The sequence below is a fragment of the Clostridium sp. 'deep sea' genome, from assembly GCF_014931565.1.
Lineage (GTDB): Bacteria > Bacillota > UBA994 > PWPR01 > PWPR01.
Genome location: NZ_CP063353.1, coordinates 1,557,130 through 1,614,800, shown reverse-complemented (window position 1 = coordinate 1,614,800; position 57,671 = coordinate 1,557,130). Strand labels below are relative to the sequence as shown.

General features: G+C 32.7%; 61 protein-coding genes, 1 tRNA gene and 1 other RNA gene (2 of these 63 only partly in view). 45 read left to right on the top strand and 18 right to left on the bottom strand.

Translation table 11 applies throughout. From position 1 onward, the window contains the following. On the bottom strand, positions 1-651 hold the 5' portion of the coding sequence (locus IMX26_RS07610; protein ID WP_279324898.1) for an NAD/NADP-dependent octopine/nopaline dehydrogenase family protein. The gene continues 426 nt to the left of window position 1, outside the view; the window shows 651 of its 1,077 coding nt (coding positions 1-651); its start codon is at positions 649-651; its stop codon lies beyond the left edge, outside the window. 230 nt (positions 652-881) lie between these two features. Between IMX26_RS07610 and IMX26_RS07605 the strand changes: the two genes are divergently transcribed. The 5 genes from IMX26_RS07605 (at position 882) to IMX26_RS07585 (ending at position 4,893) form a co-directional block, all read left to right on the top strand. After that, positions 882-1,853, top strand: a complete 972-nt coding sequence (locus IMX26_RS07605; protein WP_195161071.1) for an ATP-grasp domain-containing protein — start codon at positions 882-884, stop codon at positions 1,851-1,853. A 4-nt stretch (positions 1,854-1,857) separates the two neighbouring features. After that, positions 1,858-2,319 carry a GNAT family N-acetyltransferase gene (locus tag IMX26_RS07600; protein ID WP_195161070.1) on the top strand — a complete coding sequence of 154 codons (462 nt, stop codon included), beginning with the start codon at positions 1,858-1,860 and terminating at the stop codon, positions 2,317-2,319. A gap of 137 nt (positions 2,320-2,456) precedes the next feature. Continuing rightward, positions 2,457-3,149 carry a M15 family metallopeptidase gene (locus IMX26_RS07595; protein ID WP_195161069.1) on the top strand — a complete coding sequence of 231 codons (693 nt, stop codon included), beginning with the start codon at positions 2,457-2,459 and terminating at the stop codon, positions 3,147-3,149. 221 nt (positions 3,150-3,370) lie between these two features. After that, positions 3,371-4,615, top strand: coding sequence for a DNA polymerase IV (locus IMX26_RS07590; protein ID WP_195161068.1), 1,245 nt, complete (start codon positions 3,371-3,373; stop codon positions 4,613-4,615). A 14-nt stretch (positions 4,616-4,629) separates the two neighbouring features. Then, positions 4,630-4,893, top strand: a complete 264-nt coding sequence (locus tag IMX26_RS07585; protein WP_195161067.1) for a hypothetical protein — start codon at positions 4,630-4,632, stop codon at positions 4,891-4,893. An 828-nt stretch (positions 4,894-5,721) separates the two neighbouring features. Here the strand turns inward: IMX26_RS07585 and IMX26_RS07580 are convergent. Continuing rightward, positions 5,722-6,774, bottom strand: a complete 1,053-nt coding sequence (locus tag IMX26_RS07580; RefSeq protein WP_195161066.1) for an amidase domain-containing protein — start codon at positions 6,772-6,774, stop codon at positions 5,722-5,724. A 487-nt stretch (positions 6,775-7,261) separates the two neighbouring features. Here IMX26_RS07580 and IMX26_RS07575 point away from each other — a divergent pair, with 487 nt between their 5' ends. The 19 genes from IMX26_RS07575 to IMX26_RS07485 all read left to right on the top strand — a co-directional run bounded on the left by IMX26_RS07575 (position 7,262) and on the right by IMX26_RS07485 (position 20,855). Continuing rightward, positions 7,262-7,711 (top strand): DUF6838 family protein, encoded by a 450-nt coding sequence (locus IMX26_RS07575; protein ID WP_195161065.1) that lies wholly within the window; start codon positions 7,262-7,264, stop codon positions 7,709-7,711. Next, positions 7,699-8,781, top strand: a complete 1,083-nt coding sequence (locus IMX26_RS07570) for a phage tail sheath C-terminal domain-containing protein (RefSeq protein WP_195161064.1) — start codon at positions 7,699-7,701, stop codon at positions 8,779-8,781. Before IMX26_RS07575 ends, IMX26_RS07570 begins: the two co-directional genes overlap by 13 nt. Positions 8,782-8,793: 12 nt before the next feature. Continuing rightward, on the top strand, positions 8,794-9,198 hold the full coding sequence (locus tag IMX26_RS07565) for a phage tail tube protein (RefSeq protein WP_195161063.1): 405 nt from the start codon (positions 8,794-8,796) through the stop codon (positions 9,196-9,198). Between the two features lie 10 nt (positions 9,199-9,208). Beyond that, positions 9,209-9,616 (top strand): hypothetical protein, encoded by a 408-nt coding sequence (locus IMX26_RS07560; protein WP_195161062.1) that lies wholly within the window; start codon positions 9,209-9,211, stop codon positions 9,614-9,616. Between the two features lie 26 nt (positions 9,617-9,642). Then, complete coding sequence (locus tag IMX26_RS07555) at positions 9,643-9,783, top strand: hypothetical protein (protein WP_195161061.1); 141 nt, start codon at positions 9,643-9,645, stop codon at positions 9,781-9,783. Between the two features lie 2 nt (positions 9,784-9,785). Further along, the gene (locus IMX26_RS07550; protein WP_195161060.1) at positions 9,786-11,843 is read left to right on the top strand and encodes a hypothetical protein; all 2,058 of its coding nucleotides are present in this window, start codon (positions 9,786-9,788) and stop codon (positions 11,841-11,843) included. A gap of 10 nt (positions 11,844-11,853) precedes the next feature. Then, the gene (locus tag IMX26_RS07545) at positions 11,854-12,264 is read left to right on the top strand and encodes a phage portal protein (protein ID WP_195161059.1); all 411 of its coding nucleotides are present in this window, start codon (positions 11,854-11,856) and stop codon (positions 12,262-12,264) included. 1 nt (position 12,265) lies between these two features. Further along, complete coding sequence (locus IMX26_RS07540) at positions 12,266-13,258, top strand: hypothetical protein (protein ID WP_195161058.1); 993 nt, start codon at positions 12,266-12,268, stop codon at positions 13,256-13,258. Next, complete coding sequence (locus tag IMX26_RS07535; protein WP_195161057.1) at positions 13,259-13,525, top strand: DUF2577 family protein; 267 nt, start codon at positions 13,259-13,261, stop codon at positions 13,523-13,525. Beyond that, positions 13,526-13,966, top strand: coding sequence for a DUF2634 domain-containing protein (locus IMX26_RS07530; RefSeq protein ID WP_195161056.1), 441 nt, complete (start codon positions 13,526-13,528; stop codon positions 13,964-13,966). Further along, positions 13,966-15,045: a baseplate J/gp47 family protein gene (locus IMX26_RS07525; RefSeq protein WP_243259324.1), complete on the top strand. Its 1,080-nt coding sequence runs from the start codon at positions 13,966-13,968 to the stop codon at positions 15,043-15,045. The genes IMX26_RS07530 and IMX26_RS07525 overlap by 1 nt, the downstream gene beginning before the upstream one ends. Next, entirely contained in the window at positions 15,038-15,577 is a 540-nt protein-coding gene (locus tag IMX26_RS07520) for a putative phage tail protein (protein WP_195161055.1), read from the top strand. The genes IMX26_RS07525 and IMX26_RS07520 overlap by 8 nt, the downstream gene beginning before the upstream one ends. Beyond that, entirely contained in the window at positions 15,578-16,258 is a 681-nt protein-coding gene (locus IMX26_RS07515) for a hypothetical protein (RefSeq protein ID WP_195161054.1), read from the top strand. Beyond that, a complete protein-coding gene (locus IMX26_RS07510; protein ID WP_195161053.1) occupies positions 16,213-17,688 on the top strand; it encodes a hypothetical protein in 1,476 nt (491 codons plus the stop codon). Before IMX26_RS07515 ends, IMX26_RS07510 begins: the two co-directional genes overlap by 46 nt. After that, the gene (locus tag IMX26_RS07505; protein ID WP_195161052.1) at positions 17,688-17,990 is read left to right on the top strand and encodes a hypothetical protein; all 303 of its coding nucleotides are present in this window, start codon (positions 17,688-17,690) and stop codon (positions 17,988-17,990) included. The genes IMX26_RS07510 and IMX26_RS07505 overlap by 1 nt, the downstream gene beginning before the upstream one ends. Positions 17,991-18,670: 680 nt before the next feature. Beyond that, positions 18,671-19,360, top strand: a complete 690-nt coding sequence (locus tag IMX26_RS07500; RefSeq protein ID WP_195161051.1) for a hypothetical protein — start codon at positions 18,671-18,673, stop codon at positions 19,358-19,360. Positions 19,361-19,365: 5 nt separating this feature from the next. After that, positions 19,366-20,244 carry a hypothetical protein gene (locus tag IMX26_RS07495; RefSeq protein ID WP_195161050.1) on the top strand — a complete coding sequence of 293 codons (879 nt, stop codon included), beginning with the start codon at positions 19,366-19,368 and terminating at the stop codon, positions 20,242-20,244. A gap of 10 nt (positions 20,245-20,254) precedes the next feature. Next, positions 20,255-20,521, top strand: coding sequence for a hypothetical protein (locus IMX26_RS07490; RefSeq protein WP_195161049.1), 267 nt, complete (start codon positions 20,255-20,257; stop codon positions 20,519-20,521). A 184-nt stretch (positions 20,522-20,705) separates the two neighbouring features. Then, complete coding sequence (locus IMX26_RS07485; protein WP_195161048.1) at positions 20,706-20,855, top strand: hypothetical protein; 150 nt, start codon at positions 20,706-20,708, stop codon at positions 20,853-20,855. A gap of 372 nt (positions 20,856-21,227) precedes the next feature. Here IMX26_RS07485 and IMX26_RS07480 read toward each other — a convergent pair. Together IMX26_RS07480 and IMX26_RS07475 are read right to left on the bottom strand one after the other, a co-directional pair. After that, a tRNA-Arg gene (locus tag IMX26_RS07480) sits at positions 21,228-21,304 on the bottom strand. Between the two features lie 90 nt (positions 21,305-21,394). Then, the gene (locus IMX26_RS07475) at positions 21,395-21,742 is read right to left on the bottom strand and encodes a DUF1292 domain-containing protein (RefSeq protein WP_195161047.1); all 348 of its coding nucleotides are present in this window, start codon (positions 21,740-21,742) and stop codon (positions 21,395-21,397) included. Between the two features lie 160 nt (positions 21,743-21,902). On the opposite strand from IMX26_RS07475, the gene IMX26_RS07470 reads away from it, so the two are divergent. Both IMX26_RS07470 and IMX26_RS07465 read left to right on the top strand, forming a co-directional pair. Beyond that, positions 21,903-22,370, top strand: a complete 468-nt coding sequence (locus tag IMX26_RS07470) for a flavodoxin (RefSeq protein ID WP_195161046.1) — start codon at positions 21,903-21,905, stop codon at positions 22,368-22,370. A 248-nt stretch (positions 22,371-22,618) separates the two neighbouring features. Next, complete coding sequence (locus tag IMX26_RS07465) at positions 22,619-23,197, top strand: hypothetical protein (RefSeq protein WP_195161045.1); 579 nt, start codon at positions 22,619-22,621, stop codon at positions 23,195-23,197. A 244-nt stretch (positions 23,198-23,441) separates the two neighbouring features. Here the strand turns inward: IMX26_RS07465 and IMX26_RS07460 are convergent, their stop codons facing one another. After that, positions 23,442-25,187: an ABC transporter ATP-binding protein gene (locus IMX26_RS07460; RefSeq protein WP_195161044.1), complete on the bottom strand. Its 1,746-nt coding sequence runs from the start codon at positions 25,185-25,187 to the stop codon at positions 23,442-23,444. Further along, on the bottom strand, positions 25,187-26,941 hold the full coding sequence (locus tag IMX26_RS07455; protein WP_195161043.1) for an ABC transporter ATP-binding protein: 1,755 nt from the start codon (positions 26,939-26,941) through the stop codon (positions 25,187-25,189). Before IMX26_RS07455 ends, IMX26_RS07460 begins: the two co-directional genes overlap by 1 nt. A 311-nt stretch (positions 26,942-27,252) precedes the next feature. On the opposite strand from IMX26_RS07455, the gene IMX26_RS07450 reads away from it, so the two are divergent. The 3 genes from IMX26_RS07450 to IMX26_RS07440 all read left to right on the top strand — a co-directional run bounded on the left by IMX26_RS07450 (position 27,253) and on the right by IMX26_RS07440 (position 29,659). Beyond that, entirely contained in the window at positions 27,253-27,615 is a 363-nt protein-coding gene (locus IMX26_RS07450) for a PadR family transcriptional regulator (RefSeq protein WP_195161042.1), read from the top strand. Positions 27,616-27,786: 171 nt separating this feature from the next. Further along, positions 27,787-28,437, top strand: coding sequence for a tetratricopeptide repeat protein (locus IMX26_RS07445; RefSeq protein WP_195161041.1), 651 nt, complete (start codon positions 27,787-27,789; stop codon positions 28,435-28,437). A 274-nt stretch (positions 28,438-28,711) separates the two neighbouring features. Continuing rightward, complete coding sequence (locus IMX26_RS07440; protein ID WP_195161040.1) at positions 28,712-29,659, top strand: phosphotransferase; 948 nt, start codon at positions 28,712-28,714, stop codon at positions 29,657-29,659. Here the strand turns inward: IMX26_RS07440 and IMX26_RS07435 are convergent. Beyond that, positions 29,649-30,071 carry a stalk domain-containing protein gene (locus tag IMX26_RS07435; RefSeq protein WP_195161039.1) on the bottom strand — a complete coding sequence of 141 codons (423 nt, stop codon included), beginning with the start codon at positions 30,069-30,071 and terminating at the stop codon, positions 29,649-29,651. The two genes, IMX26_RS07440 and IMX26_RS07435, sit on opposite strands and share 11 nt — an antisense overlap. 323 nt (positions 30,072-30,394) lie before the next feature. Here IMX26_RS07435 and IMX26_RS07430 point away from each other — a divergent pair, with 323 nt between their 5' ends. Beyond that, on the top strand, positions 30,395-30,982 hold the full coding sequence (locus IMX26_RS07430; RefSeq protein ID WP_195161038.1) for a M23 family metallopeptidase: 588 nt from the start codon (positions 30,395-30,397) through the stop codon (positions 30,980-30,982). A gap of 449 nt (positions 30,983-31,431) precedes the next feature. Here IMX26_RS07430 and IMX26_RS07425 read toward each other — a convergent pair whose 3' ends face one another. Genes IMX26_RS07425 through IMX26_RS07400 form a run of 6 tightly spaced genes read right to left on the bottom strand, consistent with a single transcriptional unit; the run spans position 31,432 to position 34,301 of the window. Further along, positions 31,432-31,836 carry a hypothetical protein gene (locus IMX26_RS07425; RefSeq protein WP_195161037.1) on the bottom strand — a complete coding sequence of 135 codons (405 nt, stop codon included), beginning with the start codon at positions 31,834-31,836 and terminating at the stop codon, positions 31,432-31,434. Then, positions 31,829-32,038: a helix-turn-helix transcriptional regulator gene (locus tag IMX26_RS07420; protein ID WP_195161036.1), complete on the bottom strand. Its 210-nt coding sequence runs from the start codon at positions 32,036-32,038 to the stop codon at positions 31,829-31,831. The genes IMX26_RS07425 and IMX26_RS07420 overlap by 8 nt, the downstream gene beginning before the upstream one ends. A 21-nt stretch (positions 32,039-32,059) precedes the next feature. After that, on the bottom strand, positions 32,060-32,245 hold the full coding sequence (locus tag IMX26_RS07415; protein WP_195161035.1) for a hypothetical protein: 186 nt from the start codon (positions 32,243-32,245) through the stop codon (positions 32,060-32,062). Positions 32,246-32,255: 10 nt separating this feature from the next. After that, positions 32,256-32,939 (bottom strand): hypothetical protein, encoded by a 684-nt coding sequence (locus tag IMX26_RS07410; protein WP_195161034.1) that lies wholly within the window; start codon positions 32,937-32,939, stop codon positions 32,256-32,258. Further along, complete coding sequence (locus tag IMX26_RS07405) at positions 32,936-33,490, bottom strand: hypothetical protein (protein WP_195161033.1); 555 nt, start codon at positions 33,488-33,490, stop codon at positions 32,936-32,938. Before IMX26_RS07405 ends, IMX26_RS07410 begins: the two co-directional genes overlap by 4 nt. A 55-nt stretch (positions 33,491-33,545) precedes the next feature. Continuing rightward, the gene (locus IMX26_RS07400; protein ID WP_195161032.1) at positions 33,546-34,301 is read right to left on the bottom strand and encodes an ABC transporter ATP-binding protein; all 756 of its coding nucleotides are present in this window, start codon (positions 34,299-34,301) and stop codon (positions 33,546-33,548) included. 720 nt (positions 34,302-35,021) lie between these two features. Here IMX26_RS07400 and IMX26_RS07395 point away from each other — a divergent pair. The 9 genes from IMX26_RS07395 to IMX26_RS07355 all read left to right on the top strand — a co-directional run bounded on the left by IMX26_RS07395 (position 35,022) and on the right by IMX26_RS07355 (position 45,504). Next, on the top strand, positions 35,022-35,549 hold the full coding sequence (locus tag IMX26_RS07395; protein ID WP_195161031.1) for a CPBP family intramembrane glutamic endopeptidase: 528 nt from the start codon (positions 35,022-35,024) through the stop codon (positions 35,547-35,549). A gap of 194 nt (positions 35,550-35,743) precedes the next feature. Continuing rightward, the gene (locus tag IMX26_RS07390) at positions 35,744-36,958 is read left to right on the top strand and encodes a TolC family protein (protein WP_195161030.1); all 1,215 of its coding nucleotides are present in this window, start codon (positions 35,744-35,746) and stop codon (positions 36,956-36,958) included. Next, the gene (locus IMX26_RS07385) at positions 36,958-38,061 is read left to right on the top strand and encodes a hypothetical protein (RefSeq protein WP_195161029.1); all 1,104 of its coding nucleotides are present in this window, start codon (positions 36,958-36,960) and stop codon (positions 38,059-38,061) included. The genes IMX26_RS07390 and IMX26_RS07385 overlap by 1 nt, the downstream gene beginning before the upstream one ends. A gap of 11 nt (positions 38,062-38,072) precedes the next feature. Continuing rightward, the gene (locus IMX26_RS07380) at positions 38,073-39,290 is read left to right on the top strand and encodes an efflux RND transporter periplasmic adaptor subunit (protein ID WP_195161028.1); all 1,218 of its coding nucleotides are present in this window, start codon (positions 38,073-38,075) and stop codon (positions 39,288-39,290) included. A gap of 5 nt (positions 39,291-39,295) precedes the next feature. Next, positions 39,296-39,997, top strand: a complete 702-nt coding sequence (locus tag IMX26_RS07375; protein ID WP_195161027.1) for an ABC transporter ATP-binding protein — start codon at positions 39,296-39,298, stop codon at positions 39,995-39,997. Continuing rightward, positions 39,994-41,208 carry an ABC transporter permease gene (locus tag IMX26_RS07370; protein WP_195161026.1) on the top strand — a complete coding sequence of 405 codons (1,215 nt, stop codon included), beginning with the start codon at positions 39,994-39,996 and terminating at the stop codon, positions 41,206-41,208. The genes IMX26_RS07375 and IMX26_RS07370 overlap by 4 nt, the downstream gene beginning before the upstream one ends. A 239-nt stretch (positions 41,209-41,447) precedes the next feature. Beyond that, positions 41,448-42,599, top strand: a complete 1,152-nt coding sequence (locus IMX26_RS07365) for an amidohydrolase (RefSeq protein ID WP_195161025.1) — start codon at positions 41,448-41,450, stop codon at positions 42,597-42,599. Continuing rightward, positions 42,599-43,768, top strand: coding sequence for an amidohydrolase (locus IMX26_RS07360; protein WP_195161024.1), 1,170 nt, complete (start codon positions 42,599-42,601; stop codon positions 43,766-43,768). The genes IMX26_RS07365 and IMX26_RS07360 overlap by 1 nt, the downstream gene beginning before the upstream one ends. Positions 43,769-44,091: 323 nt before the next feature. Then, the gene (locus IMX26_RS07355; protein ID WP_195161023.1) at positions 44,092-45,504 is read left to right on the top strand and encodes a M20 family metallopeptidase; all 1,413 of its coding nucleotides are present in this window, start codon (positions 44,092-44,094) and stop codon (positions 45,502-45,504) included. Between the two features lie 1,012 nt (positions 45,505-46,516). Here IMX26_RS07355 and IMX26_RS07350 read toward each other — a convergent pair. From IMX26_RS07350 to IMX26_RS07340, 3 genes are all read right to left on the bottom strand, one after another. After that, positions 46,517-46,936, bottom strand: a complete 420-nt coding sequence (locus tag IMX26_RS07350) for a Fur family transcriptional regulator (RefSeq protein ID WP_195161022.1) — start codon at positions 46,934-46,936, stop codon at positions 46,517-46,519. A 118-nt stretch (positions 46,937-47,054) separates the two neighbouring features. Further along, the gene (locus tag IMX26_RS07345; protein WP_195161362.1) at positions 47,055-47,597 is read right to left on the bottom strand and encodes an NADH peroxidase; all 543 of its coding nucleotides are present in this window, start codon (positions 47,595-47,597) and stop codon (positions 47,055-47,057) included. Positions 47,598-47,805: 208 nt separating this feature from the next. Then, entirely contained in the window at positions 47,806-47,961 is a 156-nt protein-coding gene (locus tag IMX26_RS07340; protein WP_195161021.1) for a rubredoxin, read from the bottom strand. Positions 47,962-48,414: 453 nt separating this feature from the next. Here IMX26_RS07340 and IMX26_RS07335 point away from each other — a divergent pair, with 453 nt between their 5' ends. The 4 genes from IMX26_RS07335 to IMX26_RS07320 all read left to right on the top strand — a co-directional run bounded on the left by IMX26_RS07335 (position 48,415) and on the right by IMX26_RS07320 (position 52,610). Next, positions 48,415-48,747 carry a C-GCAxxG-C-C family protein gene (locus IMX26_RS07335; protein WP_195161361.1) on the top strand — a complete coding sequence of 111 codons (333 nt, stop codon included), beginning with the start codon at positions 48,415-48,417 and terminating at the stop codon, positions 48,745-48,747. Between the two features lie 428 nt (positions 48,748-49,175). Continuing rightward, entirely contained in the window at positions 49,176-50,003 is an 828-nt protein-coding gene (locus IMX26_RS07330) for a DUF6544 family protein (RefSeq protein WP_195161020.1), read from the top strand. A gap of 483 nt (positions 50,004-50,486) precedes the next feature. Beyond that, a complete protein-coding gene (locus IMX26_RS07325) occupies positions 50,487-51,824 on the top strand; it encodes a hypothetical protein (RefSeq protein ID WP_195161019.1) in 1,338 nt (445 codons plus the stop codon). Between the two features lie 12 nt (positions 51,825-51,836). Further along, positions 51,837-52,610, top strand: a complete 774-nt coding sequence (locus IMX26_RS07320) for a patatin-like phospholipase family protein (protein WP_195161018.1) — start codon at positions 51,837-51,839, stop codon at positions 52,608-52,610. A 602-nt stretch (positions 52,611-53,212) separates the two neighbouring features. On the opposite strand, the gene ssrS is transcribed toward IMX26_RS07320, so the two are convergent. Continuing rightward, a non-coding RNA gene (gene ssrS, locus IMX26_RS07315) (6S RNA) lies at positions 53,213-53,388 on the bottom strand. A gap of 107 nt (positions 53,389-53,495) precedes the next feature. On the opposite strand from ssrS, the gene IMX26_RS07310 reads away from it, so the two are divergent. Then, on the top strand, positions 53,496-54,740 hold the full coding sequence (locus tag IMX26_RS07310) for a competence/damage-inducible protein A (protein ID WP_195161017.1): 1,245 nt from the start codon (positions 53,496-53,498) through the stop codon (positions 54,738-54,740). 311 nt (positions 54,741-55,051) lie between these two features. Here IMX26_RS07310 and IMX26_RS07305 read toward each other — a convergent pair whose 3' ends face one another. Then, positions 55,052-56,374 carry an S-layer homology domain-containing protein gene (locus IMX26_RS07305; RefSeq protein ID WP_195161016.1) on the bottom strand — a complete coding sequence of 441 codons (1,323 nt, stop codon included), beginning with the start codon at positions 56,372-56,374 and terminating at the stop codon, positions 55,052-55,054. A gap of 290 nt (positions 56,375-56,664) precedes the next feature. Between IMX26_RS07305 and IMX26_RS07300 the strand changes: the two genes are divergently transcribed. Next, positions 56,665-57,671 carry the 5' portion of a YheC/YheD family protein gene (locus tag IMX26_RS07300; RefSeq protein ID WP_195161015.1) on the top strand. Its footprint extends 397 nt past the window's final position, so only the first 1,007 of its 1,404 coding nucleotides appear in the window; its start codon is at positions 56,665-56,667; the stop codon falls past the right edge of the window.

Genomic DNA, 57,671 nt, shown 5'->3' with positions numbered 1-57,671 from the left:
TACAGATTTTGTTACTCCATCGGTATAAAAATTAAATTTTTCTCCGTTTTCAATTCGGGATGAATTTAAGATGGTTATTATGGGGTGAAATACAGCTCCTATATTACTAAGGCTTGTTTCAATAACGCTTTTACAGGGAACGAATTGAGGTATAGCTGACTTAATGTGGCTAATTACTTGTGGAATTTTATAACCGGGAAAAGCAGCGATAGGAACAGATTTTTTAATGCCATAAACTTGGCAAAGGCCTGGTTTAAGGCTTCTACAAGCATATATTAAAGTTTGTGCTTCAGCAACAACAATATTTTCGTTTATATATCTGCTAAATTCCAGAGCGCCACCTGTGCGTCCAGGGTTTAGAATAACTATTTGATCTTCTGTTAAATATGGGGCACATGTTATTGCAACATCTTTATGGGCATCTGCAGGTACTACTACCATTATTATATTAGATCCTTTAAGAGCATCCTTAAGATTAGTAGTAATTATACTTAGTTTACCAAATCCTCGAATAGCTCCTATTAGATTAATACCTTTAATTTTTCTAATAGTCCGTATCTTATCAGGATCAGGGTCATATAAGTTAACTTTAAAACCCTTTAAAGCCAAATGGCCTGCCAAAGTTTGTCCACCATTGCCTGCACCTAAAATTGTAAAAGTTGGCTTGCACTTTAGTCGCGATTGTAGGCATAAATTATCAATATTTAGTTTTATGTTTTCAATAATAAGTCTCTCCTTAAATTATTTTTTGAAAATGTTAATTTCTCTTTACAAATATATGTTACTATAGTATTATAAAGGATTTGCCTATTGTTTGTCAAAATCTTGGACTAATTAGTAGCAAAAAATGACGAAAAAAATAGTGAGTAAGGGGTTTTTAGGTGAAAATAGCACTTGTTTATACCGTAGAAGAAAAGCGTCAATACCGACCGCATAATCAACATGGAGTTACACAACTACAAGGAACTAATCATAATATTTGCCAGGCTTTACGTGGCAAGGGACATGAAGTAATAAGCCTACCAGCAGACTATAGTATGATGCAGAAATTACAGCAAATAAAACCAGACTGTATTTTTAACAACTGCACCGGAATACATGATAAAAGCAGTCAGCCTCAAATAGCTGGAATGTTAGAGCTTTTAAATATCCCTTTTACAGGATCTTGCCAATTGGTTCATAATTTAGCCCTCTATAAACCATTGGCAAAATTAATATTTCAATCTCAGGGTTTACCTACCCCTAAATTTCAGGTTATTAAACACTCAGGCGAAGAATTAAATAATGACTTACAATATCCATTAATAGTGAAACCAGAGCATGAAGGCTCTAGTATAGGAATATCTAATGATAGCATTGTTTATAACGAAAGTGATTGTATTACAAAAGCTAACTATATAATCAATAACTATCAGCAACCTGCTTTAGTGGAAGAGTTTGTTATTGGTCGAGAATTTACAGTAGGTGTATTGGGCAATGAAAACCCTCAAGTACTTCCTTTTGTTGAGATTGCATTTAAAAGTAAGGGAGGTTTTTATTCTCATAATGTAAAGTCATTAGATGGAGTAGAAACAATTTGCCCAACAAATGTAGGTGAGTCACTAAAAAAGAATATTGCAAGTGTAGTCCTAAATGCCTATAAAACTTTAGGATGCTGTGATTATGCCCGTATAGATATTCGTTTAACAAAAAACGAGCAGCCCAAAATTATTGAGGTTAATACACTTCCTGGATTACAAAAAGGATATAGCGATTTTCCAAAAGCTGCTTTAGAGGCTGGAATTTGTTATGAAGATATGATAGAACGTATAGTAGAATCATGTATAATAAGATTTAATAAAAGGAGAAATTAGAACTATGAGCGAAATAAGCAAAAACTCTAAGGTGTTTTTGAGAGAAGTTACTAAAGATACAGCACGCTCTATCATGAAATTAGAGGTACATGATTATCAAAAAAACTATGTTGCCAGTAATGCAGTTTCTATTGCCCAAGCATATTTTGATGAACATGCTTGGTTTAGGGCAATATATGCCGATGATACACCTGTAGGATTTTTAATGTTATATATTGATACAGAAAAGCCCGATTTTTACTTATGGCGTTTTATGATAGATAAACAATATCAAAAGTTAGGCTTTGGTTCAAAAGCTTTACAACTAGTAATTGAGTATGTGAAAACATTTGCTAATGCTGAAAAAATTGAGTTAAGTTATGTACCAGGTGAGCATAGTGCTGTTAACGTATATAAAAGATTGGGATTTGTAGATACTGACAGAATGGAAGAAGACGAACTGGTAATGGAACTTAAGCTAAAATAATAAAATCTAATAAAATAGGTATAATACAAACAGGCAGTGTAGATACTGCCTGTATTGTTTTGTTAACAAACTTTACAAATGTACTTAAGGCCACTACAATATTAAACAGTTTAAGTAAGAAATAGGAGAGTAGAGTTATGAAGAAAAAACTTATGACAATAGCAACTGTAGCTTTAATTGTCATAACAATTTTCTATATAAATAGTAGAAAACCAGAGACTACAGATAAGTTTTTGATAGATCCAACTTTATATGAAGATTGGCAACTTTTAATACTAGTAAATGAAAACAATCAATTAAGTAATGATTTTGTGCCTCAGGATTTAGTAGAGTTAAATAATTTAATTAGAGTTAATGATAATAGGTTGTATTTAGCAAATAAAAATGTTGCAAAACACCTAATTGAATTATTACAGGACTTTAAAAAAAGTTGCTCTAAAAACTATGATATCAGAGTTACTAGCGCCTACAGATCATATGATATACAAAAAAATCTTTATGATAGAGTTCCTGAGTATAAACGAAAAGGTTACGTAGCTACGCCAGGTTGTAGCGAACATCAAACGGGCTTAGCAATCGATATTGCCCAGGCAGGGGTGCGCTCTAACCAACTACAGCACACCGAGTTTTATAAATATTTACAAACTAATGCCCACAAACATGGCTTTATTATTAGGTATCCTGAAGATAAACAATGGCAAACAGGCGTAAAGTTTGAGCCATGGCATATAAGATATGTAGGTAAAAAACATGCAGTTAAAATATATGAGAGTAAATTAACTTATGAGGAATACTGGCAATCAATTTATAATAAAATTTATACTTTGTAACTAGATAAAATAATAAAATTAGTACTTAGGTATAAAAATAGCATTATCCTCACTAAAAATTGTAAAATAGCACCTTACCCTGTACTGCAGTACAGGGTTTTTTAGTTGTTTCTTTTAAATAGTAAGCTTTTTTTATTTAAAACTTTTCCATAAAAAAATTTTAAAAAAAACATACATGCAAACATATGTTTGTAGTATAATAATACAAAGGGGGTAGAAAAATGATTGTGTTTCATGTAGATGTTAATTCGGCATATTTAAGTTGGGAGGCAGTATATCGGTTACAACATGGCGCAAAGTTAGATTTAAGAACTATTCCAGCGGTGGTTGGTGGTAGTGAAAAAAGCCGTCATGGTATTGTATTAGCAAAATCTATTCCCGCCAAAAAGTATGGTGTAAAAACAGGAGAGCCTTTAGTTAAAGCAAGACAAAAATGCCCCAAACTAGTATCGGTGCCAGCCCGTTATGAGCTATACATGAAAGCCAGTAATGCGTTATATGATTTACTACAAACCTATTCGCCATTTGTTCAGCGATTTTCCGTGGATGAATGTTTTATAGACTATACAAGATCCAATCACTTACATGGTGACCCTATTGATGCTGCTTATAAACTAAAAAATCAAATAAAAGAGCAGTTTGGGTTTACCGTAAATGTAGGGGTTTCATCAAATAAACTACTTGCCAAAATGGCATCGGACTTTAAAAAACCAAATAATGTACACACTCTTTTTCCAGAGCAAATGGCAGAAAAAATGTGGCCCTTGCCTGTAAGTGATTTATTTATGGCAGGCTCTGCAACAGTTCGCAAGCTTTTAAAAATAGGCATTACCACCATAGGAGACTTAGCCAAAGCCGATGTTAATTTACTACGAGCCCATTTAAAAAGCCATGGAGAACTAGTTTGGCGTTACGCCAATGGCATAGATGACACTGCGGTACATGTGGGTGATTACCTGCCCCATAGAGGGGTTGGCAATGGTTCAACCATTGCATTTGATGTTACAGATAAAAAAACAGCTTATAAAATACTATTATCCTTAACCGAAAAAGTAGCAATGCGTTTAAGAGATGGTGGTTTTACAGCTCAGGTTGTTAGTGTATCCGTAAAAAGTAGTGAGTTTGTAAGGTATTCTCATCAAATGAAACTAAGAGCTCCTACAGATGTAACTAACGAAATTTATTATACAGCCTGCCAGCTTTTTGATGAGTGCTGGCAACATGAGCCAGTAAGACACCTAAGAGTAAGGCTCTCTCAGCTAAAACAAAAAGAAGAAAGCCAGATGTTAATAATGAATGCCAAACAACACTATAAATTACAAAACATAGATAAAACCGTAGACTCTTTACGAAAAAGATATGGCAACAATGCATTAACTCGGGGGGTATTTTTACACAGTGGTCAAAGACCAATACTAGGTGGAATTGTAGAAGAAGATTATCAAATGATGAGCAGTATTCTATAGGGGGAGGTGTTATTATGCGTGTAGTTTCAAAGCCTATAGATATGATAACGTATGTTTCAGTAGCTGGAATTCCTAAACCTGTACGTTTTCTTGCCCAAGGTAAAAAACAAAAAAATTATGTAGTAGATATAAAAAAAATTTTAGAATGTAAAGAAGAGCGTTTAGCTGGTAATCAAATGTATGTATATAAATGCCAAACAGAGCTCAATGGTGAAAAGCGATTGATGGAGTTAAAGTATGAGGTGGGGCAGTGTTTGTGGTATTTGTTTAGAGTCTAGTAAAAGGTTATTTCCACGGAGGCTTCCATAATTAAGTTTATTTCTGCGTTGTACGCATAAAAATAAGACAACATATATAGGTATATATTATGTTGTTCTATTTTTATACTACGCCTTGAACTAAACTCAATTCTGTAAACCATGGCATAATGACAAGCTTCAATTGTTAAATCATTGCTTTTTTCCACGGACGCTTCTTAGAATGATCTATCTCTGGCTTGGCTAGTTTTTTTAATGTATCAAATCAGCCAATCAATAACCTATCAAGAATATGTATTCATGTAGGGAACGCATTACATGCGTTCCGCTGTATGGCATAGCTAGTATTATGTTTAAAAATTTTTACTTTTGTTAAAACTAAACTTAATTCTGTAAACAAGAATTTTTGAATTAAAATATCCTAAACTAAAATGGTATTTTTACAGTATCAAATCAGCCAAGCAACAACCTACCAATAATATGTATTCATGTAGGGAACGCATTGCATGCGTTCCGCTGTATGGCATAGCTAGTATTATGTTTAAAAATTTTTACTTTTGTTAAAACTAAACTTAATTCTGTAAACAAGAATTTTTGAATTAAAATATCTAAACTAAAATGGTATTTTTACAGTATCAAATCAGCCAACCAATAATCTATCAATAATATGTATTCATGTAGGGAACGCATTGCATGCATTCCGTTGTATGGCATTACTAATCACTTTGTTATAAAAAATAGCGGAGGCATATAAAAAAGTTTCCTTAAAAAGGAAACTTTTTTGTACAAGATAATTTATTGTGATTTACAAGGTAATATTTTACGTTAGCAAATGTTTAAGTTAACTTATTAATCCATAATCGATGACGATGGCATATAAAACTTTACGCTAATAGTCGGTAAAGTATTGGCATCTCTATATACAGTATCTTTAGACTGAGTTGCTCCATGCTGGGTATATTTTATAGCTGTTCCATCTCCATAAGTTACTAAAGCTACATGGCTTGTGGTTTTCCAGTACATAATGCTACCCGCAAATACTTTGCTTTCGTCGGTTTGTTTATAAAAATAGCCTTTGTCAGTCATGTATGTTACAACGCCACCATTATTGTTATAGCCTGTTCTCAGCCAATTAATACCAGACCAACCACCCCAGGTAGTTGAACCATACCATTTGCCAGGTTTATCTTCTGGAATACCGCCAGCATGTAAAGCCTTAGAGACAAAATTAGCACAATCCGAACCATTAACTGTACTCGAAGGGTATTCTTGTGCTGCATAGGCATTATTTCTGGCCCAATTTCTGGCAGCTAATCTGTCATAGGTAAACGAAGACATTAGCGAAAAATCTTCATTTTTATTATTAATGTCACTAATCAAGCGGTTATAACCCTGTTGAATAGCAGTAGCTTTATCTTCAACTGGTGCTAAATTTTCAACATCTATGAGCACAGTGTCATTTCTATAATATAGCTTATAACTACCATCTGCTAAAACTCTGGCAGTGTAAGTAAAGGTAGAGCTATTAGGAACTAAATAATTTTCATTAATAAGCGCAATATAATTATTTATATAGCCCTCATATTGCTTATTATTAGTGTCTTTTAAGGCCTTTTGCATACCCTTAATAAAAGGACTCTTAGAGGCCGGGCGGGTAAGGGTCATGTCTGTATATATGTTAATATCTATAAACTCTTCATTATTCTCATGTCTAACTGAATAGTCATAGGTAAAGTTAGCTAAATTATATATTCCACTATAGTCGTTTACAATGTTTTCTTTAATTGAAGCATAAATATCTTCTACAGATAAGGTATTTGTAGTTTCTAAAGCTAAAGCAACTTGAGGTACTGTTATTAAAACACAAACAGTTATCAATAATACAATTTTTAAGTTTTTCATTTTATTGTCCTTTTCTTATAATTAAATTGCTACACTGGTTATTGTTTTGCTATATTAAAATATTAAACACTAAAACTCTGCAAACTGATCACAACATTAAATTTACCTCAACAATCTTTAATAGTGGTAAGCTCACCTCTATATTGGTATTTACATTAATGTAATATTATTACAAATATCTTTTTACATCTTTAGCTATAATTCTACCCGCTGACTTTTATATATAATCCACCAATAAAATAAGTTCCTTTTTTGTTCGTTTAAATCTATGTTTTTTATGTTATTATGTTAATGAAAAATAATATAAAAAGCAAAAAGAGCCTGTGGGGGCTCTTTTTTACTATCATGAAAATTCTGTTATTCATAGTGTTAGTATATGTCGCTTTTGTATTAAACAACAAGAAGGGAGACGGAAATAAAAGATGTAAATGTTAATTTTGCATTTTATCAGCGTAGTAATTAATAAGTAAAGATAGCAGGTGATTATATGATTAAATATGAGCAGGTTTTAAATTCAATCATAGAAAAGCTAAACAGTAAATTTAGCGATATCCCAGTAGTAAGCAACGAAAGCACAGAGGGTTTTAAGAGGCCTTCTTTTTTTGTGCAGTTTAAAGAAATAAAAGTAGAAAAGTTTATGGCTGTTACTCAAGATAATTATTTAACAATTACTTTAAAGTATCTAGCTAAAGATGAAAACAATAATTACCTTGAATTATTACAAATGCAGAATGATTTAAAGCAATTATTTTTTGAAAATAACACTATTACTACTACTAATTCACAAGCAGAGATTTATGAACTACGTTTTAAAGTAGTTGAAAAAGTACTTCAGTGTGAGTTCGATATAGTGTTATATGGCGAGCTAAAATTAGCTAATGAATTACCAAAAATTGAAGATATAGAGATACAAGGAGGTTTATTATGGCAAATGTAGGATTACCAAAAATAAATATTAAATTCTCAGGGTTAGGATCAAGTGCTGTACAAAGAGGTCAGGCTGGAGTTGCTTGTTTAATTGTTAAAGATAGTACAGACACAAGCTTTAAAACTAAAGAATACAGATCAATTAGTGATTTAACAAGTACAGAAGCTGTTAAGTTTACAGCAGATAACTTACAGTTAATTAAAGACTGTTTATCTTGCAAACCCAATAAGTTAATTGTGTTTAGAATGAACACCGATTCAGCTATTGCTGATACCTTAAACTACTTAGCAACTGTTGCACCAATGGCAGCATGGTTAGCAGTAGCCTCTAGTGAAGCCACTGATCAAAAAGCAGTAGCTGATTTTGTAGTAGCTTCTAATAAGTGTTACAAAGCACTTGTTTATAAAGTAGCATCAGATAATATGCATGTTGTTAACTTTACCAATGAAAAAGTTAACTTTAACGATTCTAGAGCTGAGCAGAATGGTGATAAAGCTGTACCTTATATCCTAGGATATTTAGCAGGTTTACCTAATTCAATGAGTGCTATTGCCAAAAAACTAAATTTATTAAGTTATGTACAACAACCCGCCAATATTGAAGAGAGCATTAATAATGGTGAATTTGTTTTAATTAATGACGAAAAAGATGTAATGGTAGCCCGTGGTGTAAACAGCTTAACTACCACTGGTGCTGGTGTAACTGATGATATGAAGTTTATTCATGTAGTAGAAATTATGGACTTAATATATACCGATATCTATAGCACTTGGAAAAACTTTTATAAAGGTAAATATCCCAACAGCTTAGATAACCAAATGTTAGTTGTAAGTGCCTTAAACACCTATTTTAAAAAATTAGCTGACGATAACATTTTAGATAGCGATTATGAAAACAAAGTCGTAATAGACACTAACAAACAACGTTTAGCTAATACAACTAAATATGGACAAGATGAAGTAGCTTTATGGAGTGAAGATAAACTCTTAAAGATGACTGTTGGCACAAGTATCTACTTAAAAGCAACAATTAAGATTCTTAATATTCAAGAAGATATTGAACTAGATATCATTATGTAAAGGAGATATAACATGAATAGTTATTTTATAGGCAACAAAGGTAGAGTATGGATTAATGATGTTTTATATGCCGATTGTTATAAAGCGGAGATGAAACGCCAAAACAATTACGAAGAAATTCCAAGTCAAAACGGCAACGGTATGTTACAAGTACCAGTTGGTTATGCAATTAGTGGCAGCATTTCAATTCGCAAAAAAGGCAATGAAAAAATCTTACAAGAACTAAAGCGAGATAAAGACAATGCCCTTGATATAAGTGTAATCATTAAAGAAGAACACCCAGTAACAGGCAAAACAGAACGTATAAAGTATATTGGGGTTACCGTTGATGAGTTTCCTTTAAGTCAATTTGAGAACCGCAAAATTACCGAAATAGAGTTGCCCTTGAAGGCTGCTGACTATGAAGTTTTACAGTAGGAGTTAAGCCATGGGTAAGAATAAAAGAGTAAAAGCAAGCTTAACAGAGATACTAGCTCGTAAACAACAGGGTGAATTAAACAAACTAAGAATTAAAACATATTTTTCAAAAACACTTAATATGGAGATTGAAATTAAAAAAATTCCCCTAAATCAGTTTATGGAAATAGCTGAAAACAACGAAAACTTAGGAAGCATAGAGGGTATGAATAGGCTTCTTTATCACATGTGCCCTATGTTTTGTAATGCTCCAGCAGATGAAGTTAAACAAGCCCTGCAGCTTTATAATGTAGGTGAGGCAACCGATTTACCATCGGTTATGTTAGAAGACAATATTGGCGAAATGGCCGATATCGTAAACATTGCCAACTCTTTTTATGGACTTGAACAACTAGAAGATTTAGTAAAAAACGTTTAGAGCAAGGTGATATTGATTTAACACTTATGAGATATTACCTTGCTCGGGGTCAAAGCCTAGAGTTTTTATGTAATCTAAACACAGTTGAAAAAGTAACACTCAAGGTCTTTATGGAAAAAGACCTTGAAGATAAACAAAAATATATTGAAGCCATAATGGGGGTCTAAAAATGGTAACTACAAAAACAATAATATTAGATGACCAGTTTAGCTCTCCTGCTGTTAAAGTAATTAAAAGCATTAAGGATCTAAACAAAGAGCTAAAAAATACTAAAGTAGTTATAGAAAAGCTTGGTAATGCTGCTAATTTACAAATGAAAAAAATGGCTATAAATGCTAATAAGGTAGCTAATGCTGCTTATCGTATGAGTAATTATCTTTCTAGAGCATCTAAGGCAACTATTATGCAAGATGTTTGTGAGCAGAATTTACAGCAAACCTTAAAAAATACCAAAAAGATATATGATAAAAACAATGTAAGCATAAAAAAACATAATATGGCTGTTGAAAAGAAAATAAAGAACTATAAAAAACAGTCTAAGGAGCTAAAAAAACTTGCTTATAATGCCCAAAAGGCACACGGTACAAATACCAACAAAAAACAAAACAATAGTGCCAATAATAGCTCTCTTAAAGCAGCAGCTAGTAAGGGTAGTGGTTCTGCAAAAACTTTTAAAGGAAAGCTGATTAATTCACTCAAGAATTTTAAAGGAAAAGCCTTAAAAACTCTTAAAAATACTGCAAAACAGGCAGCCTCTTTGGCTTGTGAATTTGCTAAACAATCCATAAATGCTGCCAAAGTTCAAATAACAGCAGAAAATAGACTACAAGAAGTATTACAAAATACTCAAGGTATTACAGGTAAACAAATAGCAGGTATTAAAAGATATAACTCTGTTTTGCAAAAACAGGGTGTTATCAGCAAAGAAGTAAGCCTAGCAGGTGTAAGTCAATTAGGTTCATATAAATTACAAGCAAATACAATAAAAACCCTAATGCCCGGAATGCAAGATTTATTGGCAAAGCAAAAAGGACTTAATGCAACACAGCAAGATGCTACTGATATAGGTGATATGGTTGGTAAAGTAATGAATGGTCAACATGATGCCTTAAGCCAAGTAGGCATTAGCTTTACCAAGGCTCAACAAAAAATTCTGCAGTTTGGTACGGAATCACAAAAGGCAGCAGTTGTAACAGATGTATTAAAAGCCAATGTAGGTGGGGTAAATAAAAAGCTAGCAAATACTGACTCTGGCAAAATTCAAAATGCCAAAAATGCTTGGCATAATATGCAAGCTGAAGTTGGTAAAAAATTATTGCCCGTTTTAGCTAATTTGTATCAGTGGTTTGGTTCTAAAATACCAATGATTCAAACATTTATTTTAGGAGTATTAGATAAAGTAAAAGAGTTTGTTGAAAAGTCTAAGCCACAGCTTGAAATCGTAAAATCTGTTATAGGCTTTATCATAGATAAAGCTGTAAAACTGTATAACTTTATAAGTAACAATTGGAGCACAATAGCTCCTATAATTCTTACTATAGTAGGCGCTATGGCTACCTATAAGCTTATTACTTTAGCTCAAACAGGCTATACAAATGCGTTAGCTGCTGCTCAATGGGCGTGGAACGTAGCTATGAATGCTAACCCTATCGGTTTAGTAATTGCAGGTATAGCAGCTTTAATAACAGCAGGAATCTTAATTGTAAAAAACTGGGATAAAATAAAAGCCACAGGTGCTAAACTTTGGGATGGTCTTAAAGAAGGAGTAAGAGGCTTTGCCAATTTCTTTATTAAAATATGGAATTGGATAGTAGGCAAACTTAATAAGTTTAAAATTAAAATACCTAAATGGGTGCCAGGTATTGGTGGCAAAACCTTTGGCTTTAATTTAAAAGAAGCAGATTTATTAACAAGCCCTCAAAAAAAGGTACTTAACAAAGTGGATGAGTTAGTACAAAATCCAGAGCTTACCAGCACAGCTTACAGCAAAGCTGAGTCTTCTACCGAAGCCAAAGATATAGCAGCACCTCAAAATGCTACTACACAGCAATCCTTTAATACTGGCTACAATGCAGATCAAATAGCTAGTTTAAATGGGGCAAGTGGTGAAAATATACAAATTATATTTAAAGGTGATGTTTATGGATTTGATGACTTTAAAAATAGAGTTTCTCAGGCTTTTGTAGAAGTTTATAAAGCCAATAGAGCTAATATTGTAACGGTTTAGGAGGTGCAAAATGAATATAACTTTTTCTGCAAATAACAACGAAGAAATAATTCAAATACCCTATGTTCCTCCTAATATTGCTATAAACAAACCCCAGCAAAATGAAGAGTTTAAAACTATTAATAATGGAACTCTTAATATTATTGGTGATATAGGTTTAATAAGTTTAAGCTTAGCAACATTTTTTCCTACTAAAAGCTATCCCTGGCTTGCAAAAGCAGCAACCCTAGGCTGGCAATGTGTAGACTTTTTTGAAAAATGGCGTAAAGCCAAAATACCTATTAGGGTTGTAATTATAGATGGTGACAAAACAATATTAAATATGCCGTGTACAATAAATAATTTCTCTTATTCAGTTAAACAAAATAAAGATATTGCCTACACATTAGATATTAAAGAGTACAGATTTGTGGGTATTTAACATGGATAATTACAAAGTTAAACTAGTAAAAAATAACTTACAAATTGATATAACTAATATTATCGGAAACCTTAGTTGGTCTAATAGTATTAACTCTTTAGGTACCAAGCTTAGCTTCGATACAGCCAGAAACCCTAAAGATAAATACCTCAATGTTTTTGATTCAGTAGAGGTTGGGAGTTTTATAGTTCTTACCAACAATAATAATGAGATCTTTAGAGGTATTGTGGTTACCGAGGATATTGAGCAGTATAAAAAAGCATTTTCCTGTTTAGATTTTGCCTTTTACCTTAATCAAAACAAAATTATTAAACAGTTTAAAGCTATTAGTGTATCAAATGCCATAACCCAGTTATGTAATAGCTACAGTATTCCTATAGGCAAAGTATGTAATATAGCAACACTAATTACTAATATCTATAACGAAAAATCTCTAGCAGAGATAATTAAAGACATGCTTAATAAAGCAACTGCCGAAACAGGCCTAAAATATCGCTTAGAGATGCGTAAAGGCAAGCTATTTGTAGAGAAATATACTGATTTAGTGGTGCAAGCAAAGGTACAGCTAGCCAAAAACATAGCTAGCTTTAACTCTTTACAGGCTATAGCAAGCCTAAAAAGGTCAAGAAGCATCATAGACATGAAAAACAGTATAGTAGTGTATTCTGCCAGTGAGAGTTATAACAGTGTAGAAGCAACTGCTAAAGATACAGCTAATATGCAACAGTTTGGCTTATTACAAGACACTATTAAAGTGGAAAACAAAGATATAGCTCAAGCCCGTAATATTGCCAGTAAAAAATTAGCAGAGTTAAGTAAAATTATTACCAGCACTAATATTGAAATATTGGGTAACGATGAATTAAATGCTGGTAGAATTTTGCACTTAAACTTAGCAAGTTATGATATAAACGGAGACTTTTTAATAAAAGACTGCAAACATACTTACAATAATGGTTTGCATAAATGTAGCTTGAGTTTGGAGGAACTATAAATGAGTGGTATTAATTATGGTATCAAAATGACAAAAATAATAGCCAAAAATGAGAACCCCCTAAAAATTGGTACTGTTGTGGGTAAAGTAATATCTACAAATCCTCTAAGCGTGAGTATCTTAAATGGTAAGGTGGTATTGTTTGCCCAGCAGTTATATATAAATAGTAACCTAGCTCTTCTAAAAAATGATCTTGTTAAAGTAACACCAGCAGAAAATGAACAAACTTGGTTTATAGATTACAAGCTTAAAAAGGTGGGTGATTAAATGTCTATCTTTCCAAAAGTAAATATTTCTACAGCTAATAAAGAAGAGGTTCTACAGCAAAAAATGGGTAGAATTTTTTTGTTTGATTTTAAAACAGGTCAGTTAATATTTAAAGATGGTAAGCCTGTAAAAGCTAATTACAAACAAGCAGCTCTGCAATGGATTGAGCTGCTTTTAAGAACTGAGCTAAATAAATACGAGGTATACAAAGAAACTAACTTTGGTATGTTAGACCTCTATAACCTAAGGGGTCATAACCTAATCTCCAGCGATTATTTACAGGCTGAAATAAAAAGAGAAATTACTGAAAAACTAGAGTCATGTAAGCTAATTAAAAGGCTAGAAAAAATACTCTTAAACTTTACAAAAAATAAGCTAGTAATTAAACTAACAGTCATTTTAGAGCATGGTGAGCTTATGGTAAATGAGGTGGAACTATAGTGTATGAAAACAAAACAGTAGAAAATATTCATCAAGAATTACTCAACAATATTTCCGATGACTATGAAAAAAGCACCGGATTTTTAGTAGCTGATTTAACAAAATCCTTTGCCATAGAGCTAAAAAAAGCCTATAACAAGGTAGCAGAAGTACTAAACAAAACCGATGTAGATAAGCTGACAGGAGAAGAACTAACTAGGTTTATAAAACAACGCAAAGGAATAAACAGAAAACCAGCAGGCAGAGCTCAGGGTATTTTATCGGTAACCGGTACAGGAACAATCAACAAAGGAGACCTATTTGAAACAGAGTTAGGTACTCAATTTAGGGCTACTGAAACAGTTAACATTAACAGCTCTGGTCAGGTAAAAATAGAGGCCGTAATAACTGGCTCAAGTGGCATGGTGGGTGCCAATACAATTACCTATTTGCCTATAACCATAACAGGTATTACCGCAGTAACTAATAATCAAACCACAGGGGGTTATGATCAAGAAAGCGATGATAGCCTAAGAGATAGATATTACTTAGCCCTACAAAAACCCCCTACAAGTGCCAATATCTATCACTATTTATTATGGGCACGAGAGGTTACAGGTGTAGGTGATGCCAAGGTATTTTCGCAATGGAATGGTAAAAACACAGTGAAGGTGCTCATTATAGATGACAATAAACTACCAGCCGATCAAAACCTAATAAACAAAGTACAAGAACATATCGACCCCAAAGGTGAAAACAATAGTACTTGGGGCATAGGTAAAGGTCAAGCACCTATTGGAGCATACTGCACAGTAAATAGTGCAACAAAAGTAGATATTGACGTAATAGCTACTATAAAGCTTCAAACAGGCTTTGAACTGGTTAATGTTAAAGAGGCAATTAGCACTAAAATAACAGAATACCTCAAGGAAATTGCTTTCGAAAAAAACTATGTCTCTTATGCCCAAATAACCAGTCTAATCTTAGATACCAATGGGGTAGAAGAATGGACTTCGGTTTTACTTAATAACGCAAATGTAAATGTAACTATAGGCGAAGAAGAGGTTGCCGTATTAAGGAGTGTAACCTTAAATGAGTAAACAAACACTAATTAACAATCTGCAAAAACTCTTTCGTCAAGATGAGTTTATAAATGCCTTGTTTAATAGTGCAGGTCAAGCCTTAAATAGCCTTAATGCCGATATAACCGCTCTAGAACAAGAACATTGGTTCGATACAATGAGTATTGTTGGTATAGCTATCTACGAAAAACAACTAAACTTTAAAACCAATAACAATAGCACCATAGAAGACCGCAGAAGCCAAATAGAAGCCCGCTGGAAGATGGGTGGTAAAAGCGACCTAGAGCTATTACAAAACCTAGCAGATAGCTGGCGTAATGGAGCTATAGAAATAAAGTTTAAAGAAGATACCATAGAGGTTGAGTTTATAAGTACTTATGGCGTACCGCGTGATTTTCAAGGAATAAAAAATTCTCTAGAAACATCAAAACCCGCCCATTTAGCCATAACCTATACCTTTAAATATCGCACATGGGGCGAACTAAAAGCTAAAACATGGGCAGAAATAAAAACAAAAACCTGGAAAGATGTAAGAGAGGGTGAGATTTAATTGCCAAAGACAACAAATTACAATTTAGAAAAACCAAATGATAATAACATAGCTGATATAGAAGTTATTAACAATAATATGGATATTGTAGATACTGAGCTGTTCAATAAGGTAGACAAAGAAGTAGGTAAGGGTTTGTCTTGTAATGACTTTACCAATGTGGAAAAGCAGAAGTTGGGGGAGCTTAGTAATTTTGATAGTTCTGGCGTTGATGAGCATATAGGAAGCAAGAGTAACCCGCATGGGGTTACTGCTGAGCAGGTTGGTGCAGAGACTCCTGGAGGTGCACAAGAAAAAGCTAATGCTGCGGAGCAGAAAACAAAGCAATATATTGATGAGCATATAGCATTAACTAATAATCCGCATGGGGTTACTGCTGAGCAATTGGGCGCTATGACAGTTAATGAAATTTTGACTCTTAAAATGCAAGATGCCTTTGAAGGTGTAAGGGTAGAGTATCAATGGGATGCTAAAAAGATTATTAAGCAACTACATTATGATAGTAACAACAACATAATTAAACAAGTAGATTACGTGTGGGATGGAGTTAGAGTCCAGCGAGAAACATATTTACTTAATGAATTTGATGATAGTAATCAGCTGATTAAAACTACAATAGTTACTGTTACTTATACATGGCAGAATGGTGTAGTTACAAAGACAGGAGTGGTGGTAACATGAGTTCCGTACCAGTATTAATGAGTATGGTAGCTGAAAATAACTTGGATATTAATAACTACCTTCAAAAAATTATCAATGAGTTTGAAGTAACAGGATTACATGATATTAAAGCACAAGAGGTTGTTCATGTTGCAAGCAATAAAGTATTTAACAGCAAGGCTTTAGGTAATATTCAAAACTTTAATTCAGTTAGGGTGGATAGTATATCTATTACTAAATTAACAGATAAAAGAATTATAATAGCTTATAGAAGAACTTATCCATCATCAATTTATACAGGCAATATTATTGTTGGAGATATTGTTGACGAAAACATTGAATTTGGTCCTGATTATACTTTTGAGAGCACATCTCTTTACGGTAATATTTCCGTTGTAGCTGTAAGTAATTCGAGAGTGTTAATAAAGTATCAAATTGGATCATCCTATGCTTGTAAAATTATTGTTGGTGATATCAATAGTAACAAAACTATAGAGTTTGGATTAGCGTATTTTTTTAATGGGGAAAATAGGTCTTATAATAACTCAATAGTAGTTTTAACAGAAAGCAAGTTTGGAATTTTGTATGTAAATAATAATCCTGATGCTGATAATTCTTATGGGAAAATAAAAATAGCTAATATTCTTTGTGATCAGTCTATAAACTTTAGCTCCGAGATGGTTTTTGAAAGCAGCGATGTAGGTCATATTTCAGCCACTAAATTATCTCAGAATGAAATAGCAGTTATTCATAATCTTGGTAAATATATTTATAGTAATGTAATCAAAATAAATAATAATAGTTCAATTGAGATAGGTAAGAAAAGCCACTTCCATATAGGTGATCGTACATTGTTTAAAATAAAAATATGTGTATTATCCAATAATAAATTTATTTTTTTATATTCCCATAGTTATAATTATGGGAGTTATCTTTGTATTGGTGAAATTAAAGATAATCAATCAATTGTTTATGGATCTGCTGTTCGTGTAACGATTAGCCACTATACAGATGTAACAATTCTAAATGATAATAGAGTAGCTCTTAATTACTGTAAAAATAGTAACAGTACATGTGGATATGTTGAATACTTTACAATATCTGATGACAATAATTTAGTTAGTGATAGTAAATATGAATACTTATCTAATGAGCAAACGCTGAATTACTGTTCAATAGTCTCAGTAACAAATTCTAAAGTAGTAATTGCATTTAATCATAATAATGGGCAGGCATTAATAGTAGAATCAGTAAAGCCAGATGCTAAGGATATAGGAATAGCTTTAGAAGATGCTATCATTGGAGAAACAGCTAGAGTTTTAATGTCTGGGTCATCTAATGAGTTTAAAGAAGTAAATTGTGGAGATAAGTATGTTGGCTTGGAAAGAACAGTTGGTCATGGTATATCTAAAAATTCAATAATAGTAAAACCATTTTGGGAGGTAGATTAATGAAGTTACTTATAGATAACGATAACGTAGTTATAGTAACAGACAGTGATATTATTAGTGATGATAATAAAAAAGGATTTTATATTAAGTCTCTAAACACTGTTTATCCGTTTTCACTTAACTTAACTTTAATAGAGACAGATATAAAGGTACCAGATGATCTTGTGGGTGGAAAGTATTTATTTAATAATGATACTTTTTCTTTAAACCCAAATTATGAAGAACCAGTAGATGTAGAAGCTCAATTAAAACTACAAGCAAAACAAATTGAAGCACTTACATTAGCAATGCTTCAAAGTTAAGGAGGTATGTAGATGTCATCAATGTATGTAGTGTTAAAAAACTTAAAAGACTCAAATAAATTAACTGAAACAATGAAACAAAAAGCCATATCTCTAAACTGGATAACTGAACAAGAAGCCCAAACGCTCTAATTAGAGTGTTTTTTTATATAAAATTAATTGCTAATAATTGGAGGATTATTTAGGACTTAAAAAATGTTTAGGACTAAAGATAAAGTTATGCATAAGTTATCAAAAGATTACATGTTTGTTCTAGAAATAGGTAGAGAACAAATTAAATGTAGAACCAAAGACTATAAAGAGATATGATTTTATGAATGGGAATTAAAGAAAATTAATGCATAAATTAATGTGGTATTACGTAACTAACCATAACAACTACAACAATATTCACTGAAAATTTCTTAAAATCAACATATAAATTCTATTTAGGGGTCAGGCCTCTTACAAGTAATTTAGCTTGTAATTTCAGCAATCTGTTAATTAAAGAGATGTGTAGTGGCAGTCATATTGAGGCCAGACCCCACCGTGAGGTTTGATATATGTTTTTGGGCAGGAAACTAAGATAACGCATTAACAACGCGTTTTTAGACTGATGTATAATATATACCTTTAAGTATAGAACTTGGGGACAAATCAAAATAAAAATATAGAAAGATATAAGAGAGGGTGAGATTTAATTGCCAAAAACAACAAATTATAACTTAGAAATACCAGATGATAATAGTATAGCTGATATAGCAGTTATTAATAATAATATGGATATTGTAGATACGGAGCTGTTTAATAAGGTAGATAAAGAAGTTGGTAAGGGTTTGTCTAGTAATGACTTTACAAATGAGCAAAAGCAGAAGTTGGCGGAGCTTAGTAATTTTGATAGTTCAGAGATTGATGAACATTTAGTAAATAAGAGTAATCCTCATAGTGTTACTATAGAGCAGATAGGTGCGACACCTATAGCTCATGCATCGGATTCTAATAATCCACATAGGGTTACTGCTAATCAAGTAGGGGCTACCCCTTTAGCTCATGCCACAGACTTTGGTAATCCACATGGAATTTCAACAGACCAGATAGGTGCCCTAAAGCTTGGAGAATCAAACAGTGATATAAATAAAGTATATTCAGATACTTTTAATATAGATACAAGGTCAGTAGAAATTGTAAAGGATGATGAAGGGTTAATAACCAAAGTTAAAGTTAAGAACGGTGATACAGTTACTAAAACACTTCGTGTAATAAGAGACAGTGAAGGAGCTGTAAATAAGATAGAAACAGAAATAAGCGATTATAAGAGAACTACGTCGCTTGTTAAAGATGAAAGTGGAAATATAACTGGTATCACTAATGAAGTAATACAGAAGGAGTAAATAGAATGTCTGACATATCATTATTTAGTTATCTGCAAATTCAAGAGAATACAAGGCTTTTGAAGTCGCTACAGCCTAAAAAAGAGATTGCAAGATTTACAACAAGTGGAACGTGGATTTGCCCTGCCGATATTACTGAGATAGATGTGTTTCTTGTTGGTGGTGGCAAAGGAGGCAGGGGCGGATCAGGAGGCGGTTATTCTAATTCAAGTTCTTTCGGTTTTGGTGGAGAAGGTGGTGTAGGCGGTAGTGCAGGCAAATCTTTATTTATATCCAAGCTTCCTGTGGTTTCAGGTCATAATTACATATGTGTAGTGGGTGCTGGTGGTACAGGTGGGTTAGGAGGTTTACCTTCATCGAGTTATTCTGGCGAAGGTGGGAAAGATGGGAACTCGGGAGGAAACTCATCATTTAATAATTTTACAACAGGAGAAGCAGAATGGGTTCTTGGCGGCAGAGGTGGACGAAATGGTCAACAAAATAACAGTTATATAGGGCAACGTGGTGAAGATGGTAAAACAGCAAGTTTCTTGATAACTGACTACGCTTCATATGAGAAAGCGAGATACTTTTATAAAAACCCATATGAGCCTGGAGTTAATTATGGTTGTGGCGGAGGAGGTGGCGGAGGTGCAGGTTCATGTACGCTAAATAACGGTTGTGCCATGGGTGGTAAAGGTGCTGACGGTAGTACTGGTGGCGAAGGTGGAGGTAGGTATGGAGCACCCGATACAGCAAATGGTGGTAATGGTTCTACCCCTCTCATTCCAGGCAACGGCGGAGGAGGAGGCGGAGGAGGTGGTGGAGCTAGGGGCAGTAGTGAGGTTGGTAGTGGTGGTAAAGGCGGTAATGGAGCAGATGGAATTATTATAATTTACGGATAGGAGAAAGAAAATGATAGTAGCAATAATTCAAAACGAAGTAGTCAAAAACACAATATTAGTTGAGACTTTAGAGATTGCACAAGGGTTGTTTCCAGAAGCAACTATTAAAGAGCTAGCGTCGGGGTTTGGTATTGGTGATATGTATAAGAATGATTCTTTTATTAAAACCCTTTCAAACAATGATAATGGCTATGAGTCACCCGAACAACAACGTATTACAGCTTTAGAATCTGAAATTGAAGAGCTAACATTAGCTGTTCTACAAGGAGGGCAGTAATATGTCAATAATGTACAAAATATTAAAACGCCTAAGTGACAAAGGTAAGCTAACAACAGCAATGAAACAAAAAGCCATATTAATAAACTGGATAACTGAAGAAGAAGCCCAAATGCTCTAATTAGGGTGTTTTTTTATATAATGAAGTTTCTAATTAATAGAATATTGCTTAGGAGGTATAAAAATGTTTAATACTAAAGATAAAGTTATGCATAGGTTATCAAAAGATTACATGTTTGTTTTAGAAATAGGTAGAGAACAAATTAAATGTAGAACTAAAGACCATAAAGAAATCTGGTTTTATGAGTGGGAATTAAAGAAAATTAATGCATAAATTAATGTGGTATTACGTAACTAACCATAACAACTACAACAACATTCACTGACAATTTCTTAAAATCAACATATAAATTCTATTTAGGGGTCAGGCCTCTTACAAGTAATTTAGCTTGTGCTTTCAGCCATGTGTTACCTAAAGAGATATGTAGTTGCAGTCATGTTGAGGCCAGACCCCACCTGAGGTTTGGCGTATGTATTTGGTGATAGTCTAGTTACCAAAATGATAAACAACCGAATAACGCATAAACAACCGTAACGATTATACCTATGTAAGGGATGCATTTTATGCATCCCGTGTGTGTTATTAGATAGCTATCCATTAAAACTACAAATCAAAAAAAAGTTGCCAAAAAGGCAACTTTTTTAATGGCGCACCCGGCAGGATTCGAACCTGCGACCCCCGGATTCGAAGTCCGTTACTCTATCCAGCTGAGCTACGGATGCATGCAGATATACATTATAAACCCAAACAACCTTATCGTCAACTGTAAAACACTTGATAATAAGGTCATTCATGATTAATATTCTAAGTAATTATTTGTGGTTACCACATTCACAGTTATCTGACTCGCAGTTTTCGTCGTCGCAGTCGCATCCTTCTTCTTCTTCGTATAAAGCGTGAAATGCTTCAGCGGCTTTTTCGAATTCAGCGTCGTCATCAATATTATCTAATTCAAGATCGCCATCTTCTAATTCTTTAAAGTTATACAAAAGAATTTCGTCAGCATCTTCTGGTAACAACGCAATATAATCTTTGCCATCTAGCTCAAATGTCATAATTACATAACAATCAACTTCTGAATCATCTTCTAAAGTAATTGTAATAACATCCATTTCTTCTTCGCAGCATTCGTCATGGCAAGTATTTTTGTCTTCTGTCATTGGCAAAACCTCCTTTGCTCAAAAACAATTATACCACAATTATAGGGTTTTAATACCTTCTTTTAGGCAATATTTAATTTATAGAGGATTTTTAGAGCATGTGTGTAATTAAATTATTATAAACGTCTTTTATTAGTAATACTTATGGAGGTAAAGATAGATGTCTTTAAATAATAAAATTTTGGTGGCTTATTATAGTAGATCTGGTAAAACAAAAATAGTAGCCAAAAAATTAGCAGAAAAACTAGGTGCAGATTGCGAAGAGATTATTGATAAAGCAAATTATAAAGGTATTTTTGGTTTTATTAAAGGTGGTTATACTGCTGCTAAACATAAAAGCACAAATATAGAGCCCCTAAAACATAACCCAGAACAGTATGATTTAGTTGTTTTATGCTCTCCCATGTGGGCGGGCAATATTGCCCCTGCTCTAGTAGCACTTTGTGATAAGTATACCCTGCCTAAAGTAGCATGGGTAATAACCTGTGCCAACAGCTCTAATAACATAAACCAGTTTCCTACCCCTAAGGACTCAATGGTAGCATATGCAAAATTTGGTCAAAAACAGATTAATAACAATGAAATAGATAAAGATTTAGATGAGTTTGTTAGGGATATTAAAAGATAGCATTAAATTAAATTCCTAAAAAGAAACAAGGGTTGGCATGGAAACCAACCCCTACGTTGTGATAGTTGTTATGATGGGTTATATTTTTTTTATCTTTATCTTTTCTTTGTGTTCTTTGCGTTCTTTGCGGTTTAAATAATCTTTTTATTCATTGTGGGAGTTGTTATAGTAGCTTAAATTAGTTTTTTAATAGTTACAGGTATAAAGACTTTACCTTCAATATACATATATAAGGGGGGGGGAGTTTAATGAAAAATAAAATTTTCACTGTTTGTTTCATTTTGTTTATAATAGCTGGTTTATGTATGTTTAATAATCTTAATAAAAAGCACTTAACAGCCCAAGACTATTTCCCTAAAGAGCCAATGGTTAAAGAGTTTAGTGGTGGTTTTGAAAACGAAGGTTTTAGTCGTAATTATGATTTGTTTAAAGAAAATAAGGTTCAAGTTAAACAAGAAGATTGTGCAGTTGACGTAGTGTTTATTTATGAATTAAGTGATGAAGAGGTAGTTCAAGTCTACAATAAAGAGATAGTTGGCCATTTTGAAGAAGACTATATCTCTAACTTTCAGCCCAATGCGAACAATGTAATTATTAAAACCCCTATAAAAAAAGGCACAAAATGGAGTACTGACAATGGGGGAGAATACGAAATAACAGACGTAAATGTAAAAATAGAAACCCCATTAGGCAAGTATAAAACAATAGAGATTACCTATAGCTTAGGAGATTTTAAATCAGTGAGTTATTATGCAAAAGATATTGGTTTAGTAAAAAGAATTTACGGAGATAATTATGTAGATGAATTAATAGGCATTAGTCAATAAGATATTCAAGGGGCTGTATATACAGCCCCGTAGTGTACTCGCTTTTATCATTTACTGGTTTCACCTTATTTTATAAGGAAATGATTTTATTACTTTACGCTTCATAAAATCATATTACTTCGTGTGGTGTATAATTGAATTTTTATTAAATTTCTAAAGGTAACGATTTTACTTCATTTCATTCCATAAAACGTATAAATTATGTGGTGTACTCACTTCGTTCGTGTAAACTATTGTTTTTCAACTACCAACCCGCCAATTTAACCTGCTCTTTGTTAATCTCCACTAGCTTCTTTTCATTTATTTCATATACCTTATCTACTAATTTTAAAGATGTGGTACGGTGGGTTACTATAATAATAGTTTTATCTTGCCATAGCTTTTTAGTGTTACTATATATTAATTGCTCGATTTGAGGGTCTAAATTAGAGGCCGCCTCATCTAAAATTAATATCTTAGGATTCCTTACCATGGCTCTCGTAATAGCAATTGCCTGTCTTTGCCCACCAGATAAAGTTTTGCCATTCTCCCCAACAAGGCTGTCTATGCCATTATCTAGCCTGTCAAAAAACTCATTTAACTGCAAGTCGTTAATAATTTTTTCTACATCTTGTTTAGAAGTATGGGGTAGTCCATAGGCAATATTCTCCCATACCGAAACCGGAAATAAATAAGTGTCTTGAGGTATAACCTGCACCATATTACGCAACTTAGTTTTAGGTACATTTTTTAGCGGTATATTACCAATTCTTATCACACCCTGTAAGGGGTCATATTGGCGAGATATTAGCTTAATAATAGTACTTTTGCCTACCCCAGATGGTCCAATAATGCCTATTTTTGCACCACTCGCTATTGTAAAATCTAGGTTTTCTAGTATATGTTCTTGATTTTCTTCATAAGCAAAGCTTACCTTATTTAACTCAATAGTTGAATCCTTTAACTCCACATCGTGTTTTAAATACTTTATGTTGGGTTTATTTTTAATGAATGAATAAACCCTATCAAGTGAAGCGGCGGCTGTTTGGTAGGTGGTATATATTTGGCTTAAATCCATTAACGGACCATAGATTCTACGGCTATAACTTATTGCCGCCATTAAAACACCTAAAGAGATAGCATTTTGGGCATATAATAAACCACCTTGCCAAATAACTAAGGCCAAACCAATAGCTCCTGCTAAGTCCATTATTGGAAACAACAAAGCCGAGATAGCGGTAGACTTAATATTAGCTTTACGTGCCTGTTGACTTAATTCTTCGACCTTTTTGTTTTGAGTTGTTTCTTGAGCAAATGTCTTTACAGCCCTTACTCCCGATATGTTTTGTTCTATGCCTGTTGTTAATTTAGCAATATTTTTACGCACTTGCTGTTGAGCTTTACGTAATAACTTGCCAATAAGATTGGTGCAAAATATAATAATTGGCATGCTTATAAGCAAAATAATAGCTAATTTTCCGTTTAACAAGTACAGGCTTACAGCAATAGCTACTATGGTTATTAAGTCACTTATAAAGTAAACAAAACCCTGTGATATAAGGTTGTAAAGGGTCTCTACATCATTCATAATTACCGAGCTAATATCTCCAACCTTGTTGTTATTATGAAAATTGATATCTAGTTTTATAAGATGACTGTAAATTTTATTTCGTAATGAGGTTATCACGTTATAGGCAATTTTTCTAGCTAAATACATTTGCCAAGAAGAAGTAAGCCATTGTATTAAAGCTACTGCAACATAAGCAATCACAACTAATACTAAACCGTTAAAGTGCTTTGCCACTATATGGTCATCAATTGCTGTTTTAGTTAACAAGGGCAGTATAGTATGTGAAGCAGAAATAATTAGGGTTAAGGTAATTGCCACAAATAGACTTTTGCCTTGCCCTTTTAAGTTGTTTTTTAGAATAGCTAAAGCCTGTTTATTTAATTTGCGTAAATTAAATTTTTCCCCGTTACTGCCAAATCTGTGGCCCATTCCTCCTCTCATTATGCTTCACTCCTATCATTACTTACCTGACTCTGTAAAAACTGCTGATACTCAGTAGAGTTTGCGATTAACTGTTCATGACTACCACTAGCTACTAGCTCACCATTTTTAATAAAAGCAATGTTAGAGGCAGTTTTAATGGTCCATAGTCTATGGGCAATAATTATGACCGTTCTATCTTTAAATACCTCAACTAGAGCTCTATTCAGCTTTTCTTCTGTTTCTTTATCTAAATTAGATGTTGGCTCATCTAGTATTAAAATCTTGGGGTCTGTTATTAGTACCCTAGCCATTGCTAAACGCTGTTTTTGACCTCCAGATAATAAAACCCCTTTTTCGCCAATTTGAGTTTGATATTTATTAGGTAAAGACTCAATAAAGTCATGTAACATGGCTTTTTGAGCGGCTTGTTTAACCTCTTGTTTGGTAGCATGGGGTTTGCCAAAGGTGAGGTTATCATAAATTGTTCCATCAAACATAAATGGTTGCTGGTGCATGTAGCCAATAGATTTTCTTAACTTGTTTAAATTAATATTGTTTAGTGAAATATTGTCTATCACTACTTCGCCTTCACTAGCAGTATAAAAACCCGGAATTAAGGAGGCAATTGTAGACTTACCCGCTCCCGAAGGCCCTACTAAGGCCAGCGTTTCTTTAGCTTTTATAGTTAAGTTAAGGTTGTTTAATATTTGTTGGCTGTTATCGTAAGCAAAGCTAATATTTTTAAGCTCAATTTTACCTTTTAATTGTTTTGGAAACTGACCACTATGTAAATCTTCTGTTTTATGATTTAGAATTTCAAAAACACGCTCAGCAGCTGCGGCAGAGCTTAAGGTCATACCCATTAACATACCAGTTTGTCGGATAGGTCTTAATAACATGCCTAGGTAGGTTAAAAAACCAAACAACATACCTTCAGAAATTGAGTTAGTTATGGTTAAATAACCACCCCAAAGCAGTGTAAAAGCTGTACCTAATGCCATTAAAAAATGAACATAAGGAAACCAAGTAGAGGCAATTTTACCTGCTTTTATATTGCGTTTTAACAGCTGAGCAGAGCTTTTAGCAAACTTTTTACTCTCGTATTCTTCGGCACCCAATATTTTAATAGTTTCAATGCCCGAAAAAGTCTGCTGAACAGAGGTAGTTAAACCACCAAATCCTTTACGTATTTGCCCCAATACAGGACGAACACCTAAGGCATACTTTTTCATGGCATGAAAAATAAATGGTAATAATGCAATAAAGGATAAAGAAAGTAGCGGCTGCCAATAAAGCAAAACTGCCAGTATTCCTATAAAGGTAAGAATATTATTAATAATATTAACCAAGCTAAAGCTATAAAACTTGGCTAACATATCTACATCTGAGGTAGCCCTGCTTACTAAATCACCTGTTTCAGTTTTATCAAAAAATGAAAAGCTTAAGCTGTTTATGTGGGCTAAAGTTTGAGACCTTAAGTTATGCACAATTTTTTGACCAGTGTTTTCCATTAAAATGCGTTGACCATAGTAAAAAAAGCCTTTTACAATAGTAGCTACAATAATTAATAAAAAGGTATAAAATAAGGTGTCTGCCTGTGATGTTTTTATAGTGTCTACTGCCTGTTTAATTAATACTGGTGGCAATAAAGTAAATAAGGTAGTAGTAAATAATAAAAACAAACCTAAAAATAGCGCTTTGCTATGCCCTTTAAATAGAGCAAAAAGTTTTATTACTGTTTTAAAACTGGCTTTGTTTTTACTTTTTTTCATGTAGTTTAACTCCTTTCAAAACAAATAATTAAAATTACCTGTATTTAAGCTTAATTTATAAACAACTAATTACCTCTTTTAAGCTAAAGTAAAAAGGGGTAAAAATCTAATTTAGCTATATGCACTATGCATATACTATGAGTATAACAGCATCTTTACTATTGTCAAGGTGCATATAGTGAAAATAATAAAATATTTGCCCAAGTAAGTTATTATAACTGGTAATAATTATTTGACAAACAATAGCTATTTTTATTATCATTATAGCTAGTATATGCATTATGCATATAGAGAAGTGAAGGAGAGTTATTATGTGTGAAACAAATACATGTTCAAATAAAAAAGAAAAATGCAGATGCCAAATAAAAGGCTTTTTACGTGCCTCGATTTTACTGTTACTTAGTAAGGGAGAACAATATGGTTATACTTTACAGCAAGATATTATTAAACATAACCTTAAAGAGAAGGTAGATATTAGTTCACTCTATCGTAATTTAAGAAACCTTGAGCAGTTAAATTTTGTTTCATCAACTTGGCGTGAATCTAGTAATGGGCCTGAGCAAAGGGTTTATATGATAACCGAGCAAGGTAAACAACAGCTGCAAATTTGGAAACAAGCTTTAATTAAAGAACAACAGAGAATTAATACTTTTTTAGAAATGTTAGATCAATAATATATATTAAGTTCTTGTTAATAGGTGTTACATGTTTATATGCTTTGAGTATATAATAATGTTATTATCTTATAATTAGTTACAACATATACTACTGTTAATAAATTGCTCAGATTCTTTTTAAATGTTAAAATTTTATTGCAACTTAAGAAAAAAAGGGGAAACTAAACTATGAAAAAGTTTGTAAAAATTGTAGTTGTTTTACTAGTAACTTTGAGTTTATTAGTTGGCTGTTCAAGCAAATCAAATACTAAGAAAGTTATAGAGATCAGTGATTTATATGATGAAGGAAAATACCAAGAAGCATTTAATTTGGCAACTGAGTATGTTGAAAAATATTCTGAAGATTATTTAGGATTTAGGCTTTTAGGTTGGATAAACTATGAGTTAGATGAGTATGAAAAAGCTACTGAGAACTTTGAAAAGGCTCTTTCATTAAATGATAAAGACGACAATTCTTATGTTGGTCTTGGTGTACTTTATCGTAGTCAAGGTGATTACGATAAAGCTATAGAGTATTATAATAAATCTTTAGAAATCAATGAAGATAATGCACCAGCTTTACAAAGTTTAGTTTTTGCTGAACTTTATATTGGTGAGTTTGAAAGCGCCATAGAACATGGTGAAAAAGCTTGGGAGTTAAGTGATAAAAAGAATGCTGTTATTGCTTCTAATTTATGTATTGTTTATCACTATGCTGGTAAAGAAGAAAAGCGTGATGAGTTTTTACAATACGCAAAAGATTTAGAGTATGAATCTGTTGATGTTTTAGAAAAAATTATTAGTGGTGAAATAGAATTAGACATTGCTAAAGCGCAATAAACATTATAAATAGCATAAAAATAATAGTATAATATAAGGCTGTTTTACCAAAAGGTAAAACAGCCTTTTTGGCTTTGTGAGGTTAATGTTAAATATGATAGGTATAATAATTTTTAGTTCTACTATAGTTAAACACGTTTTTCTATTACTGATAGCTATTACATAACTATACTCAAGTTTATTAATAACTTAACTAACATTATAGGCTATTAGCTAATACAATAATATGATAATGGTTAATTAAAAAGGATGGATAAACTTGTTTATAAACAATATGAGTATAGTAGAACATTTATATGATTTAACTGTATTGGATTTTAAAGTATTAAAACCCAATAGAGTTATTAAGCTAATAACCAATAAGGGCCTAAAAGTACTAAAAAAATGGAATACAGATTTAGTTGAAATTCAATACAATAATGCTATAAACTTTATTATGCAAAGTAAACTTAGCACAGTTAATATTCTTATAAACATCAACAATCAAAGATATTTTTTATATGAAACAAATTACTATTATCTATATGACTTTATTGATGGAAGCAATATTTCTTCAAGCGAAGGCGAAAATGTTTTACAAGCTATCAATAGCTTAGCATTAATGCATAAACATATGCAAAACTTAACTATAAATATTCTTGACAGTAAAATAAAGTATGATAGATTGCCAAAAAAAATAAAAGGATTTAGTCAGGAATTTGAAACATTAAATAATCAGGTTAAGACTCATCAAAGCGAAGTTAGTAATATTTTTTTAAATCACTATAGTTATTATAAAGAGCAAGCAATTAAAGGTAATATGATATTGCCTACTTTAAATGAGCATTTAATATACTGCCAAAAGGTAAAACAGTTATGCCATGGAGATAGTGGTTTGCGTAATTTTATTAAAAGTGACTCTGGTATTTATATTATTGATTTAGAAAGTTTTCAATATAACACAGTTATATATGATTTAATAAAATTTATTAAAAGTTTAAAATGGAATACAGAACTTATTGGTAATTGTTTAGCAAGCTACGTTAAAAGATCGGGTTATAGTAATAGTGATATTATTTTATTACTTAATATTTTAAACATACCATTTGAGTTTATTTCATATACCACTCAATATCTCAAAACAGGCTTAGATATTTACAGATTAAATTTGCAAAAATTTATAGACTATGAAGATCAAAAAAAATCTTGTATTTCTCATTTAATAAAAAGCTTTAGTAGCTAATATTAATAACTAGCTTTTTTCTATAATTTTCTCTTTCTATAGTAGCACCAAAGCATTTTAAAACAGGGTTTAAGGGTACCATGTAGGTGTTTTTTATAATTGGCAAATCAATTTTAAGGTTATACTCTAAGCCATCAACAATATACTTTTTAGCTTGAGGATAAAACATAATGTAATTATAGTTATTGAAAATTAATATTGATTGTTTGCTGTTATTTATTAATGTTTTTGCATTAAGTATATTCGCAATTTCTGGTAGTGAAACAATAATAGTATCATTTACTAAAATAGGATTTATAGTAAACTCAATAGGCACATTATTTAAACTAATAAATATTGGTTTGTAAGCCATAATTACTAAAATAAGCATTAATAGAAACGGTAAGTAAACTAAAATAAATTTTTTAGACATAAAAGTATCTCCAGTTAACTATCTTGTACCTAGTGTATTAATTAAGATACTAAAAAATGTATATAATCCACACAAAAACATATTTTATCGTTTAAGTATTAAAAAATTAGAGTTACAGTAAGCTAGTTAAAATAAATTGCTTTTATATCTCATTTTACTAACTAATTAATGTATTTTAGAACAACCCTACGCATAGTGTATATTACAAGACAAACCTTAAAGCTAATAAAATTCTTTAAGTATGTTATGAATAAAAGAAAATTAGTGCCTACTTTATAATAATCTTTAATTTTGCGGAGGTGTATTTGCATTAGCAATAAATAATGGAATCTATAATATATCCTAGTAAATCACGCCATATAATTAGTAAATACGGTGAACTACAAAGCAATAATAATAAATGTGATGGCATAAAATTTAATTGTGCACTTTTTTCAGAAGTATTCGCAGTTGCAGATGGAACAGTTGTGGAACTTAGTAATGAAACAGCATATGGAAAATATTTAATTATACAACACAATGAATTTTGTAGTATTTATGCTAATTTAAACTCTATTGATGTTGATATAGGTTTTAACGTTAAACAGGGTGATTCAGTAGCTACAACTGGGGTAGTGAGTTGTATATCACCTCCGTTTTTATACTTTGAAATACGAATTGGTCATTATAATGATAAGCATTTTTGGCACTCTACTAATAGTCAATTTAATAACTCTGTTGATCCTATGAGGCTATTAAAAAAAGCAGATGACTGGAGACTTTCTTTAGGCAAAAAAGCCTTAGAAAACCTACATGAAAAAGGAATAATAAGTGAACCAGAGCGTTGGCAATTGAGCTTATTAAAATCCTTACCTAGTTGGATAATATGGGAGGTCTTTAACAGAATTGTTAATAGAGTAGGTATGCTTTAGGTACGTGGTGGATTTGCTTTGCATCCATGGTTTGGCAAGTAGCTAACGCAACTTCGGTGTGGGTAACCCTGGGTTACGGGGTGGGTTTATGAGTACGGTGAGTAACTTAGTATTCAAAAAATATCTTATTACATTTTAAACCACCAATTAAGTTAATTGAGTTAAAAGGGGTAGTAGGGGCGAACCTCGTGTTCGCCTAAGTAATACCTCGAATAATCAATAAAAAGGCGAAGACCAGCTTACCACCTACTATGGTAACTTGGTCTTTAAAATCATGGCACTTCAAGTTGTTTTTGCAGTTGTATTCATGTTTGCTAATAAAATGTACTATAAGATCAAAGCTGCTTTATTTAAAGAGCTGGTTTAAACCCGCGTAAGCCCCAACCGTAGTTGATTTACCAACTATCCACCTGCCGCAGGCGAGTCCACCCAGTAGTTAGAGAAGCCTACTAATACTTTTTACAATTAATACTTAACAAAACAAAGTATAAAACAGACATTACACATATTATTACCACTCCATAGGTATTAACATTAAGCTTATTAAAGTAGTTTAAATTACTAGTAATTAGCACAAAAAAGAACATAATCCAAAACGCTTTACGTGTGCTTTCGTTTCTAATAAAAACATTTCTTTCTTCATTTTCAAGGCTTAAATTCTTTGCAATTTTTTTATTATTTTTATTAAAATAGTAAATTAGGCATTGTATACTACCTATAACAGCAAACATTATTCCCATAGATATAAGGTAAGGATTATCCTTAGCCATAAAATAACCATAACCTATAAAAGCTAAGCCTAAAACAACGAATAATATGTTGTTAATAATCTCTTTTTTAAGCTTTTTATACATTGTGTAACTCCTCCTCAAATAAAAATACTTCCTCTATACTTACATTAAAAACCTGAGCAACTTTATAGGCCAAAATAGCAGAAGGGTTATACCTACCACTCTCTAGTGAGCTAATAGTTTGCCTTGAAACACCTACAGATTCTGCTAAACCCTGTTGAGTTATATTATTAATTTCTCGATATTCTTTTATTTTATTAATCAATATAATTCTCCTAACTAAAAGTTACCATTTTTTAGCTAATAAAAAAAATGCAGATATCATTAACCATATCATTATCATTTTAATAAAAGTTTTTTTTATAGCTTTTTTGCTGAGTCCATTTTTTGGACTATACTTAATTAACATGATAGCAATCATTATTGCTAAACCAAGAAAACTCCAAATAATACCCATTAAGATTCTATTCATATTATTACCTCTATTCTAAAATAACGCTGTTAATATACCCTATTTGTAATTTTTGCATGTTTATGATTAATGACTCATTATTAGTTGTGTTAACAATTAAGTTAGCAACATACAATAAAATTATTGAGCCTCCAACAATACCTGAAAAATACAAAGGGTTTACTGCAAAATATTGAGTTTTAAATAAAAACAAAGTGGGTAAAGCAATAGATGCAATACCAAATATACTTGAGTATATTTGCTTAAGCTTAGAGAAATCCGAATAATGCACTGTTGAGTTAGCTAAAATTGCAATATCAGCTAAAACAAAAAAGAAACACATTAGCACAGCCAAAACAGATATGCCATGAACATTATTATATAGTATAGAGCTTGTTATTACAGCTATAAACAAGACAGTTAACGAATAACAATAGCCAGCTATAGCTATAAATAAGTGATTTGCTTTCCAAATGCTTTTAATGTTGATTTTACTTGTTAGTATTACCTCAGTATATACTAAGTCTTCTAAACTCCAATTACATAAATTGCTAAGCAAGGTGCATATAAAAGGAAAATAAGCAATGGTAGTGTTAATGTTTATTTCTTTAATAGTATTTAGTATAAAGTAGACAATAGGCATTAGTAAAAACAGAAGTGTTTTTACCTTATTTTTTTTAATATTAAGATACTTTTTCCATAATATTGCCTTCATGATAATAATCCTTTCATTAGTAAGCTTTCATTATTTAATTTTTTAAAAGCTATTTTATTTAATAGAATTGTAGCCAGTGTTAGTAGACTGTAGCCCCCATAAACATAAGATGTATTTGAAAATTTGAATATTGCCAAGAAAAAAATACATTTACACAGCTCAATTATTATGCTGTTTTTTCCATTTAACAGGGTTAAGGTAGCTATTAACAAACCCCAGTTCCATAAAGATATTAAAAATAAAAGATATTGTAGAAGATTAATAACCAACTCTACTGTAAAACTAAATTTTGAGCAATAAAATAACACAATTAAAATGGTAATAACTATTATTGTGACGAGCTTAATTAATAAATAGGCAGCTGCTTTTAATTTTATAATTTTAGTTATAGAACAGGGAAGAGTTAACATAGCCTGTATATTAGTTTTTAATATCTTAATAAAGCTAAAGCTTATGCCTGAAAGAAAAATATAAGCACATAGATAATAGGTTATATAATTAATATTCAAATCTACCTTTACAGCCAAAGCTATTGAAATAGCTACAATCATAATCGTATATAGCAGATTGTTTTTTAGCGTCTTTAACTCCTTCCAGAGAAACGGATTATTGGCCATTATCTGATATATCCATAATGCCTTTATAAATAGTCTCAAGGTCGGTATTGTTTGTATCTAGTAAAATACTGTTATTAATTTCTGTTAGTGTACCAGATGCCTTAAGCTTACCATCTTTAATAAAAGCATAACGCTTGCAAATTTTTTGTAGCTCATTTAAGTTGTGTGAACTAATTATGATAGTCGTTTTCCTTTTTTGTAACTGCAATAGCTGTTCTCTAATCATTAATTGACCATCTACATCTAAGCCTATAGTCGGCTCATCTAAAATTAAGAGTTTAGCATTGGCATTAAATGCTCTTGCTAAAGCTAATCTTTGGCGCATGCCCTTAGAAAAAAATATAATTTTATCGTTTTTATTATCTAATAATCCTACCTTTTTTAAGGATTCTTGTATTCGTTTTTTTCTATCATGCATAGTTGAATTGTTATAATAAATCCTATCAAAAAACTCAATATTCTCCCAAGCTGTTAAATCTTTATATAAACATAGCGAATCAAGTAATACAGATATATCACTTTTGAGTTTTAAAAAGCTTTTAGAACTAACACTAATACCATTTACCCATATATCTCCATTAGATAAATTGTAGAGATTTAGTATTAGTCTAATTAAGGTAGTTTTGCCGGCCCCATTAGGTCCAACTAAACCAAAAATTTCACCCTCATTAACATTAAAACTAATATTTTTAATTATCTTTTTGTTTTTAATAACTTTACTTATATCTTTACAAATAATATTCATTTAGGCTCCACCTCTTAAGCGTAATGTAAAGCAAGCTTTACATTGCTAGAATAACATACAAGATTAACTAATGTCAAGTTAGCTTTACATTATTAATTTTAAATATTGCTTATAAAAAAAAACGCCTAAATGCTTTAAGCATTTTGGTGTAATGTGTCTTTTATAGCCTATTTAATTTTAATAAAAACATTAAATAACCCTACAAAAGTTAATTCTTCATTCAGCATTTTAAGCTTATATATGCTAAATAATTTGTAATCATAATGGGTGGTGGCCATGTCTAAGAGGTTTTTGCCTAGGTAGTTAGTTAAGTAGTTACTTATTTTGGATTCAAGCTCACTAGGATTTTCACTGGCAATTCGTTTTTCAATTTTATCTGCTAACCATAAAGTGAACTGATCTTACTGGGATTCGTTACAAAGCTTATTATTGTAACTACCATAACTAATATTAAAACCATTAATAGTGATTTTTTAATAATCAACAACCTCCTCTAAAATTGTCATTTATATTTAAAGTATATTATTTATTATTGTTTGTAATACAGATATTATTAAGATATATATAGCTAATAATAGTTGACAAGGCTATAATAATAAATAACATTGTTTTCTTATAATAAGCCTATACTAAAAAAATAAGAACTAGAGTTATTTTCAGCAGCAGAATAGTAATAATACTGGGGTTTTACATCATTAGAGATATATAGGAGATGAATTTATGCAGTGGAGTAGTATTAACTTTAATATATTTAATTTGTTTATGGGTTTATTAATTGGTAGTGCAACAGGAATCATTACCTCTCACTTTGGTAAATTTATTAAATCAAAAGGAGAAGATAGGTCCCTAAAAGGTATACTAATATTATGGAAAAGATCACCCTTAAAAACAGTATTGTTAGTAGCCATTATAGCACCAGTAGCAGAAGAAGTATTGTTTAGATTTATAGGTATTAGTTTACTAAATCACGTTTTACCAGGCTTATTACCCCTACTAATTACCTCAATCTTGTTTGGCTTAGCCCATAATCAGTATCCAGTTAATATTATTACAGGAATTATTGGACTCATTTTAGCATTTACCTATTTGTCTTATGGTTTAGTAGCTTCAATAATGGCTCATAGTGTGCATAATATAATATCTGTTACTTATTTAGTTAAAAAGGCCGAAAGATTATTAGGGAGAAAATTAAGTATAGCTTTACATGAAATGAGCATTAACGAAGTAATGCAAGAGCTAGATATTTAATAATAATATCCCACGATAAGAGATCATATTTAAAGTGGTCTCTTTTTAGTTTATAATAATTTAAAAACAACTTAAAATATAACATCATATTCACATTATATTATAGTAAATGCCACATTTTTGCCTAAAACAAAGGCTACAATAAAACAGTTAAGAAAGAGTGAAATTACATATAAAAATCAAGGAGGATGTATATGACATTTAAGCCTAAAATACTCATCATAATCTTAGCTATTGGCTTAATAATATTATCACCTCAGCTAAATGTTTCTAGTGCTAATGGTGAAATAAGCTATAGTAAAATGCTTAAAACATTTGAGAATAATAATACTGACTTAAGAGAAAAACAACTAAGTCTTAATGATGCATTAAGATCATATCAACAATCTCAAAAAGATGTAAAAGATGCAAGTTCTTCGTGGAGCAATACCGTAGATATGCTAAATAAACTGGCTATAGAGATTACCAATGAAATGAAATTTGGCACAGTTATGCAAAGAAGTGTTGCTTTAACAAAAGCTGAGGTTTTGTATAAACAGCAACAGCTATCCACAGAAACACAAAAAAGTAGCCTATATATAGAGCTAAGAAATAGCTATTTAAACTATTGGCAGAGCAGAGTTAGGGCTGATTTATTACAAAATACAGCCAGTATTAGTGAGGCAAATTATGCCAAGAACGAGCTACTTTATAAACAACATAAAATTAGTTTACAGGACTTAGAAAAAGCAAAGCTTAACTTAGTACAAAATCAAAACAATTTAAATGATGCTAAAAGAAAACAAGAGCAAAGTGAACAAGCGCTTGCTTTGCTTATTGGTACTGACTTTGCAAAAATATATGAAATAAATATATGGGAGAGTGAAGAAAAGCTAGAACATAATTTCGTAGAGCCATATATCAAACAGGCTTTAAAAAATAGGTTAGATATAGTGTTATTACAAGACCAAATTGCCACTAATAAGTTAACTATAGATACCTATGATAAATACCTTAATTACAGTGATTTAAGTGAAACTCAACAAAAAAGCTATGATCAATTAAATAAAGATAATGATCGTTTATATTACGAACTTCAAAAAAAGAAAATACAGGTCGAAAAAGAAATACGAAATGCTTATTTAGACTTACAATATAGTAATTTTAGAATTCAAACGCTTATTAATAACCGTAACGATTTAAACAGTGACTACTTAAAGCTAAAAGAACAGTTTAAACAGGGTAAAGCAACAGAAAATCAGGTTTTAGAGGCTCAATTAAATTATAACGATGCTCATATAACATACTTAAAAGCTATTTATGATTATAATACTCAAGTTTACAAATTTAATTGTATTAGTAATGCTGGTTTAAACATTAATATTGCTCAAACAGCTCAAATAAGTACATCACAAGGAAGGGGTCACTAATGAGTAAAGTTATAAAGGTAATAGCCTTAATTACCACTTTAGTTATTGTAACAACGTTTTCAGTTCAGGCTATCGAAAACATTTTAACAATAACTCAAGCTAGACAAGAATCTCAGTCTTCAGATATAGATGCTATACTTGCTCAAAAAGATATTACAGAGTTAGTAGAAGCTAAAGATCAAGCCTTAGAAGATGCTGAAGATACTAATGTTTTAGCTGGTACAGCAGAAACCCAATTAAACAGTAAGGTGAAAAAATATATCAGTCCGTTGCAATCTCAAATGAATATAGAATTAGCAACAAGAAATGAAAATCAACGGATAACCCAGCGTTTAGTAGATACAGAGTATGCCTATTGGCAACTTCATTTAGCAACAATAGCTATAGATAAAGCAAATCTTGAACTAAAAATTGCCAATAATAATTATGAATCAGCTAAAATAAAACTACAAAACGGCAATATATCTGCAAACCAGTTTACAAGTCAAAAACATAATGTTGCTGCTAAACAGCTTAAGGTATTTGAGGCAAACAATAACTATAAAAAAGCCCAATATAATTTAAACGAATTTTTGGGTAAAGAGCTTAATAATAATTTAAATATTGCAGATAATCTTGAGCTTAAGGTGCCAAAACTATGGAGTTTTAATACCGATTCACTATATGAAAAAGCCTTAATAGTAAACGAAAACATTTATAAATTGCAAAAAGAAACAGAGTTTGCAAAAATGAAGCTACAGTATGCAGGTGAAGAATTTAAAACATCTAAAGACGAATACCTAGATGTAGCTACAGAAAAAGAGAAAGCAGATAATGCCCTTGTAAAAGCCAAGAAAAATCTCTATAAGAGTATTACTGTTGATGGCAATAGTGTTTTAAGTTTACTAGAAAACAACAAGCTATTAGAGCTACAGTTAAAAATAGAGCAAAGCAATTTTAAAGCTGTTCAACTTAAATACAATAAGGGTGCTGTAAGTAAAAATGAATATTTACAGGCAAATTTGTCACTAAAAAATATTCAGTATCAGCTTCAATCTAATATAGCAAATCTTAATAAAAGCTATGAAAGCTTTAATATTAAATACATTTACGAGAGTAAGTAGGGAGCATATTTATGAAAAAACTAACTAAGAAAACTATTATTATAATTGTTGTTGTAGCAATAATAGCGGTTATTGGGGTAAGCAGTATTTACAAAAGTAAATCAGCAAAAGCCAACACAAATAATCAGCAAGCGCAAGCGCTAAGTACAGTACCAGTAACTATTAGAGACCTGCAAAGTACTATTTACGCTAGTGGAGCCATAAAGCCCAAAAAATCTGCCACAATTTTAGCAGAAACCAGTGGTGTAGTAGCTCAAATCCTTGTAAAGGCTGGTGACTCTGTTGTTAAAGGTCAAGAAATAGCCTATTTAGAAGTAGCAGACCTTAAAGAGCAAATTAAGCAAAAAGAAATTAGCTATAAAATTGATAAAAATAACTACCAACAAGCTAAACAAAACGCCGAAGACAACCTTAAAGACAGTAAAGATACCTACGAAGAAAAAAAGGCTTTGTATGCAGTTGATTCTATTAGTAAGAATGAGTTAGATAATGCCAAAGAGCAGTATGACGATGCTAAGGCAGAGTTAGATATAAATGTAGATGATAATACGCCAACTACGCTAGAGATTAAATACCTACAGTATCAGCAAAGTGAATCCAACTTAAATAATCTCTATAAAGATTTAGCTGCTGCAACCATAAAAAGTCCAATGACAGGTGTAGTAACAAACGTTAAAATAGCTGAAACAAGCTATGTAAATAATAAAAGTCCATTATTTGAAGTAGCCGTTTTAGACGAGTTAGAGATAACCACTACAGTGGGTGAGTATGATGTAAACAAACTACAGGTGGGTATGCCCGTAATAATTTCTGGAGATGCCTTTAATAATCAGTATACAGGTGAGGTAAGTAATATTGCGGCTGCTGCTACTAAATCTGGAAATGAAACAGTAGTAGATATACTTATAGATATAAAAGATGAAACCCAGGAGCTTAAGCCAAACTTTACAGCCAATGCTGACATAGTGGTATCTTCTGTAGAGGCAGCTTTAACTGTTCCAATAGATACAGTAATTAAGGGTGCCAAAGGTGAAAATATGGTAAGGCTTAAAGATGGTGAGGAGTTTAAACTAATAAAGGTAGAAACAGGAGTTGAAAGTGACCTATATATACAAATAATTAGTGATGAAATAAAAGAAGGTGACCTAGTTGTTTCTGGTGCAGGGGCAGCAACAAACAAGCAGGCAGGGTTTATGCTAGGTGGCGGAAAAAGGTCAGGTGGGAGGTAGTCTCTATGCTTAAACTACAAGAGATAGACAAAATATATGGGCAGGGAGATATTCAAGTTAACGCCTTAAAAAAGGTTAGCTTTAATGTTGATCAAGGTGAGTTTGTGGCGATAATGGGGCAATCTGGTTCAGGCAAATCTACCTTAATGAACATTATTGGTTGTTTAGATAGACCTACAAATGGCATATATGAAATTGATGAAGCAAATGTTGCCAACCTAAAAGAGGATGATTTAGCCCAAATAAGAAATAAAAAAATAGGCTTTGTATTTCAATCTTTCAACCTTTTGCCACGGGTAACTGCTTTACAGAATGTAGAGCTTCCTTTGGTTTATTCCCACGTACCTCAAGCAGAGCGTAGAAAACGGGCAATGTCAGCTTTATCAAGGGTGGGTTTAGCAGAGCGTACCCATCATAGACCTAATGAATTATCGGGTGGTCAAAAACAGCGTGTTGCTATAGCTCGGGCTTTAGTAAGCAACCCAACAGTAATCTTAGCAGATGAGCCAACAGGTAACCTCGATACTGCTACAACCAAAGAAATAATGAACCTGTTTTGTGAGCTAAATGACGAGGGTGTTACCATAATTATTGTAACCCATGAAGATGATGTAGCAGAGTACACTAAAAGAGTGGTAACTTTGCGTGATGGAGAGATTATCTCTAATAAACAAATTAATGAAGCTGAGCGGAGGTGGGCAAAATGAAATTCTTAGAGGGATTCAAAATATCTCTTTCAGCTATATGGGCCCATAAAATGCGTTCATTTTTAACTATGCTGGGTATTATTATTGGTATTTCTTCGGTAATAACAGTAGTTAGTATGGGGCAAGGTAGCCGAAAATCTATTGAAGGAAACTTCGAAGACTTTGGTGTAAATAGAGTAATAATTTACCTTAACGGCCGAACAGAAGATGTAACCAATAAAGATAGGCTAACAGAAGAAGACATTAAAGCATTGCAAAAAAACTTTTCGGAAACAACTGTAGCTATATCTCCAACAAAAAATATGTTAGCAAGTTCAACAGTTAATAAGAAAAGTGCTAATATAACTATTAGTGGCGTTTATGATAATTACAACTCCATTGAAGAGAAAAAAATATTATTAGGTCGTTATTTAAATGAAAACGATTTACAAAACAGGAGAGATGTAATTGTAATAGGAGAGGACTTAGCTGAAGAACTATTTGAGAACTCTAAAACTGCTTTGGGTCAAAGAATATTTCTGGATACAGGTAAGAAAAAAACACCTGCAACTATTATAGGTATTTATGAGTTTCAGGATAGTATGTTTTCAGGAATGAATGAAAACTACTCAGCCTATATGCCATATACAACTGTTAATAAAGTAACAGGCAGCTCAAGATATGTTAATAGTGTTAACATAAACATGGCATCCGATGTTAATGTAAGTGCCGAAATGAATAAAATGATTTCACTATTAGAGAGCCGTCATAAAAATGCTGGTGAAGATAAATATCGTGGCTCCAGTGCAGAAGAGCAATTATCTATGGTAAACAAGGTAATGAATAATATTACGCTTTTAGTTAGTGGCATAGCTGCCATCTCGCTCTTAGTTGGTGGTATTGGGGTAATGAACATCATGTTAGTTTCGGTAACAGAGCGAACCCGTGAAATAGGTATAAGAAAAGCAATAGGAGCCAGGAGAAGAGATATTCTTATTCAGTTTATATTAGAAGCTATTCTGCTAACAATGGGTGGTGGAATAATAGGAACAATACTAGGTTTATCTGGAGCTTATGTTATCGCAGGAGCATTTGGCATACCGCGAGTAATATCAGTATCATCAATACTAATAGCATGGGCATTTTCGGCCTTAATTGGCCTATTCTTTGGATCATACCCTGCCAATAAAGCAGCCAAGTTAGATCCTATAGAGGCCCTGCGTTTCGAATAAGCAAGCAAATAATTGTAATATATTAATAAAATCTTGTAGTGAACGGCCTCTGTGCCGTTCATTTTTTGTTATATCTAGAATCCTAAATTATAAGGCATTAAATTTGTAACATCACAAATAATAATTGCATAAATGCAAAATGTGTAATATTTATTTTCATTATAGAAAGAAGGTATTATTATTGAGTTGTGGAATACTAGTAAGGTAATAAAAAGTACGCTAATTAAGGAGGGAAAACTATGTTAGCAGTAATTAATGCACGTATTAATACAGTTACTAATGGTGTTATAGAAAAAGGAACACTTTTAGTAAAAGATGGTAAAATAGCTAAACTTGGTGCTGATGTTCAAGTTCCAGAGGGTGCAAAAATAATTGATGCAGCAGGACGCACAGTTACACCAGGTATTGTAGAGGCTCATTGCCATGCAGGCATAAATGAAAAAGGTTTAGGTGCCGAAGGTAGAGATGCAAACGAAGCTACCTCACCTATTACTCCTTGGTGTAATGCTAAAGATGCTATAAATATGTTAGCAGATGATTTTAATGAGTTTCGTGAGGCTGGTATAACAACTGCAGGAGTATTACCAGGTAGTGCAAATTTATTAGGTGGTATTGGGGTAGCCGTTAAGCTAAAGAAAACTTCAATAGTAGATGAAGCAGTTATTAAAGAAACTGGCATGAAATCTGCCTATGGTGAAAATCCAAAAGGTGCTTATGGCAGAAAAAATAAATCTCCTTCAACCCGTATGGGTAATGCTGCTGTTATGCGTGAAGCTTTACTTAAAGCACAGCAATATTTACGAAAAAAAGAGGCAGGCGAAAACCCTAAGTTTAATAAATCTTATGAGGCAATGATTCCAGTTATGAAGCGAGAGCTTCCTTTAATAATACACTGTCATCGTGCTGACGATATAGTTACAGCAGTACGTGTATGTAAAGAGTTTAACCTACGTTATGTGTTAGAGCATGTTACAGAGGGTTATTTAATTGTAGATTTCTTTGTAGATAATGATATAGATTGTGCAGTTGGACCAACCATGCACTATGGCTCTAAAGTTGAGAATAAAGAACGTGATTTTAGAACTCCAATATTATTTGCTCGTGAGGGTGTAAAATTTTGTTTTACCACCGATCACAGTGTAGTATCTGGCCGTCATTTAAGAACAACAGCTGGTATTGCTGTAAGTAGAGGTATGAGTGAGGACTTAGCTTTAAAAGCAATTACTATTAACTCAGCTCGTCATATTGGTTTACAAGACCAAGTTGGTTCTTTAGAGGTTGGTAAAGACGCTGACTTTGTAGTATGGTCTGGTCATCCTTTGGCCTTTACAACATTTGCAGATTTAACCGTAGTAGAAGGTAAAGTAGTTTACGAACGGGAGGTACTATAATGTTATTAATTAAAAACGCTAAATTATATCCCGTAACAGGTGATGTTATAGATAATGGTCAAATGTTAGTTGATGATAGTGGTAAAATTGCCGCTATTGGTACAACAGTCAATGCCCCAGCCAATGTTAACGTAGTAGATTTAAATGGTAAAACAGTTTTACCAGGTTTAATAGATATTCACTCTCACGTAGGTGTATGGGGAGATGGTGAAGGCCCTGCTGGTTATGATGGAAACGAAAAACCTGCAGCTGTTAACCCTAAGGTTAGTGCCCTTGATGCTGCAAATCCACGTCAAATAAGCTTTAAAGGTGCCCAAGAGGGTGGTATTACAACTGTTCAAATATTACCTGGTTCTGGTAACCCTATTGGTGGTTTAGGTTTTGCTTGTAAAACTGAAGGCACCATTATAGATAATATGGTTATAAAAAATCCTACCGGATTAAAGGGTGCTTTAGGAGAAAATCCTAAACGTTTTCACGGTCAAAGCTTAAAACATGCTCCATCAACTCGTATGGGAACTGCTGGTTTAATTCGTGAATACTTCGAAGAAGTAAAGGCCTATATGGTTAAAAAGAATAAAGCAGAGGCCGAAGATACAGCCTTTGATAAAAACATGCACTATGAACCAGGCGTTATGGTAATGAAAGGTGAAATTCCATTTAGAGTTCACGCCCATCGTCATGATGACATAGTAACAGTAGTGCGTTTATGTGAAGAATTAGGTGTTAAATATACTATTGAGCACTGTACAGATGGTCACTTAATTGCCGACTATTTAGCTGAACATAAGGTTGTAGCCTGTGTAGGACCTGGTCTAAGCGGTGCAAGCAAAGTTGAAACAGCTAATTTTACAGATGCTAACCCAGCTATTTTGCATAAGGCCGGAGTAAAGGTTTGTTTAATGACCGATCATCCGTTTTTGAACTGCCGTCATTTCTTAGTTTACGGTGCGGTTTCATCAAAGTATGGTATTAGTTTAAACGATACCTTAAAAATGATGACCATAAACCCAGCAGAACAGCTAGGAATTGAAGATAGAGTAGGTTCTTTAGAGGTTGGTAAGGACGCTGACTTTATTGTTTTAGGTGGACACCCATTTGCCCACACAACTGCAATTGAAGCAACTTATATCGAAGGTAAAAAAGTTTGGGAAACCCCTATATATTAAAATAACATAAGAAGAGGTATTATGTACCTCTTCTTTCTTGTATTTAATGTGGTAGCAATTTGATATAGAAAATTCTTAATTAAGCTAAACATCTAACAGTATAATCCGCAACATGACTAATCTTACTTCGTTTTATAACCTAAAACTTTAATATCCTATTATTTTTATTGATCAACCTGTTGTTGATTAAAACTATGACCTAACTAAACCCAAACTTATCTTTTAATATAGTATTTATTTTTTTATGTTATACATAAATTTATGAATTGTAAAAGTGTTATTAAGTATTATTAAATTTATTATTTTAATAAGGGGGCATAAAAATGGTAAACAAAGCTGTTAAGTTTATTGAAGAGCACAAGACTTGTTATATTGATGTGAGTGATAAAATATGGCAATATGCTGAGGTTGGTTTACAGGAGCACAAGTCATCGAAACTGTTAGCAGAGGTACTAACAAAACATGGCTTTAAGGTAGAGAGTGCAGTGGCAGGAATGCCGACTGCTTTTACTGCCACATGGGGTAACGGTAAGCCTAAAATAGGATTTTTAGCTGAGTATGATGCCTTACCACATTTAAGCCAAAAAGCTCAAACAACTAAACAACCTCTAATTAATGATGCTCCAGGTCATGGCTGTGGACATAACTTATATGGCGCTGCTGTTTTAGGTGCTGTTTTAGGTTTGCAAGCAGAAATGAAAGCAGATAATCTTAAAGGTACAATAGTATTTTATGGCTGCCCTGCTGAAGAAACCCTAGTTGGCAAAGTATTTATGGCACGCGAGGGTTTATTTAATGACCTTGATTTAGCTATAACTTGGCACCCAAGTCAAATGAACACAACTTGGGCAGGTAGCTGTAATGCCATGAACTCTGTTAAATTTAACTTTCATGGAAAAACAGCTCATGCTGCAGGAGATCCCCACAATGGTAGATCAGCCTTAGATGCAGTTGAGTTAATGAATGTAGGTGTAAACTACTTAAGAGAGCATGTAATACCCGATGCTCGTATACATTACGTAATAACCAATGGGGGTGGTGAGCCAAATGTTGTGCCTGATAAAGCACAGGTATGGTATTATGTTAGAGCACCACGCCGAGACTATGTAGACGAAATATTTGAGAGAGTAGTAGATGTAGCTAAAGGTGCAGCTATAATGACAGGAACAACCATGGATTACAATATTCTTGCAGCAGCTTATAACTACTTACCCAATGATACTATAGGTGATGTAATGCTCGAGAGCCTTAAAGAAATAGGGGCTCCCAAATGGAGTGAAACAGAAATTAATTTTGCTAAAGAATTGACACAAACATTTGAGCCTATGAAAGTTAAGTCATTACGTGTTAATAACTTATATGAAAAATACAAAAGTACTTATCTTCATGATGAGGTAATAGATCCTTTAGATAAAGGTAAATGTGGTGCTGGCTCTACAGATGTATCTGACGTAAGTTGGATCACAGCAACAGGTCAAATAACAACAGCTTGTTTAGCATTGGGTACCCCAGGACACTCGTGGCAAGTTGTGTCTTGCTCAGGCATGAGCATAGGTCATAAAGGGCTAATATATGCCGCTAAAGCAATGGCACTAACTGCAAGTAAGTTATTACATGACCAAGAGCTTGTAAAAAAGGCACAGGCAGAATTTAAGGCTAAAACAAAAGACAACCCTTATAAATGTCCACTACCAGCTAACGCTGTGCCACCACTTGATTTATTGCCTAAACATTAATGCTTTAAAATACGCTCGCCTTTAGTGGCGAGCTTTTTTATAGCGGTTTGGGTTTGCTGATGGCAAACGGAGTGGGTATCTCTGCGAGATACGGAGTGGGTTCACTGAGTTCACGGGTTGGGCTAGCACGGAAGTTAAAGCAACACAATAGTTGCTACTATTTTTAAAAAAAGATTTTGGCTGATGTAATGGTAAGTTAAAAGTGTATTGTAAGGAGCTAATCCGCGAAGCCCCCACCGTATTCCAAAGGAATACCCCCACCACGAAGCCGATAGGCGAGTCCACCCCGTAATTGTTCTACGATTTATGAAATGTAATGTAATAAAATCGTTACATTTAAAAATAGAATAAAAACAATTATCCACTCCATTTATAGCGGATTGGGTTTGCTGATGGCAAACGGGGTGGATATCTCTGCGAGATACGGAGTGGGTTCACTGCGTTCACGGGTTGGGCTAGAGCGGAAATTAAGCAACACAATAGTTGCTACTATTTTTAAAAAAAGATTTTGGCTGATGTAATGGTAAGTTAAAAGTGTATTGTAAGGAGCTAATCCGCGAAGCCCACCCCGTATTCCAAGGGAATACCCACCCCACGAAGCCGTAGGCAAGTCCACCCCATAATTGTGCTACGATTTATGGAATGTAATGTAAAAAATCGTTACATTAAAAATAGAATAAAACAATTATCCACTCTATTTATATGGTTAGGGTTTGCTGATGACAAACGGGGTGGGTACCTCTGCGAGATACGGAGTGGGTTCACTGCGTTCACGGATTGGGCTAGCGCGGTAGGTAACATAACTCTACTATACTTGGTTAAAAATGTATTGGTAAGGAGCTAATCCGCGAAGCCCACCCCGTATTCCAAGGGAATACCCACTCCACGAAGCCGTAGGCAAGTCCACCCCGTAATTGTTATATTTTTTAAATATAACAATTACCCCCAACAAAGGCTGAAAGCCTTTAAAAAAAAAGAAGCCCTGAGTAGGGGAATAGGCTATAACTATAACTCAGTGCTTTAAACTCTTATAACATTCTTTACAAATACCTTTAATATAGGTATGGTACTCTGTTGCTTTAAACCCCTTAAGCTGTTCAATTTGGTAGTTAGATAAATCGTAATCAAAGTCGTAAACTTTATTACATTGAGTACACTTAAAATGACCATGGTTGGAGGTATCGGCATCGTATCTTGTTTCTTTATCTTCAATAAGTATTGCAATAGCTATATTATTTTTTATAAATAAATCAAGTGTATTGTATACAGTTGTTTTAGATAGCGTAACTAGTTCAGAAGACAAGGCATTATAAATCTCATCAACTGTTGGGTGAGATTTATACTTAATTAAATAATCAAATATTTTTATTCTTGGTAAAGATGGTTTAACTCCATGTTCAGTTAAATGCGCTTTAATTTCACTAATTGTCACAATACCATCTTCTTTCTAATTTATACATTTAGGGTGGGGATTTTTCCACCCTGTTCTTTTAAAGAGTAACAATAGGCTACCGTATTAGCCTCTATGCTAATACGGTGCCCTTATATTATTAACTAAAATATCTCTTTAGTAAACCTCTAAAACCTTGACCATGACGCGCTTCATCTTTGGCCATTTCGTGAACTGTGTCATGAATAGCATCTAGGTTAAGTTTTTTAGCTAGGGTGGCTAACTCTTTTTTACCAGCGCAAGCGCCATGTTCTGCTTGAGCTCTTAGAGACAAGTTTTTCTTTGTAGAGTCAGTTAACACTTCACCAAGTAATTCAGCAAACTTTGCAGCATGCTCAGCTTCTTCAAATGCATATCTTCTAAATGCTTCAGCTACTTCTGGATAACCTTCTCTTTCAGCCTGTCTACTCATAGCTAAATACATGCCTACTTCCATACATTCACCTTGAAAGTTTTGTCTTAAACCTTCAACAACCTCTTCATTAGCGCCTTTAGCAACACCAACTACGTGGCCATCAGCAAAATCCATTTCATCGTTTAATAGCTTAAACTTTTCACGTGGGGCACCGCAAATAGGACATTTTTCTGGGGCTTCATCACCTTCATGAATATAACCGCAAACTGTACATACATATTTCATTATAAACTCTCCTCTTCTATAATAAAGTTTGTTAATTATTCGCCAGTAAGTTATTATGTACCTTCTGGCTGACTGTTGAAAAAGAAGTCAATAAAGTAGTACATAGTAATTTTTGGGTAATACTTTACTAACATGCTCTTTTTCATCAGTTAAGTACTGTTAATATTAATCGCATTTAGGGTTAAAATCAAATCAACTAAACTTATTAGCGCTACTCTTCTTGCTCTTCAAAGGCTTCTTTACCTGCACCACAAACTGGGCAAACCCAATCCTCAGGTAAATTTTCAAAAGACATGGGGTTACCGTCTACATCTGTCATTTCAGGCTCATACACATAAAAGCAAGGTCCACATACATGTTTTTTCATTTTTATAACCTCCTAAGTTATATAGTTTATTTTCATTGTTAATTGTTTTACTTTCAAATTTGTAATGATTACAATTAAATAATAAACTCAATTTTGTATTTTGTCAATACTTTTGATTAAAAAAAATAAAGTTTTTTTAATTGCTCTTAAATATAATTGTTTATCACATTGACTCATTGTTTAAAAACAAAAATTATCCTAGCAAATCAGTTAAATTATCGACTAGAATAAGTACTCACTAAATAACGTGTACTATTTATACAATGTATAAATAATAATAAAATATGCAATGTTTTAAGGATATGGGCAGGTATTTTATAAATGTAATTGAATAATTACTAAGATTGAGAATTATTAAGAAAGATATATTAAAAGTGAAAGGAGAGCGTAATGTTATATCAATTTTTAAAAGACACAGATATGAAAGCATTAGATTTAAATTGAGCAGAACAGATAGTTTGCGGTGCAAATAAAGCATATAACTTAGGTATAACTCGGGAAGACCAAAAAATGGCTGCTAGTTTAGGTGGAGGAATGGCCGTACGGGGAACCTGCGGGGCTATGATAGGTGCTGTTATGATACTTGGACGAATATTTGCTATAGAAAAAGCCCATAAATGTCCCCATTTAAAAGATATAGTTAAAGACTATATAGATTATTTCGACAAACAATTATGTAGCAGAGAATGTTACGAACTCCGTGCTATGCATAAAAATGACTGTAATATGATAATTGCAGAAACAGCTAAAATGCTTGATGAAGTCATAACCAAATATAGTAATTAAGAATTAAAAGGTTTAGTGAGTTGCTACTAAATCTTTTTTTATTATTGATTATACCTTTATTTTACTACCTTTTTCTTTTATAACGCAAACTCATATTCAGCACTTTCTCAATTTTAATATGTATTTATGTAAGAGGTTAACTACTAATAATCAGGAAATACTACTTTATTGAGATATTTAAAATGAACATGTAAAGGACAAATCTTGACATAATTTAAATTAGGTAATATACTACCTAATATAAAGGGTAACATATTACCTAATTGGTGAGCTAATAATATTAGGTTCTAAAGTATTTAAAATGACTAGAAGTTAAGAGCAAGCAAGGCAAAAAGCTCTATAAAATGAGGGGACCCCGGTGTTTAGGTAAAGATAAGGTAAAATCAGTAGGCCACTTAAAGAAACTACTGTACTAAGGAGGATTAATTATGAGAATTTTTTTAAAAATAGTTATGGTACTAATTGTACTTTTAATTGTAACATTTAGCTATAGTAATTATAGCTTTCAAAGGGCCTATAATGCTAAAGTAAAAGAGATATTTAAAGACAAACCACTAGCACAGGGCACAATATCTAAAGCAGACTTAAACAGACTACCACCCCTTATGCAGAACTATTTAGCTAAGAGTGGTTTAGTTGGTAAGCCATATGTTAATAAAGTTAGATTAGAACAGCAGGGTAGAATAAGACTTAAGCCTAATGGTAAATGGCTTAGCTTTACAGCTGAACAGTATTATCGACTAGATAAACCTGCCTTTGTTTGGAATACTACTATTAAAATTTTAGGGATACCCATAATCAGAGGAATGGACATTTACCAAGAGGGCAAAGGTTATATGAAAATTAAAGTGTTGCCATTTTTTACGGTAGTGAATGCCACTGGCAAAGAGGTTAATGAAGGATCACACTCTCGTTATCTGAATGAAATAATGTGGTTTCCTCAAATGTACTTAAGTAATAAACTGCATTATCAGCAAACAGCAGAAAATAAACTACTGGCTACTTTTATAGATTCAGCAATAACTACTACTGCGGAGTTAACCATTAGCGAAAATAAACTCTTAAACTTTGAGTGTAATAGATGGTATATGGCAGATGAAGGAAATATAGCTCGTAAATGGTCAACTCCACTTAATAAATGGGGTGTATTAAGTGACATTTATTTACCTTTAGCTGGTCACGCTGAATGGGACTTAGATCAATCTAAGTTTAATTATATAGAAATCACTATTAAAGATATAGAATATATACAATAATAAAATAAGTAACGTGTTATAAGATGGTCGGAAAATAGAATTTTTAGTTTTCTGGCTGTCTTTATGTGTTAAATAGGTGCTCACAAAACCCAATCTCATTGTTGACGTATCCAAATGCAATTACTGCCAAAAAATTTGCTACGTCCTCACAATTTTTACTCCATGTTTCGACTAACAAAAGTCAAGCCATTAGCTTAAGATTACCACATTGTGCTAAACGTATTTCGGTGCAGTTTAGGCTTAAACCATAGCCAAGCAATTCTCTAACATGTTATTTAAAAGCTTTTATATTTACCTACAGCCCCATTTGTTAGTTTACCTCTTAGATTAATTTAAATATAAGCCTAAAGTATTATTATTTTTCAATAAAGCCATACTTATATAGTAAGTATTAGGCTAAAACCAAAAATATTATGTAAAAAACTAAGCAAACATAGATTTGTAACAATAAACTTGCAGGTTTTATTAATTAGGTGTTGAATAATGCTTATATCACTTTTAAGGGATGATTTTATGCAAAAAGCACTAGAATTTTATGATATTTATCCAAAGCTAGTTCCGGCAGATAAAACCGTAACTATTCATATAAGGCCATTATTTGAGCACGTTCAATTCGAAGAAGGTGCAGAGTATGAGGTATTGTATTACCCAATGGAGAGGATTTCTCCACACGGTGAATACAGATATGAAATGCCAAAATTAGCAGTTGCTAAAAACGGAATGTTAGTAATTGAGCAGTTGTTTAGTGGTGAACAAGAGCACATGATTATTATTAATGATCTTGAAGAAAAAATGGAACCATTAAACGTACGTATTTATTCGCTAAAACCAGACTTATTCAGCAAACGACCTTACAAAGGAGATACCCATACCCATAGTTATTACTCTGATGGGGAGGAGTCTCCAGGTTTTATAGCGGCTAGCTGTAGAAGAGTTGGTTTCGATTTTATGGCAGTAACAGATCACCATCAATATGAGCCATCTTTAGAGGCGCAAAAATGCTTTGCAGAAACAGCAACCGATTTACTTATATGTGAGGGAGAAGAAGTTCATTTACCAGATAACCCTGTACATATTGTTAACTTTGGTGGTAAGAGCAGTTTAAACCAGTTTGTACGTAAAAATGAAGAAGAATATTATCACCAGGTACACCGTAACGAAAAAGAATTAATGCATATCCAAGATAAAGATGCTCGTTTTCAGCTGGCCTCCTCAAAATGGGGCTTTGAAAAAATTAGGCAATATGGTGGTCTAGGAGTTTTTTGTCACCCATTTTGGGAGGTTTGGACTGGCTACTATGTGTCTCGCACAGTAATTGATTATATGATGGCAAATAGCTTATTTGATGCTGTTGAAATACTAGGTGGATTTTATTCACATGAAGAATATGCTAATAGACTACAGGTAGCAAGGTATCAAGAAGAGCGGGCTAAAGGGAGAAATATTGCCATTTTAGGTGCCAGTGATGCTCATGGTTGTAATATAAATAGGCTTTTTGGCTGGTTTTACACAGTTGTATTTGCAGAAGAGTTACAAACAGAGTGTTTAATTGCCAATATTAAAAAGTTTTATAGTGTTGCTGTAGCCAATTTACCAAATGAACACGAGAGATCTTATGGACCATATCGGTTGGTTAAATACACCCAGTACTTATTGAGAGAGGTATTTCCTTTACACGATCGTTTATGTAACCGTGAGGGTGAGCAAATGTTTGCGCATTTAGCTAAGGACAAACGAGCCGAAAAACAACTACTTCTTATGCAAGGTCAAACCAAAAGTTTATACAATAAATTATGGGCTAAAGAAAGCGAAATAGTTTAAGGAGTAGATAATATGGGTGAGCAAAAAAAGAAAATAGGATTAGCTTTAGGTGGAGGAGCTGCCCGTGGCATTGCCCATATAGGTGCGTTAAAGGTTTTTGATGATTTTAGAATAAAGTTTGATTATGTATCTGGAACTAGCATAGGTAGCATTATAGGTGCCGCCTATGCAGCCGGTGTTTCCTGGGTAGAAATGTTAAGTTATGCCCGCTATTTTAAAACCCGTGATGTTTTAAAATGGAAACGTTGGAGCATTGGTTATGATCCCAATACTATTGGTAAAATAATGATTAAAATTATAGGCGACTGTAATATAGAAGAGTTAAAGATACCTTATTGTGCAGTTGCGGTAGATGTGCTTAAGGGTAAAGAGGTTATTATTAACACTGGTAAAGTAGCAGATGCTGTTACGGCAAGTAGTTGTGTACCGGGTATTTTTTCTCCCATAAGGAGTAAAGATCAAATTTTAGTTGACGGTGGAGTTTTAAACAATGTTCCCACAAATATTGTTAAAGCTATGGGCTCCGATATAGTTGTTGGTGTTGACCTTCATTCTAACTCTATTCCTCAAATAAATACTGGAAGTTATTTTGAAGTACTCTACGCCACTTTTAACCTAATGATGACAAATAACGCTACAATTGGACGACAATTTGCCGATGTCTTAATATCACCAGATATGCGCAATATACCTTTTCATGTTATAAATGATGTTGATCAATTAGTGAAATTAGGGGAAGAAGCAGCTAAAAAGGCAGTGCCGCAAATAAAATCACTTTTAAGATAATAGTAATTAAATGTTAGTAGCAAGGTGCAATATCAAAAGTTACTTATAACAGTAAAGAGCGGGTAATACATACTTTGCTCTTTTGCACTTTAAACCTGTATTTTTGTGATATAAATATAACCCTAAAATAAACAAGCTTACCTTATATATAATATATGGGCTACCCCTATTATAAAAATACCTGGCAAAACAAATTGCTGTACCATTAGTTATAAACAAAAGTGTACATGAAAATATAACAATAGCTGTGGTTTTTAATTCACCCATATTAAAGCTATAACTTACAAACATGAAGAGCTAAACTAGCAACTTTTGCAGTTAAAAATCAAAACTGTAAATTGCTACAGTTGTTAAAAAAATAGCCGATGTAATTAAACAGAGGTTGAAGAACAATAAAAGTACTATTTTAGGCATAGACTGTGAAAAAAGCTTAAACTATTAACATGGCAAAATGCTAACTTTGCTAACAATGCTTTACCAAATACCTAAAAAGAGTACATATAAAAACAACTTTAGCTAAAAATAAAAAGAATCTACTCTTATCATAATAAGAGAGATTCTGTAAATTATACAATTTGTAAATCGTACATAAATTTGAAAACTGAATCCCACAATGCCGTATGATCTTTATTCTCAAAGCCCTAGCTACTAGGGGGGTGCTATCTCACTTACTTTTGTAGTCCTTTCGAAAAGGCATTACATCGTTAAATGACTTAAGCTCCCAATGTTAATGTGTTGGTTTGAGAATAGCAAATCACAACGTACATCGCAGGAATTCTTTTCATCTCTATTATAAACATATGATAACGATTTGTAAAATGTCAGTTTTAAGGTAAATATAAAATCTTTATTTGTTATTTACAAAAAATAGAAAAGGAGAAAAAAATGATTGCTGAAATACTATGTGTTGGCACAGAGTTATTACTTGGAGACATAGTTAATACCAATGCTGCGTGGATAGCTAAAGAGTTAGCCTCTTTAGGTGTTAGTGTATACCGCCAAGTTGTAATAGGTGACAACCACCAAAGATTAAAAGAGGCCTATGGACTAGCCCTACAACGTGCTGATATTGTTATTAGTACCGGTGGTTTAGGACCAACTCAAGATGATTTAACAAAAGAGGCTTTAGCACAAGCCTGTTCATTAGAGTTACAGCGTAATGAAGATGCCGCTAACTGGATTCAACAACGTTTTATAGATAAAGGATTTACCCTAACCGAAAACAACTGGCGACAAGCCAATTTTCCAGTAGGTTCAACTCCTCTTTTTAATGAATATGGAACAGCGCCTGGATGTATGCTACAAATCAATCAAAAAACTGTATTTTTAATGCCAGGGCCACCTGTTGAAATGAAACCAATGTTTCAACTATACATAAAGCCTTGGATACAAAAGCAAACCAAAATTATACTGCGTTCACGGGTTCTAAAAATCTTAGGAATAGGCGAATCTGCTGCTGAAGAGATTATTAGGGATATTATAGATAACCAAAGTAACCCTTCCATTGCACCCTATGCAAAATATGGTCAGGTAACATTTAGAATAACTGCCAGAGCAGATAACGAGCAAGAAGCATTAGCACTTATAGAGCCTATGGAACAAGAGTTAAGAAAACGGTTTAAGCTTAATATCTTTGGGGTTGATGATGATACTATTGAAAGTGTTACAATAGATTTACTTAACAAGCATAACCTAACTTTAGCGTGTGCTGAATCATGCACAGGTGGTTTAGTAAGTTCACTGTTAATTAATGTACCTGGAGTTTCTAAAATTTTTAAAGAAGCTGTTATTGCTTACAGTAATGAGGCAAAAGCTAAAAGACTTAATGTAAACAGTAATAGTCTAAAAAAGACTGGCGCAGTCAGCTGCCAAGTAGCAGCAGAAATGGCTGAAGGTGTTGCCAAAACAGCTGGTACTAACATAGGATTATCTACTACTGGTATTGCTGGTCCTACTGGTGGAACCGAAACCAAACCAGTAGGTTTAGTTTACTGTGGACTCTATATAAATGGTGAGGTAATAACTAAAAGGTTCTTGTTCCCCAATAGATCAAGAGATAGTATTAGAAAACGGGCTATGTTAAGTTGCATAGACTGGTTGCGCAGAGAACTTATAGAAAGATATGTTTAAAAGAACAGTCGACATATTTCCCCGGAAATATGTCGACTTTATATTTTAAACAGCCTTTGTACAACCTCAATGTAAGCTGACCAACTTGTTACAATAACATCTACGACAAAGTAGGGGCTGGTTTCCACGCCAGCCTGTGTAAGTTAATAAGAAAAAGTAAATAAAAAAGGTACGAAGAGAAGAAGCATATGCATTTAAAAAAGTAGAATAGAGAAAATGTTTTCTGGCGCAAAAATAAACTAAGGCGAAGCAATACAGTTGTATGCTGAAGTTTAAAATTATCTCAGTAATGCCGAGAGAGGTCACTCTCATCAGTCTAATTCCATTATTTCTATTATGGATACTCCCTGGCCCAATGGTTTCCAAGATGCATACCTACCATTATACTGCCTATAAGTAGTTAGCCCACCTTCTCCATAGGTTAAGTAGTTTTTTAATTTTTCCATAAAGTCACTTGCTTCAGTGTCAAACAAATAAGAAAATAACTCTTGTAAAACTTCACTGTGATTATTGAGAATATCTTGCTCAAATCCATTACCCCAAGTAATTAGCATATAAGGGTTATATTTGCTATTTAACTTGTTAACACGTTTTGATACTGAATGTTTTTGCATGTTTTGGGGACTAATTGTTAAAGTCATATACAGGGTATAAGGTATTGTTTGATTATAGCTTGATTGTGAAGATGCATTTATTAATTGTTTATAATCATACTCAGAGTTATAAAATTCAACCCCTAGAGTTGCGTTTTTAGGGTTATATAATAACTGAATATAACCCTTAGTTTTTTCTTTGGCTTCTACAATTCTTTTTACAAAATTAAGGGTATCTAATACTATTTTATCATTTATGAGTGGTGGGTAATATCGTAATGATGTGAGAGGTCCAGCTACACTATTAAGCATAATAAATGGGGTACTCTCTGGTGCAAAAGGTTGAAGCCTTGATGGTATAAAGAACTTTATTAAAGTGGCCACAGCTTCTGCTCTGCTTAGGCTATTATTTGGCTTAATAGTGTTATCATCATAACCAGATATTATTCCTAAAATATAAGCATTAAGTAAGGCATTTTTGTAAGGGTGAGTATTATTTAAGTCTGTAATTTTTTTAATAGCATAGTTTTGTAGCATTTTATCAGCATGTAAATCATAATAACTAGCAGCCATAGTTAAAATATAAGCTGCTTCACCTCTAGTAATATTTTTTTGATAATCACTTATATTTAAAAAAGGCGTAGTATTATATTCATATGGCAAAAGCCTTAAGTCTACAGCTTGCTTAATAGTGTTTTTTGCCCAGTAGGTATTTGGTAAAACTAAATTGTAATAAACCTTATTATAATCTTTTTGCCATGACTGAAGGTTTTTATTAGTGTTTGTTAATAAACTATTAAAAGTATTACTCCCAACATGCTCTTTAATAAGCCTCACAACCATACAAATAAACTCATCACGTTTAATAGGGCTTTGGGGTTTAAAGCTTTTATCATTATAACCGTTGATAATTCCCTCATTACTTAAGATAATAATATCTGATTCTGCCCAATGACCAGATATATCGGTTAAAGCATTAACTTTAAGTGGAAAAATAAATACAATAATAAGTAGGTCTAGTAAAATAAGTTTTTTAATCATGGTTTTTCTCCGTATGTTAATTTTATATGAAAACCTAAGTAATTATAACGATTATTAGATGTAATTATATCATATAATATTAGCAAGATAGAGTGATAAATCAATTTTAAAGTATCAATGATTTTAACTAAACTATTACAAATAGTTTAGTATTAAAACTAAGGTTATTTAAGTCAATTATTATGCCATATGTACTACCCAAATATCCCTAGTTGATAGTTCCCTTTTCTAAAACAAAAACATATTATATTCCAGAAAAGAGCAGTTGTATGCCAGACTGAGGTGAAACTGTGAAACATAAGGAAATTAAAACATATAGAATAGAAGAAATTGTTTCAGATGAGCTTGTGTTTGTACCAAATAGAGGTTTAGCAAGAATATGCAGTTTTAGGTCAAAGCAAGCCATCCAGCTTAAGGCTGGTACTTGCATTAGTGACGCAGTAGTAGATTTAACATCATTCCATAATGAAGAAGTTATTAAAATTAGCACTGCTATTTTAAAGAAACTAAATATACCATCTGATATAAGTGTGAAAGTAAACTATAATCAAGGCTTTAATCAACTGAGTTTAGGTCCTATATTAGGACTTTATGCTATTAGAACAGGGTCTGCAAGTAACCCCTATGGTGAAATTAATAGGTTAATACAGGAAATTCAATTGGCAGGTCAACGTAATGGAGCACTAGTTTACGTTTTTGGACCTCAAAACATCGATTACAGTAAATTAACATTAACTGGCTATTACTTTAAATTTAAAAGCAAACGATGGGTAAAAAGAAAATTTCCTATTCCAGATGTAGTATATGACCGTGTTTTAAGTAGAAGGCTTCAACGTAAGCCTAGAGTAAGAAGAACACGTAACTTTTTAATAGATACCTGTAACTCAAATTATTTTAACAAAAGCTATCTTGATAAATGGGATGTTTACAAACATTTATCTCCAAATTCTACTATACGAAGACACATGCCCGAAACAAGATTATGTGTTGACATGAACGATATATACTACATGTTAAATCGGTATCGGCAAATTTATATTAAACCTGTGAATGGGAGCCATGGTAAAGGTATTTGCTGGGTTACCAAAAACAGATACGGATATTATGGCCATTATATCAACTGGCAAGGTGATGAGAGTGCTTGGTGTGTAGGTCATCCGCAAGAATTATCTAAATTTGTAGGAAGATTAATTAGACGTAAAAGATATATAGTACAGCAAGGATTAAATTTATCTTATGCTAATTCTAAACCCGCAGACATAAGAGTGTTAATGCAAAAAAACAGTGAAGGTGATTG

Excerpts from the sequence above, each read along its gene's own strand:
- IMX26_RS07600 (WP_195161070.1), top strand. The coding sequence starts at position 1,858 with ATGAGCGAAATAAGCAAAAACTCTAAGGTGTTTTTGAGAGAAGTTACT.
- IMX26_RS07595 (WP_195161069.1), top strand. The coding sequence starts at position 2,457 with ATGAAGAAAAAACTTATGACAATAGCAACTGTAGCTTTAATTGTCATA.
- IMX26_RS07590 (WP_195161068.1), top strand. The coding sequence starts at position 3,371 with ATGATTGTGTTTCATGTAGATGTTAATTCGGCATATTTAAGTTGGGAG.
- IMX26_RS07585 (WP_195161067.1), top strand. The coding sequence starts at position 4,630 with ATGCGTGTAGTTTCAAAGCCTATAGATATGATAACGTATGTTTCAGTA.
- IMX26_RS07580 (WP_195161066.1), bottom strand. The coding sequence starts at position 6,774 with ATGAAAAACTTAAAAATTGTATTATTGATAACTGTTTGTGTTTTAATA.
- IMX26_RS07575 (WP_195161065.1), top strand. The coding sequence starts at position 7,262 with ATGATTAAATATGAGCAGGTTTTAAATTCAATCATAGAAAAGCTAAAC.
- IMX26_RS07570 (WP_195161064.1), top strand. The coding sequence starts at position 7,699 with ATGGCAAATGTAGGATTACCAAAAATAAATATTAAATTCTCAGGGTTA.
- IMX26_RS07565 (WP_195161063.1), top strand. The coding sequence starts at position 8,794 with ATGAATAGTTATTTTATAGGCAACAAAGGTAGAGTATGGATTAATGAT.
- IMX26_RS07560 (WP_195161062.1), top strand. The coding sequence starts at position 9,209 with ATGGGTAAGAATAAAAGAGTAAAAGCAAGCTTAACAGAGATACTAGCT.
- IMX26_RS07555 (WP_195161061.1), top strand. The coding sequence starts at position 9,643 with ATGAGATATTACCTTGCTCGGGGTCAAAGCCTAGAGTTTTTATGTAAT.
- IMX26_RS07550 (WP_195161060.1), top strand. The coding sequence starts at position 9,786 with ATGGTAACTACAAAAACAATAATATTAGATGACCAGTTTAGCTCTCCT.
- IMX26_RS07545 (WP_195161059.1), top strand. The coding sequence starts at position 11,854 with ATGAATATAACTTTTTCTGCAAATAACAACGAAGAAATAATTCAAATA.
- IMX26_RS07540 (WP_195161058.1), top strand. The coding sequence starts at position 12,266 with ATGGATAATTACAAAGTTAAACTAGTAAAAAATAACTTACAAATTGAT.
- IMX26_RS07535 (WP_195161057.1), top strand. The coding sequence starts at position 13,259 with ATGAGTGGTATTAATTATGGTATCAAAATGACAAAAATAATAGCCAAA.
- IMX26_RS07530 (WP_195161056.1), top strand. The coding sequence starts at position 13,526 with ATGTCTATCTTTCCAAAAGTAAATATTTCTACAGCTAATAAAGAAGAG.
- IMX26_RS07520 (WP_195161055.1), top strand. The coding sequence starts at position 15,038 with ATGAGTAAACAAACACTAATTAACAATCTGCAAAAACTCTTTCGTCAA.
- IMX26_RS07510 (WP_195161053.1), top strand. The coding sequence starts at position 16,213 with ATGGCAGAATGGTGTAGTTACAAAGACAGGAGTGGTGGTAACATGAGT.
- IMX26_RS07505 (WP_195161052.1), top strand. The coding sequence starts at position 17,688 with ATGAAGTTACTTATAGATAACGATAACGTAGTTATAGTAACAGACAGT.
- IMX26_RS07495 (WP_195161050.1), top strand. The coding sequence starts at position 19,366 with ATGTCTGACATATCATTATTTAGTTATCTGCAAATTCAAGAGAATACA.
- IMX26_RS07490 (WP_195161049.1), top strand. The coding sequence starts at position 20,255 with ATGATAGTAGCAATAATTCAAAACGAAGTAGTCAAAAACACAATATTA.
- IMX26_RS07485 (WP_195161048.1), top strand. The coding sequence starts at position 20,706 with ATGTTTAATACTAAAGATAAAGTTATGCATAGGTTATCAAAAGATTAC.
- IMX26_RS07475 (WP_195161047.1), bottom strand. The coding sequence starts at position 21,742 with ATGACAGAAGACAAAAATACTTGCCATGACGAATGCTGCGAAGAAGAA.
- IMX26_RS07470 (WP_195161046.1), top strand. The coding sequence starts at position 21,903 with ATGTCTTTAAATAATAAAATTTTGGTGGCTTATTATAGTAGATCTGGT.
- IMX26_RS07465 (WP_195161045.1), top strand. The coding sequence starts at position 22,619 with ATGAAAAATAAAATTTTCACTGTTTGTTTCATTTTGTTTATAATAGCT.
- IMX26_RS07460 (WP_195161044.1), bottom strand. The coding sequence starts at position 25,187 with ATGAGAGGAGGAATGGGCCACAGATTTGGCAGTAACGGGGAAAAATTT.
- IMX26_RS07455 (WP_195161043.1), bottom strand. The coding sequence starts at position 26,941 with ATGAAAAAAAGTAAAAACAAAGCCAGTTTTAAAACAGTAATAAAACTT.
- IMX26_RS07450 (WP_195161042.1), top strand. The coding sequence starts at position 27,253 with ATGTGTGAAACAAATACATGTTCAAATAAAAAAGAAAAATGCAGATGC.
- IMX26_RS07445 (WP_195161041.1), top strand. The coding sequence starts at position 27,787 with ATGAAAAAGTTTGTAAAAATTGTAGTTGTTTTACTAGTAACTTTGAGT.
- IMX26_RS07440 (WP_195161040.1), top strand. The coding sequence starts at position 28,712 with ATGAGTATAGTAGAACATTTATATGATTTAACTGTATTGGATTTTAAA.
- IMX26_RS07435 (WP_195161039.1), bottom strand. The coding sequence starts at position 30,071 with ATGTCTAAAAAATTTATTTTAGTTTACTTACCGTTTCTATTAATGCTT.
- IMX26_RS07430 (WP_195161038.1), top strand. The coding sequence starts at position 30,395 with ATGGAATCTATAATATATCCTAGTAAATCACGCCATATAATTAGTAAA.
- IMX26_RS07425 (WP_195161037.1), bottom strand. The coding sequence starts at position 31,836 with ATGTATAAAAAGCTTAAAAAAGAGATTATTAACAACATATTATTCGTT.
- IMX26_RS07415 (WP_195161035.1), bottom strand. The coding sequence starts at position 32,245 with ATGAATAGAATCTTAATGGGTATTATTTGGAGTTTTCTTGGTTTAGCA.
- IMX26_RS07410 (WP_195161034.1), bottom strand. The coding sequence starts at position 32,939 with ATGAAGGCAATATTATGGAAAAAGTATCTTAATATTAAAAAAAATAAG.
- IMX26_RS07405 (WP_195161033.1), bottom strand. The coding sequence starts at position 33,490 with ATGATTGTAGCTATTTCAATAGCTTTGGCTGTAAAGGTAGATTTGAAT.
- IMX26_RS07400 (WP_195161032.1), bottom strand. The coding sequence starts at position 34,301 with ATGAATATTATTTGTAAAGATATAAGTAAAGTTATTAAAAACAAAAAG.
- IMX26_RS07395 (WP_195161031.1), top strand. The coding sequence starts at position 35,022 with ATGCAGTGGAGTAGTATTAACTTTAATATATTTAATTTGTTTATGGGT.
- IMX26_RS07390 (WP_195161030.1), top strand. The coding sequence starts at position 35,744 with ATGACATTTAAGCCTAAAATACTCATCATAATCTTAGCTATTGGCTTA.
- IMX26_RS07385 (WP_195161029.1), top strand. The coding sequence starts at position 36,958 with ATGAGTAAAGTTATAAAGGTAATAGCCTTAATTACCACTTTAGTTATT.
- IMX26_RS07380 (WP_195161028.1), top strand. The coding sequence starts at position 38,073 with ATGAAAAAACTAACTAAGAAAACTATTATTATAATTGTTGTTGTAGCA.
- IMX26_RS07375 (WP_195161027.1), top strand. The coding sequence starts at position 39,296 with ATGCTTAAACTACAAGAGATAGACAAAATATATGGGCAGGGAGATATT.
- IMX26_RS07370 (WP_195161026.1), top strand. The coding sequence starts at position 39,994 with ATGAAATTCTTAGAGGGATTCAAAATATCTCTTTCAGCTATATGGGCC.
- IMX26_RS07365 (WP_195161025.1), top strand. The coding sequence starts at position 41,448 with ATGTTAGCAGTAATTAATGCACGTATTAATACAGTTACTAATGGTGTT.
- IMX26_RS07360 (WP_195161024.1), top strand. The coding sequence starts at position 42,599 with ATGTTATTAATTAAAAACGCTAAATTATATCCCGTAACAGGTGATGTT.
- IMX26_RS07355 (WP_195161023.1), top strand. The coding sequence starts at position 44,092 with ATGGTAAACAAAGCTGTTAAGTTTATTGAAGAGCACAAGACTTGTTAT.
- IMX26_RS07340 (WP_195161021.1), bottom strand. The coding sequence starts at position 47,961 with ATGAAAAAACATGTATGTGGACCTTGCTTTTATGTGTATGAGCCTGAA.
- IMX26_RS07330 (WP_195161020.1), top strand. The coding sequence starts at position 49,176 with ATGAGAATTTTTTTAAAAATAGTTATGGTACTAATTGTACTTTTAATT.
- IMX26_RS07325 (WP_195161019.1), top strand. The coding sequence starts at position 50,487 with ATGCTTATATCACTTTTAAGGGATGATTTTATGCAAAAAGCACTAGAA.
- IMX26_RS07320 (WP_195161018.1), top strand. The coding sequence starts at position 51,837 with ATGGGTGAGCAAAAAAAGAAAATAGGATTAGCTTTAGGTGGAGGAGCT.
- IMX26_RS07310 (WP_195161017.1), top strand. The coding sequence starts at position 53,496 with ATGATTGCTGAAATACTATGTGTTGGCACAGAGTTATTACTTGGAGAC.
- IMX26_RS07305 (WP_195161016.1), bottom strand. The coding sequence starts at position 56,374 with ATGATTAAAAAACTTATTTTACTAGACCTACTTATTATTGTATTTATT.